This window comes from Acinetobacter sp. 1294596, assembly GCF_000582925.1.
Taxonomy (GTDB): domain Bacteria; phylum Pseudomonadota; class Gammaproteobacteria; order Pseudomonadales; family Moraxellaceae; genus Acinetobacter; species Acinetobacter radioresistens.
In genome coordinates, this window is sequence record NZ_JFCC01000004.1 from 57,672 (window position 1) to 115,342 (window position 57,671).

Annotated in this window: 46 protein-coding genes, 2 tRNA genes and 3 pseudogenes (1 of these 51 only partly in view); 24 read left to right on the forward strand and 27 right to left on the reverse strand. The window is 41.5% G+C overall.

Going from position 1 to position 57,671, the window contains the following annotated elements; translation table 11 throughout:
- The 4 genes from J502_RS03080 to J502_RS03095 form a co-directional block, all read left to right on the forward strand.
- On the forward strand, positions 1 to 60 hold the final stretch of the coding sequence (locus J502_RS03080; protein WP_034683099.1) for a DUF817 family protein. The gene continues 753 nt to the left of window position 1, outside the view; only the last 60 of its 813 coding nucleotides appear in the window; the start codon falls outside the window, past its left edge; the stop codon is at positions 58 to 60.
- 136 nt (positions 61 to 196) lie between these two features.
- Positions 197 to 667, forward strand: coding sequence for a DUF3015 family protein (locus tag J502_RS03085; protein ID WP_034683101.1), 471 nt, complete (start codon positions 197 to 199; stop codon positions 665 to 667).
- A gap of 67 nt (positions 668 to 734) precedes the next feature.
- Entirely contained in the window at positions 735 to 2,621 is a 1,887-nt protein-coding gene (locus J502_RS03090) for an Lnb N-terminal periplasmic domain-containing protein (RefSeq protein WP_005015139.1), read from the forward strand.
- 122 nt (positions 2,622 to 2,743) lie between these two features.
- Positions 2,744 to 4,102: a diguanylate cyclase gene (locus tag J502_RS03095; RefSeq protein WP_005015137.1), complete on the forward strand. Its 1,359-nt coding sequence runs from the start codon at positions 2,744 to 2,746 to the stop codon at positions 4,100 to 4,102.
- Between the two features lie 69 nt (positions 4,103 to 4,171).
- Here the strand turns inward: J502_RS03095 and folE are convergent, their stop codons facing one another.
- The 5 genes from folE to J502_RS03120 form a co-directional block, all read right to left on the reverse strand.
- Positions 4,172 to 4,720 (reverse strand): GTP cyclohydrolase I FolE, encoded by a 549-nt coding sequence (folE, locus tag J502_RS03100; RefSeq protein WP_171053875.1) that lies wholly within the window; start codon positions 4,718 to 4,720, stop codon positions 4,172 to 4,174.
- 91 nt (positions 4,721 to 4,811) lie between these two features.
- The gene (locus J502_RS03105) at positions 4,812 to 5,501 is read right to left on the reverse strand and encodes a Smr/MutS family protein (protein ID WP_005015133.1); all 690 of its coding nucleotides are present in this window, start codon (positions 5,499 to 5,501) and stop codon (positions 4,812 to 4,814) included.
- Complete coding sequence (trpC, locus tag J502_RS03110) at positions 5,494 to 6,318, reverse strand: indole-3-glycerol phosphate synthase TrpC (RefSeq protein WP_034683102.1); 825 nt, start codon at positions 6,316 to 6,318, stop codon at positions 5,494 to 5,496. Before trpC ends, J502_RS03105 begins: the two co-directional genes overlap by 8 nt.
- Positions 6,319 to 6,337: 19 nt before the next feature.
- Positions 6,338 to 7,384, reverse strand: a complete 1,047-nt coding sequence (gene trpD, locus J502_RS03115) for an anthranilate phosphoribosyltransferase (RefSeq protein ID WP_034683105.1) — start codon at positions 7,382 to 7,384, stop codon at positions 6,338 to 6,340.
- Between the two features lie 9 nt (positions 7,385 to 7,393).
- Positions 7,394 to 7,978 (reverse strand): aminodeoxychorismate/anthranilate synthase component II, encoded by a 585-nt coding sequence (locus tag J502_RS03120; protein WP_034683107.1) that lies wholly within the window; start codon positions 7,976 to 7,978, stop codon positions 7,394 to 7,396.
- A 730-nt stretch (positions 7,979 to 8,708) separates the two neighbouring features.
- Here J502_RS03120 and glnA point away from each other — a divergent pair.
- The 6 genes from glnA (at position 8,709) to J502_RS03150 (ending at position 13,605) form a co-directional block, all read left to right on the forward strand.
- Entirely contained in the window at positions 8,709 to 10,124 is a 1,416-nt protein-coding gene (gene glnA, locus J502_RS03125; RefSeq protein WP_005404245.1) for a type I glutamate--ammonia ligase, read from the forward strand.
- 85 nt (positions 10,125 to 10,209) lie between these two features.
- Positions 10,210 to 10,485 (forward strand): hypothetical protein, encoded by a 276-nt coding sequence (locus J502_RS03130; protein ID WP_005404889.1) that lies wholly within the window; start codon positions 10,210 to 10,212, stop codon positions 10,483 to 10,485.
- Positions 10,478 to 10,990 (forward strand): chorismate--pyruvate lyase family protein, encoded by a 513-nt coding sequence (locus J502_RS03135; RefSeq protein WP_005015119.1) that lies wholly within the window; start codon positions 10,478 to 10,480, stop codon positions 10,988 to 10,990. The genes J502_RS03130 and J502_RS03135 overlap by 8 nt, the downstream gene beginning before the upstream one ends.
- A 17-nt stretch (positions 10,991 to 11,007) precedes the next feature.
- Entirely contained in the window at positions 11,008 to 11,889 is an 882-nt protein-coding gene (ubiA, locus tag J502_RS03140) for a 4-hydroxybenzoate octaprenyltransferase (RefSeq protein WP_005015117.1), read from the forward strand.
- Positions 11,890 to 11,995: 106 nt separating this feature from the next.
- Entirely contained in the window at positions 11,996 to 13,303 is a 1,308-nt protein-coding gene (locus tag J502_RS03145; RefSeq protein ID WP_005015115.1) for an alpha/beta hydrolase family protein, read from the forward strand.
- A gap of 98 nt (positions 13,304 to 13,401) precedes the next feature.
- The gene (locus J502_RS03150; RefSeq protein WP_034428789.1) at positions 13,402 to 13,605 is read left to right on the forward strand and encodes a hypothetical protein; all 204 of its coding nucleotides are present in this window, start codon (positions 13,402 to 13,404) and stop codon (positions 13,603 to 13,605) included.
- 37 nt (positions 13,606 to 13,642) lie between these two features.
- On the opposite strand, the gene J502_RS03155 is transcribed toward J502_RS03150, so the two are convergent.
- From J502_RS03155 to J502_RS03175, 5 genes are all read right to left on the reverse strand, one after another.
- Positions 13,643 to 14,086 carry a DUF2726 domain-containing protein gene (locus J502_RS03155; protein WP_005015110.1) on the reverse strand — a complete coding sequence of 148 codons (444 nt, stop codon included), beginning with the start codon at positions 14,084 to 14,086 and terminating at the stop codon, positions 13,643 to 13,645.
- A gap of 57 nt (positions 14,087 to 14,143) precedes the next feature.
- A tRNA-Asn gene (locus J502_RS03160) sits at positions 14,144 to 14,219 on the reverse strand.
- Positions 14,220 to 14,420: 201 nt separating this feature from the next.
- Positions 14,421 to 14,496: transfer RNA gene (locus J502_RS03165), tRNA-Asn, on the reverse strand.
- Between the two features lie 145 nt (positions 14,497 to 14,641).
- Positions 14,642 to 15,268: a superoxide dismutase SodB gene (gene sodB, locus J502_RS03170; RefSeq protein ID WP_005015109.1), complete on the reverse strand. Its 627-nt coding sequence runs from the start codon at positions 15,266 to 15,268 to the stop codon at positions 14,642 to 14,644.
- A gap of 149 nt (positions 15,269 to 15,417) precedes the next feature.
- On the reverse strand, positions 15,418 to 16,176 hold the full coding sequence (locus J502_RS03175; protein ID WP_005025232.1) for a Nif3-like dinuclear metal center hexameric protein: 759 nt from the start codon (positions 16,174 to 16,176) through the stop codon (positions 15,418 to 15,420).
- Positions 16,177 to 16,346: 170 nt separating this feature from the next.
- Here J502_RS03175 and J502_RS03180 point away from each other — a divergent pair.
- Positions 16,347 to 17,527 (forward strand): annotated as a pseudogene (locus J502_RS03180) (S1C family serine protease).
- A gap of 52 nt (positions 17,528 to 17,579) precedes the next feature.
- Here the strand turns inward: J502_RS03180 and J502_RS03185 are convergent.
- The 9 genes from J502_RS03185 to J502_RS03225 form a co-directional block, all read right to left on the reverse strand.
- Positions 17,580 to 18,827, reverse strand: coding sequence for a multifunctional CCA addition/repair protein (locus J502_RS03185; RefSeq protein ID WP_034683110.1), 1,248 nt, complete (start codon positions 18,825 to 18,827; stop codon positions 17,580 to 17,582).
- A gap of 85 nt (positions 18,828 to 18,912) precedes the next feature.
- On the reverse strand, positions 18,913 to 21,183 hold the full coding sequence (locus J502_RS03190; RefSeq protein ID WP_005015102.1) for an NADP-dependent malic enzyme: 2,271 nt from the start codon (positions 21,181 to 21,183) through the stop codon (positions 18,913 to 18,915).
- A gap of 354 nt (positions 21,184 to 21,537) precedes the next feature.
- Positions 21,538 to 22,257 carry a 16S rRNA (uracil(1498)-N(3))-methyltransferase gene (locus J502_RS03195; protein WP_005015100.1) on the reverse strand — a complete coding sequence of 240 codons (720 nt, stop codon included), beginning with the start codon at positions 22,255 to 22,257 and terminating at the stop codon, positions 21,538 to 21,540.
- Between the two features lie 40 nt (positions 22,258 to 22,297).
- The gene (gene metF / locus J502_RS03200; RefSeq protein WP_005025240.1) at positions 22,298 to 23,134 is read right to left on the reverse strand and encodes a methylenetetrahydrofolate reductase [NAD(P)H]; all 837 of its coding nucleotides are present in this window, start codon (positions 23,132 to 23,134) and stop codon (positions 22,298 to 22,300) included.
- 81 nt (positions 23,135 to 23,215) lie between these two features.
- Entirely contained in the window at positions 23,216 to 24,598 is a 1,383-nt protein-coding gene (gene ahcY / locus J502_RS03205) for an adenosylhomocysteinase (RefSeq protein ID WP_034683111.1), read from the reverse strand.
- 481 nt (positions 24,599 to 25,079) lie between these two features.
- Entirely contained in the window at positions 25,080 to 26,519 is a 1,440-nt protein-coding gene (locus tag J502_RS03210; protein ID WP_034683114.1) for a cryptochrome/photolyase family protein, read from the reverse strand.
- 138 nt (positions 26,520 to 26,657) lie between these two features.
- Positions 26,658 to 27,140 (reverse strand): FKBP-type peptidyl-prolyl cis-trans isomerase, encoded by a 483-nt coding sequence (locus J502_RS03215; RefSeq protein ID WP_005015096.1) that lies wholly within the window; start codon positions 27,138 to 27,140, stop codon positions 26,658 to 26,660.
- Between the two features lie 138 nt (positions 27,141 to 27,278).
- Positions 27,279 to 28,550: an NAD(P)/FAD-dependent oxidoreductase gene (locus tag J502_RS03220; RefSeq protein WP_005015095.1), complete on the reverse strand. Its 1,272-nt coding sequence runs from the start codon at positions 28,548 to 28,550 to the stop codon at positions 27,279 to 27,281.
- A gap of 116 nt (positions 28,551 to 28,666) precedes the next feature.
- Complete coding sequence (locus J502_RS03225) at positions 28,667 to 29,980, reverse strand: D-alanyl-D-alanine carboxypeptidase PBP6B (RefSeq protein WP_005015094.1); 1,314 nt, start codon at positions 29,978 to 29,980, stop codon at positions 28,667 to 28,669.
- Between the two features lie 180 nt (positions 29,981 to 30,160).
- On the opposite strand from J502_RS03225, the pseudogene J502_RS03230 reads away from it, so the two are divergent.
- Together J502_RS03230 and J502_RS03235 are read left to right on the forward strand one after the other, a co-directional pair.
- A pseudogene (locus J502_RS03230) lies at positions 30,161 to 31,864 on the forward strand (M61 family metallopeptidase).
- 516 nt (positions 31,865 to 32,380) lie between these two features.
- Entirely contained in the window at positions 32,381 to 34,618 is a 2,238-nt protein-coding gene (locus J502_RS03235; protein ID WP_034683115.1) for an NADP-dependent isocitrate dehydrogenase, read from the forward strand.
- A gap of 225 nt (positions 34,619 to 34,843) precedes the next feature.
- Here J502_RS03235 and J502_RS03240 read toward each other — a convergent pair whose 3' ends face one another.
- Together J502_RS03240 and J502_RS03245 are read right to left on the reverse strand one after the other, a co-directional pair.
- A complete protein-coding gene (locus tag J502_RS03240; RefSeq protein WP_005015087.1) occupies positions 34,844 to 35,860 on the reverse strand; it encodes an ELM1/GtrOC1 family putative glycosyltransferase in 1,017 nt (338 codons plus the stop codon).
- A 332-nt stretch (positions 35,861 to 36,192) separates the two neighbouring features.
- Entirely contained in the window at positions 36,193 to 37,017 is an 825-nt protein-coding gene (locus J502_RS03245; protein WP_005015086.1) for an rRNA large subunit pseudouridine synthase E, read from the reverse strand.
- A 191-nt stretch (positions 37,018 to 37,208) separates the two neighbouring features.
- Between J502_RS03245 and icd the strand changes: the two genes are divergently transcribed.
- Positions 37,209 to 38,465 carry an NADP-dependent isocitrate dehydrogenase gene (icd, locus tag J502_RS03250; RefSeq protein WP_005015085.1) on the forward strand — a complete coding sequence of 419 codons (1,257 nt, stop codon included), beginning with the start codon at positions 37,209 to 37,211 and terminating at the stop codon, positions 38,463 to 38,465.
- Between the two features lie 53 nt (positions 38,466 to 38,518).
- Here icd and J502_RS03255 read toward each other — a convergent pair whose 3' ends face one another.
- Positions 38,519 to 39,112 carry a flavin reductase family protein gene (locus J502_RS03255; RefSeq protein ID WP_005015084.1) on the reverse strand — a complete coding sequence of 198 codons (594 nt, stop codon included), beginning with the start codon at positions 39,110 to 39,112 and terminating at the stop codon, positions 38,519 to 38,521.
- 81 nt (positions 39,113 to 39,193) lie between these two features.
- On the opposite strand from J502_RS03255, the gene J502_RS03260 reads away from it, so the two are divergent.
- The 3 genes from J502_RS03260 to J502_RS03270 all read left to right on the forward strand — a co-directional run bounded on the left by J502_RS03260 (position 39,194) and on the right by J502_RS03270 (position 44,863).
- Positions 39,194 to 40,021 carry a PhzF family phenazine biosynthesis protein gene (locus J502_RS03260; RefSeq protein ID WP_034683118.1) on the forward strand — a complete coding sequence of 276 codons (828 nt, stop codon included), beginning with the start codon at positions 39,194 to 39,196 and terminating at the stop codon, positions 40,019 to 40,021.
- Positions 40,022 to 40,546: 525 nt separating this feature from the next.
- Positions 40,547 to 41,938 (forward strand): L-cystine transporter, encoded by a 1,392-nt coding sequence (locus J502_RS03265; RefSeq protein ID WP_034683121.1) that lies wholly within the window; start codon positions 40,547 to 40,549, stop codon positions 41,936 to 41,938.
- A 153-nt stretch (positions 41,939 to 42,091) separates the two neighbouring features.
- A complete protein-coding gene (locus J502_RS03270; protein WP_005015080.1) occupies positions 42,092 to 44,863 on the forward strand; it encodes a M16 family metallopeptidase in 2,772 nt (923 codons plus the stop codon).
- A 90-nt stretch (positions 44,864 to 44,953) separates the two neighbouring features.
- Here the strand turns inward: J502_RS03270 and J502_RS03275 are convergent, their stop codons facing one another.
- Both J502_RS03275 and J502_RS03280 read right to left on the reverse strand, forming a co-directional pair.
- Complete coding sequence (locus J502_RS03275; RefSeq protein WP_005015079.1) at positions 44,954 to 46,018, reverse strand: amidohydrolase family protein; 1,065 nt, start codon at positions 46,016 to 46,018, stop codon at positions 44,954 to 44,956.
- A 119-nt stretch (positions 46,019 to 46,137) separates the two neighbouring features.
- A complete protein-coding gene (locus J502_RS03280; RefSeq protein ID WP_005015077.1) occupies positions 46,138 to 46,533 on the reverse strand; it encodes a DUF3144 domain-containing protein in 396 nt (131 codons plus the stop codon).
- A gap of 108 nt (positions 46,534 to 46,641) precedes the next feature.
- Here J502_RS03280 and J502_RS03285 point away from each other — a divergent pair, with 108 nt between their 5' ends.
- Positions 46,642 to 47,274, forward strand: coding sequence for a hypothetical protein (locus J502_RS03285; protein ID WP_005015075.1), 633 nt, complete (start codon positions 46,642 to 46,644; stop codon positions 47,272 to 47,274).
- Between the two features lie 67 nt (positions 47,275 to 47,341).
- On the opposite strand, the gene J502_RS03290 is transcribed toward J502_RS03285, so the two are convergent.
- A complete protein-coding gene (locus J502_RS03290) occupies positions 47,342 to 48,823 on the reverse strand; it encodes a CYTH and CHAD domain-containing protein (protein ID WP_005015073.1) in 1,482 nt (493 codons plus the stop codon).
- A 317-nt stretch (positions 48,824 to 49,140) separates the two neighbouring features.
- Here J502_RS03290 and J502_RS03295 point away from each other — a divergent pair, with 317 nt between their 5' ends.
- From J502_RS03295 to hemL, 3 genes are all read left to right on the forward strand, one after another.
- Positions 49,141 to 49,521 (forward strand): Mpo1-like protein, encoded by a 381-nt coding sequence (locus J502_RS03295; protein WP_005015072.1) that lies wholly within the window; start codon positions 49,141 to 49,143, stop codon positions 49,519 to 49,521.
- Positions 49,522 to 49,593: 72 nt separating this feature from the next.
- Positions 49,594 to 50,223: a thiamine phosphate synthase gene (gene thiE, locus J502_RS03300; RefSeq protein ID WP_005015071.1), complete on the forward strand. Its 630-nt coding sequence runs from the start codon at positions 49,594 to 49,596 to the stop codon at positions 50,221 to 50,223.
- Between the two features lie 44 nt (positions 50,224 to 50,267).
- The gene (gene hemL, locus J502_RS03305) at positions 50,268 to 51,569 is read left to right on the forward strand and encodes a glutamate-1-semialdehyde 2,1-aminomutase (RefSeq protein WP_005015070.1); all 1,302 of its coding nucleotides are present in this window, start codon (positions 50,268 to 50,270) and stop codon (positions 51,567 to 51,569) included.
- A gap of 105 nt (positions 51,570 to 51,674) precedes the next feature.
- Here the strand turns inward: hemL and J502_RS03310 are convergent, their stop codons facing one another.
- The gene (locus J502_RS03310; protein ID WP_005015069.1) at positions 51,675 to 52,457 is read right to left on the reverse strand and encodes a hypothetical protein; all 783 of its coding nucleotides are present in this window, start codon (positions 52,455 to 52,457) and stop codon (positions 51,675 to 51,677) included.
- A 186-nt stretch (positions 52,458 to 52,643) separates the two neighbouring features.
- Here J502_RS03310 and J502_RS03315 point away from each other — a divergent pair.
- The 3 genes and pseudogenes from J502_RS03315 to rapA all read left to right on the forward strand — a co-directional run bounded on the left by J502_RS03315 (position 52,644) and on the right by rapA (position 57,120).
- Positions 52,644 to 53,390, forward strand: a pseudogene (locus tag J502_RS03315) (acyl carrier protein).
- A 106-nt stretch (positions 53,391 to 53,496) separates the two neighbouring features.
- Positions 53,497 to 54,141, forward strand: coding sequence for an RluA family pseudouridine synthase (locus J502_RS03320; protein ID WP_005015067.1), 645 nt, complete (start codon positions 53,497 to 53,499; stop codon positions 54,139 to 54,141).
- A 141-nt stretch (positions 54,142 to 54,282) separates the two neighbouring features.
- Positions 54,283 to 57,120: an RNA polymerase-associated protein RapA gene (gene rapA, locus J502_RS03325; protein ID WP_005404241.1), complete on the forward strand. Its 2,838-nt coding sequence runs from the start codon at positions 54,283 to 54,285 to the stop codon at positions 57,118 to 57,120.
- A 73-nt stretch (positions 57,121 to 57,193) separates the two neighbouring features.
- Here the strand turns inward: rapA and J502_RS03330 are convergent, their stop codons facing one another.
- Positions 57,194 to 57,583 carry a hypothetical protein gene (locus J502_RS03330; RefSeq protein WP_005015065.1) on the reverse strand — a complete coding sequence of 130 codons (390 nt, stop codon included), beginning with the start codon at positions 57,581 to 57,583 and terminating at the stop codon, positions 57,194 to 57,196.
- Positions 57,584 to 57,671: the final 88 nt, after the last annotated feature.

Here is a 57,671-nt window from a genome sequence, read left to right on the forward strand (position 1 = left end):
ATACTGGGCAACAGGGATCGTCAAGGCCGATGGCAATTAAAAAAAACAGCAGATAAATGAATTGTTATCTTTCTGTTTAACAGTGCATTTTTTTAATTGCGAAGCGCTTCACTTCCGGATAATCTCACTACTGTGTAATAAAATTTACACATGTATAGCGATAACAACACTGCATGAGAATAACTGGAGAATAAGTATGTTAAAAAAACTGATGTTGGCTGCTGTATTAGCGGCAGGGTCAAGTGTAGCAATGGCTGACAATGATGTTGGTTGTGGTGTAGGTAGTCAGGTTTGGCAAGGTCAGAGTGGGATTATTCCTAAACTGTTCGCTGGTACCACAAACGTGATTTTTACCAACCAATGGCTCGGGATTACTTTCGGTACATTAGGTTGTAGCCAAGGCGGTACAGTAACTGCTCAGGTCGTGACTTTTACTAATGAAAATGCCGAGACGCTAGCTCGTGATATATCTGTAGGCCAAGGTGAAAGTCTAAATGTGCTGGCTGAACTAATGAACATTAAACAGGAAGATAAAGCACGTTTCTTTGCGGTATCTAAACAGAATTTCTCTGAAATTTATTCGGCTGATAACCAGAATACTTTACAGGTACTGGCTTCCCTTCAAACCGTAATGGCAAAAGATGAAGTTCTTAAAGCTTATGTCTAATTAGATATTCAAAAAACCCTGTCTTAAAGACAGGGTTTTTCTTATATAAAGAGAAAAAGATTACTGCATGAAACTTGTTTTTTTGATCCTTGCCCTGACGGTAGCTGGCCTGAGCCATGCAGCAGATACGACACCAGATGTATCCTACTATTTAAATCTTGCTCAACAGAAAAAGCTGGCCCAAGATATCACTTGGCAGCGCTTAATGTATGCCAATACTGCCGGCCATAGTGAGGTGAGCTATAAAGGATATTTTCTTGCGCCAGATGGACAGAAAAATCTGCAACAGGAAATGCAGCAGGATATTCAGGCCCTGTTTCAGGTCGCTGAACCGAATCAATCTGTCCGATGCAAATTTCCCGCCCGTAGCCGCTGGTTAATGCAGCAACTACAAATTTCCGAACACCAGTTGCCTCAAGCCAGCTGTCCTGAATTTGAAAGCTGGATCGGGCAGGTTAAGCCTTATAAGGCTACCCTTATTTATGCTACAGACTTTATGGGCAACCCAAGCTCCATGTTTGGGCACACTCTATTGCGGTTGGACCCTAAAGACCAGAAACAGTTAAATCTGGTCTCTTATGCAGTCAACTATGCAGCTACAGTAAACGGTACAGATAACTGGTCTTTTGCCTGGAAAGGCTTAACTGGCCGGTATCCTGGCGAATATTCCCTCATGCCGTATTACCGTAAGGTAAAAGAGTATGGAGATTTTGAAAGCCGTGATCTATGGGAATATGAACTGGATTTAAATCCAGAAGAAACCCGGTTTATGGTTGAACATATCTGGGAAATGCAGAAAGTGACATTCCCCTATTATTTTGTTAGTGACAACTGTGCTTACCGTTTATTAGGCTTAATTGATCTGGTACGTCCAGAAGCTAATTTACAGGAACAGTTCGGTTATGCTGCGATACCGGTAGAAACCTTGAAAGCAATGGATGAGCAGGGGCTTGTTAAAAATAAAATATATCGTCCGGCTTTAGAAACCCAATTATTGGCACAAGCACGGCAACATGGTAAAACCCTAGCTAAAACTGCTCATCAGGTTGCTTTTTCCGGAACTGAAGAAATGCCTGATCTTGTAAAGGACTATCCAGCGAATGATCAGGCTAAAATCCTGGAAATGGCTTATGATGATCTCTATCTACAATTTTTAAGACGCAAGGTTGATGAAAGTTTTGCCCAGCCACGTTTTCGTCAGCTGTTGGGCCTAAGAAGCCAGATCAATCTGGATAAACAGCGTCAGGAACCTGAACGACCGAAAATTGATCCTACTCAGAGTCATAAAGCACGTAATATTTCAATTAAAACCGGTGAGGTGCAGGGCCAGTCTTTTATAGAACTTGGTCACCGTCAGGCTTATCATGATCTTATTGATCCACAGGGCGGATTTCGCACCGGCACGCAGTTAAATTTCTGGGATGGTTCAATACAGTATCGGAATGACCAGTTAAAATTGGAGCATTTTGATTTTTTATCAGTAAACTCATATAACCCAATTACCCCTTTTAAAACGCCGTTATCATGGGGATTCAATTTTGGTTGGCAACAAGAAAGTGTGGAACAAGATGGACAGTTTAGTGAAGACCGTCAACACGGTGTATTAAACTTTAATGTTCAAGGTGGATATAGCTATGCTGATCAGGCCCGTGAACATTTATGTTATGTACAAGCTCAGACACATTTACAAGCTGGGAAGGCTCTAGATAAAGGATGGCGCATTGGCGCCGGACCAACGTTAGGATGTCAGAATATCTGGACAGAACAAGTGAACAGCTTGGTACAGGTGGCCTTACCCTACTGGGAGGATGCGCACCAATGGCAGTTAAAACTCAACACCCAGTTGCAATATGCCTTTACTCCACAAAATGCTCTGCGTTTGGGTTGGGAATATCAACAGCAGCACCATAAAAACTGGACTAAGACCAGTTTAGGATATATCAGATATTTCTAAATCCAATTAAAAAGACAGGTTTTAGTAGACTACATCTAAAATACCCTGAAGCGCATCATACGATAATTTGTTATATTGGTGGGCCTGTTAAAGGATAATTTAGGCCCTCTGGAATCAATTGTATGAATGAACAATGTATTACCATGCTTGCCGAGCAATGGAAGGATATATGCGGGCAATATTCTGCAACTGATTTAAACTATACTGCCCAATTTATCCAAGATAACTCGTTTTTACTGGTCGATGAGTTTTATAAAAATATGATGCAGGAGAAAGAGGCATCCTATTTTTTATCTGATGAGATTGTACAAAGCCGCCTGAAAACTACATTAAATCAGTGGTTACTCGATTGTTTTAATATGCCGTTTAAACAAAATTATGAAGAAGTTGTACAACGTCAACTGGTGATTGGCAATGTGCATGCGCGTATCGGTATTCCATCTTGGCTAATCATGCGCGGAATACGTGAAATTGAAAAAAAAGTCTTTTCTTTGCAAGCTTCTAGAACCCAGCAAAATATTTATGCTGTAACCAACTATATTGTACAGAGCATTGGTTTTGCCTCTGAAATTATGTGCCGTTCCTACGAAGCAAATATTGAAATTAATAATGATATTAAACATACCTACCGTTTATTTTCTGCGATGCAGGATGTATCGATTCAAAAGGATAAACAGCGCAGTTCCTTGTTAGACTGGGAAAATGAGCTGATGTTTAAAGTATTTTCAGACAGTGCTAGCTTTAATCATCTGCTATTGTCCAAATCAGAATTTGGTCTCTGGTTTATTCATAAAGCAGCCTATGCTTTTTCTGGCACAGACCAGGTACAGATTATTATTGATCGCATATATGAGGTAGATAAACTTAATCTGGCGGTACTTGAGAGCCAGGATAAAGCCAATGCGATTGCCCTAATACAGCGGATTCGTGAAAAAAATCGTGAAATACAGCATCTGGTTGATCAGTTATTTCAGGTTTCCGAGTATATCGGCTCGGGGAATGATTCTTTAACCCAGCTACTTAATCGTCGTTATTTAAATACGATTATTAACCGGGAAATTAATTTTTCCCGTAAAAATGGTTCACCCTTAACTTTACTGGCAATTGATGCTGACCATTTTAAAGGAATTAATGACAAGTTTGGTCATGCAGCAGGGGATCTGGCCTTACAGTTTCTGGCTGAAGTTTTACTCGAATGTACCAAAGGCAGTGATTATGCTTTTCGTATAGGGGGTGAGGAGTTTTTGCTGTTATTGGTCGATAGCGACCTGAGCCGGGCTCAAAGCGTTGCTGAAAATATCCGTATGCGGATTGAAGAAACCGTTATACGGTCTACTATGGGTGTCAGCTTTAATTTTACAGTCAGTGTAGGCGCCGTATTATATGATGGGCATCCTGATTACCAACGCTTTTTAGATGCCGCAGATTCGGCTTTATATGCGGCTAAAAACAATGGTCGAAACAATGTATATATGGGATAAATAACGGCATTACCTATACAGCAAGAGATAAAAAAAGCCCTGCGTTTGCAAGGCTTTTTAATTTTAAGCTTAGTAACTTTCAGGCACAGCACTCAAGAATTCACGGCGAGCTTCTTTATCTGTTTTAAAGTCACCTATAAAAGAAACTGTGCGTGTAGTAGATTCCTGTTTACCTACGCCACGCATCATCATACACATATGTGCAGAGTCAATCATGACCGCAACACCTCGTGCTTGAGTCACTTCTGCTACTGCTTCAGCAATTTGTTGGGTCAAATTTTCCTGAATCTGTAAACGACGGGCAAACATTTCAGTAATGCGGGCGAATTTGGACAGACCCAAAACGTTACCTTCTGGCAAATAAGCAATATGTACACGGCCATAAAATGGCAGAAGATGGTGCTCACAGAGTGAATAAAATTCGATATTTTTAACCAGTACCATTTCACGGTTATCCGAAGGGAAAACCGCATTATTGGTCACTTCTTCCAGTGTCTTGCTATAACCTGACGTGAGGTATGAGAACGCTTTGGCAGCACGCATCGGCGTATCTTTAAGACCGGGACGATTCAGGTCTTCACCAACGGCGGTTAGGATATTTGCGTAGGATTGCTGCATAGACATAAGGCGTGTTCACTTACACTGGTTGAACAAGGGCGACATTGTAACAGAAAACTATCAAAAGTCTGAGAGTTAATAAGCATGCCAATTACTGTTTAAATTTCAGATTTTTTTCAGCACGCTTAAGTAGTACCAACACTGCGCCTGTACCGCCCTGATTTTCAGGTGCACTGACAAAGGCCAGTACATCACGGTGCTGACGCAACCAGCCATTTACATAGGTTTTAAGCACAGCTTCTGGACCTTTACCATGCACTATTTTGATGACATTCTGATTTTCATCTTTTGCCATCTGAATAATTTGCAAAACTGCTTCACGTGCTTCTTCTACCGTGCAGCCATGGAGGTCGACCGCTTCAAACCAGCGTAAATTTCCCGCTTTTAAGTCTTCAAATACCTTATGTTGCAAGGTCGCGATACGATAGCTCAGTTTAGACTGGCTTCCAACCGGATTTAATACAGCTTGGGTATCTGAGAGTTCAGCCAGCTCAACTTCACGCGGCCCCTCAGCAGCTGCACGTTTAGCCAAGATCTGGGCATTGGGTTTAAACTTTCGTGTTTTTTCCACCTGAGCAATATTACTACCCTGCAGAGGTTGTACACCCTGCAAGGCTTTTTTAAACAGATCCAAGTCTTCACCAGAGTCTTTGTCATCCCGGGCTGATTGAACTTCAGTCTGCTTCGCTTCAGGTGAAGACTGAGGAATAGAAATCTGCTTTCTAAACTGTTTCAGCAGGTTTTGCTGGTCTTTAGAAAGTGTAGAGTCTTTTTTACTCATAAGATAAGGTTTCAACTCTCTGTGGCTGACCGAACAGGGCTGTGAAAGCCTGATCAGGATATGGCTGCTTCATAAAACTCTCCCCAACCAGAAATGCATGAATATCATGTTCCTGCATTAGCCGTACATCATCCGGACTGGCAATACCGCTTTCTGTGACTAAAAGTCGAGAAGGGTCGAGTAGTTTCTTTAAACGTAATGATGTATTGAGGTCAACCTCAAAGGTTTTCAAGTTACGGTTATTTACGCCAAGCAAACAACGGTCTGAAAGGTGTAAAGCACGTTCCAGTTCATATTCATCATGTACTTCTACCAGTACATCCATTCCCTGTTCAAAGGCGGTTTGAGACATTTCTTCAAGTTGCTGGTCAGATAATGAAGCAACAATCAGTAAAATACAGTCAGCATGAAGAGCACGAGCTTCAATAACATTGTAGGGATCAATCAGAAAGTCTTTACGTAATGCAGGCAGGCCACAGTGCGTGCGCGCAATCTGGATATTTTCATCAGCACCCTGGAAAAAGTCGACATCAGTTAGTACTGAAAGGCAGGCTGCACCTGCTTGTTCATACTGCCGGGCGATTTCTGCAGGATTAAAATTTTCACGAATGATTCCTTTAGACGGAGAAGCTTTCTTGATCTCTGCAATTACACCAGGATACTTGCATGACAGTGCCTGCACAAAACTACGCACAGGTGTCGCGGCCTGTGCCAGTTCTTCTATATCTTTTAAACTGCGCTGTTTTAAACGCGCAGCCAGTTCTTCAGTTTTACGGTCAACAATTTTACCAAGAATTGTGTTTGCAATATCTACCATGACTGTTTATTCCTGACCGTTATACTTCGTACTGTTTCAAAGTTTTAGTAAATTCTGATAATACGCTCATTTTTTCAAGTGCCTGTCCACCATAAATAATGTCATGCGCTAAAGCGACACCCTGTTTATAACTTTGACTCAACCCAGAAACATACAGTCCGGCACCTGCATTTAGAGCAATCATCTGGGCAGCTTTTTCACCTACCGGCGTTTTCTTTTTGCCTAATGCGTTTTTAATTAACGCCAGACTTTCATCAGAACTATTTACTACAAGACCAGTCAATGTCTGAGATTCTATCCCCACATCTTCAGGATTCAGTATCCATTCGGTAACTTCACCATTCTTTAGTTCAGCGACTGTAGTTGATGCTGCAAGACTGATTTCATCCAGGCCATCTTTGGAATGTACCACCATGACATGCTCGGCACCTAATTGGTTCATTACTTCTGCAATTGGGCTGCAAAGTTCATCAGAAAATACCCCAATTACAAAACGTTTGACGCCGGCCGGATTCGTAAGCGGGCCAAGCAAGTTGAAAATACTGCGAATACCCAGTTCTTTACGTGGGCCTACTGCATATTTCATGGCTTTATGATGGTTAGGTGCAAACAGGAAACCTATTCCCATTTCACGGATACAGCGCTCAGTTTGCTGCATGTTCAGATCAAGATTGATCTCTGCTTTTTCAAGCAGGTCGGAAGAACCAGACTTACTTGATACACCGCGGTTGCCATGCTTGGCGATTGTAGCGCCCGCTGCTGCAATAACAAATGCAGATGCAGTAGATACATTAAACAGATTCTGACCATCTCCACCTGTACCCACAATATCAACCAGATAAGGGATATCACTTACATCAATCTTAATAGCAAACTCACGCATAACTCGTGCGGCAGCAGTAATTTCATCAATACTTTCACCTTTCATGCGCAAGCCCATCATCAGTGCACCAATTTGGGCCTCTGTTGTACTGCCTTGCATAATACTACGCATGACTTCTTCCATTTGCGGCTGAGTCAGATGAATGTTTTTTGTAATATGATTAAGAGCTTGTTGAATGTTCATATAAATCACTTAAGCGTAAATTTCTAAAAAGTTCTGGAAAATTTTATGGCCATGCTGACTCAAGATTGATTCAGGATGAAACTGCACACCTTCTACTGGTAATGTCTTATGTTTTACACCCATGATCTCTTCCATCGAGCCATCTGCTTCCTTCGTCCAGCAATTCACTTCCAGGCAGTCTGGTAAACTCTCTTGATCAATCACCAGAGAGTGATAACGAGTTGCTGAAAAGGGTGAAGGTAAATGACTGAAAATTCCAGTATCATTGTGATACATGTCAGATAGACGGCCATGCATGACAGTTTTTGCTCGTATAATCTTTCCACCAAATGCCTGTCCAATACTTTGATGCCCCAAACACACACCGAGTAAGGGAATTTTACCGGCAAAATGCTGGATGGCTGGAATAGAAATACCAGCTTCTGTTGGAGAACAGGGACCAGGACCGATCACAAGATACTTGGGTTGCCATCGCTCAATATCATCTAATGTGACACTATCATTGCGAACGACTTTAACTTCTTGATTTAACTCGCCAAAATATTGGACGATGTTATAAGTAAAGCTGTCGTAATTGTCGATCATTAGAAGCATGAGCTTTTAACCTTTTGAAATGTATACACCTACGTGTCTTTAATTCGGATGAACTCTAAGAAAATATTTAACTAAAAACAGGAAACCCAGATTTAGAAATAAATACAAAAGAAAAATTAGAGCGAACAATATCATAGCAAAAAATCATGAATTGCTGCTGAACTATTTCTATTATAGTGTTGAGGCTTATACTTAATATTAAAAAATCTGGTAAATTCTCTTAAATAAACAATTAAGGATGGCCTAAGACTTAAAAAAATCATGCATAGGAGGAATATAAAATAGTGAGTAACTAAGCTACAGCTACTATGAATTAAAAATAAACAGTAACTGTTGAAAGCTGGCTATGGCTATCATCAAAACTTTTGAGCTAACTTCCCGCTAGAAATTAAAAAATAAATAATTTATTAAATTTAGAATATCTATTAGAGCTCCTTAAAAATAAAATCATACAAAAATAACTAAACACAGTCTTAACTTCTAAAAAAATGCACTATTTTGGTTCAATAATTCTATTATTATGAATAAAGTAATTTAAGAATGATTGATGATAGTGCAATTCAATCTGCACACAGTATAATACCCGCATAGCTAAGGTTTTTTTAATCTTCACACTATTAAGAAATTCAAAGCATTAGCTTAGTATTCTAAAGTTGGTATGGGAATTGCTTTATATTGAGCAACTACTAACATGCACTCGATAAGTGCAACAAAATTTCATCGGAGCAAAATGAGCATGGCGAACAAGGTCCTTCAACTCATAGAAGAAAGTGGCGCAAAATGGGTCGATTTTCGCTTTACTGATACCAAAGGCAAGGAACAGCATGTTACTTACCCGGCAGACAGTATTGATGAAGATACATTTGAAGATGGCAAAATGTTTGATGGTTCTTCAATCGCTGGCTGGAAAGGGATTGAAGCATCAGACATGATTTTACGTCCAGATGCAGAAACTGGCTTTATCGACCCGTTCTTTGCAGAGCCAACAGTTGTAGTAACTTGTGATGTGATTGAACCATCAACTGGACAAGGCTATGAACGTGATCCACGCTCCATTGCTCGTCGCGCAGAAGAATATTTAAAATCTACCGGTATCGGCGATACTGCATTCTTTGGCCCTGAACCAGAATTCTTCGTATTTGACGAAGTAAAATGGGACATCGATATGTCTGGTGCACGCCATACATTGATAGCTGAAGAAGCTGCCTGGTCTACAGGTAAGGATTATGAAGCAGGTAACTCTGGCCATCGTCCACGTGTAAAAGGTGGTTACTTCCCAGTTCCGCCAGTAGATTCTTCACAGGATATGCGTGCAGATATGTGTGCAAAAATTGAAGATATCATGGGACCAGGCCGTGTAGAAGTACATCACCATGAAGTTGCATCATGCCAGTTAGAAATTGGTGTGAGCTTCAATACCATGGTGCGCAAAGCAGATGAAGTTCAACAGTTCAAATATGCAGTTTGGAATGTTGCACATCAGTATGCAAAAACTGCTACTTTCATGCCTAAACCAATGGTAGGTGACAACGGTTCAGGTATGCATGTGCATATGTCGATCTCCAAAGATGGCAAAAACCTGTTCGCTGGTGATGAATATGCAGGCCTTTCAGAAATGGCATTGTATTTCATCGGTGGTGTGATCAAGCATGCTCGTGCACTGAATGCAATCACTAACCCTTCTACAAACTCGTACAAGCGTTTAGTGCCTCACTTTGAAGCACCAATTATGCTGGCTTACTCAGCACGTAACCGCTCTGCTTCTATCCGTATTCCTTACGTGTCTAGCCCTAAAGGCAAGCGTATTGAAGCACGTTTCCCAGATCCAATGATGAACCCGTACTTGGGTTTTGCAGCATTGTTGATGGCAGGCCTTGATGGTATTCAGAATAAAATCCATCCGGGTGAAGCGGCTGACAAGAACCTGTATGATCTTCCTCCTGAAGAAGAAGCAAAAATTCCTACAGTTGCCCATAGCCTCGATATGGCTCTTGAAGCACTAAAAGAAGATCACGAATTCCTGCTAAAAGGTGGCGTGTTTACTAAAGATATGTTAGATGCATATATCGAACTTAAAACTGAAGATGTGCGTCGTCTTAATACGACTACTCACCCAGTTGAGTTTGATATGTACTACAGCCTGTAAATCTATTCTGAATTTCACTGTAAAAAGACCCGCCTTTGTGCGGGTTTTTTTGTATGATGCTGTAATTGATAAACGATATGATGTTATGGCACCACGCAAAAAAAATACTGGATTTTTTCCATGGATTGATCCTCAGGATCACAATAAAGGTTTTAAACTGAATTTTTCTGAAGTGACTTATATAGAAATAGGACGTACACCTGAAGGTTATAAACAGGCAGAATTTGTTGCACTGCGACATCCTGAATTCGCTCTGGACTATGATTATCCAAAAAGTTTTTATCTCACTACCGAGGGCTTGATCTTAAAGAAATTACCGAGCGGGACATATGTAGTCATTGCTAAAACAGATAATGGTTAATTATGAAGTTGGGAAAGTTGTGAGTTCAAAATATAAAAACAAGCATGCTGAGCAGATTCCTGCAGTATTAAAAACGTGGTTATATGCATCAGGTTCCTTAACCCGACAATTAACCGATCTGGCTGGTGGACAGTTTAGGGTCGAGACGCTTAATGAATATTTTCAACGCCCTAACTTCGCTGACAGCCAGTGGATGAAAATGCCAGCTCAGCATACTTCCTGGGTACGTGATACTTATTTATATGGCTGTGAGACACAGCCTTGGGTCAAGGCGAAAAGTATCTTTCCGATACTGAGCCTGCAAGGGCGGGCACGTTTATTTCAACACATTGGTCAAAAGCCAATTGGACATTTTTTATTTCAGCGTACCCGGCCTGCCTGTGAGCGGCGTGTAGTTTATCTGGAAGAGGGGTGGACCCGCCAGAGCTGCTATACTTGGCATGGCTGCAAATTTATTGTGCAGGAGACATTCCTGCCAGCTTTTGAGTACTTTATTCAGCAATAACCTCGTTAAGGACAGTCATGGCAACTGTGCATCAGATTACTTGGCGTGAGCGCCTGGAAGCTTATTACTATTTATGCCGTTTTGATAAACCGATTGGTACCGAACTGGTTTTCTGGCCAACCATGTGGGCACTCTGGATAGCTTCAAAAGGTATACCGGACCTAAAAATTCTCTTTATTATGACTTTAGGCGTAATTTTTATGCGTGCTGCCGGTTGTGCTATTAATGACTTTGCTGACCGGAAGGTCGATGCACATGTAGAGCGTACCAAATCCCGGCCTTTGGCAACTGGTATAATTAGTGCTAAAGAAGCGGTTTTAGTATTTCTGGTTCTGGTTGCTGCCAGCGCGTGTCTGTTATTTTTCCTCCCTGTTCAAACTTTTTACTGGTCATTTGGCGCTTTATTGCTTGCATTCATATATCCTTTCATGAAGCGCTATACTCATTTGCCACAAGTCTTTTTAGGTGCAGCTTTTTCTTGGTCTATTCCCATGGCCTATACCGCAGTGGGCCAGACACCAGATTTAATCTGCTGGCTGCTTTATTTTGGAAATCTGTGCTGGACTGTTGCCTATGATACGCAGTATGCCATTACTGACCGTGAATATGATTTAAAGATTGGTGTAAAATCTACAGCCATCCTTTTTGGTCGTTATGACATTCAAATTATCGTACTTTTACAGTTATGCAGCCTTATTCTAATTGGTACAGCACTGTATTTAGAAAATATTTTATTCCCATGGGCGATGATTGCTTTAGTTGTGGTTGCATTCGATTTTATATATCAAACAATTAAAACCAAGGACCGCAATCCCCAAATATGTTTTTGGGCATTCCGTCATAATCGTTGGGTTGGATTCATAATTTTTCTGGGAATATTGTTAAATTTTATATCGTAAAAACAGTACTCAGGTTGAAAAGTGTTCTATGCAGGACACTTTTTTTGTGTCTTAATATTTGTGCATAAATTTATGCAGAATAAATAATTGATAAAAAGGATATTTTATGAGACGTTCAAGAATTGCTTTAACTATAACAAGTTTAGTTTCGGCTTTATTTCTTACAGCCTGTAATGATGAGAATGACGATTATAGAGGGGTAAATCCGGATCAGACATTTATTTCTGAAAAGTCTTATTCTAAAGATAGCTTGAGTGGCGCTTCATCTATAAAAATCATGTCCTATAATATGGTCAATGTACAAGGAAAAACAGCGGAAGCCACTGCGCTAGTGATGTTCCCTAAAGTTACTCAACCTAAGGATGGTTATCGAGTAGTGGTTTGGGAACACGGTACTGTAGGCGTAGGGGATAGCTGTGCACCAAGCAATAATACTATTAATCCACGCTTCAAAATTTTAGCTGATACATTATTGGCAGCTGGTTATGTGGTGATTGCTCCGGACTACGAAGGTTTAGGTACTCGAGGAATCCATCCATACCTTAATTTGGGAAGTGAAGCTAAATCTGCAATTGCAGCAGTAAAAGCTGCTAAAGATCAGTACGGCAGTCAGTTGAATAGTTCATGGATGTCGATTGGGCAATCTCAAGGTGGGCATGCCTCATTAGGAACAGCTGAGTTTGCTAATAATGACAGTAACTATAAAGGAGCGGTTGCAGCAGCACCAGCTTCTAGCCTTGGCTATATTATTTCTGTAGTTGCACCACAGGCAATTCAAGATATTCTTGGGAGAGAACAGGCGGGTACTGCGCCTGTTGGCACAGCTGTAGAAGTATATGCCGAGTTACTTGCATATGCTGCATATACCACAGTGGGTATTACTGCTTATGAACCTAGATTTAATTATCGTGAAATCTTCCAGCAACGTTCTCAAAGTATAGCCGAGTTTGCAGAAGGCACTACGGGCGAAAATGGAGTGTGTTTAACTGATTTGCATAACAAATTCGCAGATGATATTCGTGATTTTCTTGCGACTAATGCTGGTAAAACAGTTATGGACTATCCTGGTCTCGCTGGTAATTTTCAAGAGAATCCAACAGTGAAGAAATTTTTGGCTGATAATCAGCCTGCTACCAAAAAAATTAATTCACCTGTCATGATTGTTCAGGGAACTGCTGATATGGCTGTACCATATCCTGTTACTAATACCTTACAAGAGGGACTTAAAAAAATGGGAACTGATGTGACATTTGTCCCTGTTAACGGAGCCGCTCATACTCAGGCGATTGTATGTAGAAATGCTGAAATTTATCAATTTGTACAATCTAAGATGCCAGCTAGAACCAATATAGTGCTTGATCCATCAATAATAGATGCAAGTAAAAATGTTGAATGTACTGGAGTAGCCCAATAATTTTTTATATTTAAAATATTCAAATTAAAAGGGTCTTAAAGAAGGCCCTTTTTTTGTTATATTGGGTCAGTTTTAAATTATTTATCTTTGATATTTCTATGACTAAAGAAACGGTGCAATCGAAAGCTAAATTATGGGTATTGATGGGACTGGGTTTATTGATTCCAATTTTTCTGGTCAGTATGGCTTATATTGCAGTAAACAGTGATGCCAAGAATCAGGAAAAGTACCGACAGCAACAAGCTGAACAACTGGCAAAAATCAAGGCACGTGAAGAAGCAGAAAAATTAAAGAAAGAATGAAATTTCAGGCAGAGTTATTAAATATATTCTCAAAAGCTTAAAGTATATCTTTTTGAAGCTGTCGAATAGTTGGAATTTCTGTATATCGTATAATCCTGTAGTCCGCTTCTTTGAGCATCGCATCCCGTTGTCGGTCTTCTTCTTCTTTATAAAGATGTGTAGGGTCATCAAGTTCAATTATGGCAATCACTTCAAACTGAGTGTTTAGAATGACAAAATCTGTAACTTTGCGATTAAATTTCTGACGGATTTTATAGTCATCGCTCGTAATGAGTGCACTAAATGCCACTTGAGCCAGTATATGCTGCTGTGGGAGAGCCTCTTTAAGGCGAATAAACATGCGCTTCTCAAAGGCAGTAATGACCGGTTTAGCCGAAAACTGCTTTTTAGAAGTAAGGTACTGCTGAAGACTTAAATATAGGAGTCCAAGACTTGCCAAGATACCAATAATTAGAAATGAATTATGAATAAATTCTGACACAGTAAGATCTTTCTATAAGAAAAAAGCCCACTTAAATAAGCGGGCTTTTTAGAATCTTGGCTCTCCCACCTGGGCTCGAACCAGGGACCTGCGGATTAACAGTCCGTCGCTCTACCGACTGAGCTATGGGAGAATCTGTGGGCTATTCTATGGAGGAAGAGATAAATGGTCAAGTGGAAATAGCTAAAAAATCATTAGATTTAAAGCGTTTGTTTTAAAAATATTCAGTAAGTGAATCTTGGCGAACAATAAGACCTATCAATAGGAATAACTTGAATATATTCTTGGCGTAATAAAAAAAAGCCCACTTAAATAAGGGGGCTTTTTAGAATCTTGGCTCTCCCACCTGGGCTCGAACCAGGGACCTGCGGATTAACAGTCCGTCGCTCTACCGACTGAGCTATGGGAGAATCTGTGGGCCATTCTACGGATCAATTATATAGGCGTCAATTAAATAATTTATAAGAATAAACTGATTGATCTATAAATATTCATTTATAAAATAATGTAATAAAAAATCACCCCGCAGGGTGACTTTTTAAGGCAAGAGAAAGATTATTTCTCAACTCCAGCAGGCTGGCCTGCAAGTTTTGCATTTACATATTCCCAGTTTACCAGGCTTTCCAGGAAAGTAGAGATATACTTAGGGCGCGCATTGCGGTAGTCGATATAATATGCATGCTCCCATACATCAATGGTCAGAATCGCTACTTTACCATGAGCCAATGGCGTATCTGCATTTGAAGTTTTCATGATTGACAGGTTGCCATTTACTTCATCAGCCACTAACCAAGCCCAACCTGAACCAAATTGTGTAGTAGCCGCAGTTGCGAATTCTTCAGCAAATTTTTCATAAGAACCGAAAGCTGCATCAATTTTCTCGGCAACAGGACCAGTAGCTTTACCGCCACCATTTTTAGTCATACAGTTCCAGTAGAATGTATGATTCCATACTTGGGCTGCATTGTTAAAAATACCTGCTTTAGATGCATCACCCGCAGTTGCTTTGATGATGTCGTCCAGCTCTTTACCTTCGAGGTCAGTACCTTCGATTGCTTTAACCAGATTCACCACATAAGTGTTGTGATGTTTGTCATGGTGGAATTCTAAAGTTTCTTTACTAATGTGCGGCTCAAGCGCATCGTAGTCATAAGGAAGAGGAGGTAAAGTAATGGTTGTCATGTTCTAATTCCTTGCATTTGCTGGGTTATACAATTAAGTGCCTCTATTGTAATTGATTATCTGCATGGTAGGCCACGCTTTTTAAATAACAATACATAATAAAGGCCGAATTTATAAACTTGTAAACGATTCCAATCGTAACATAAGGTTTAAACCGGATTGTTCAGTTCATGATAATGATATTCGAGGGCAAACTGTTCAGCCAGTGCTTGACCTAAGCGTTGTACACCATAACGTTCAGTCGCATGGTGCCCACAGGCATAGTAATGCACATCTAATTCCTGAGCCTCATAATAAGTTCGCTCACTAACCTCACCGGAAATATAAGCATCACAACCCTGAACAGCTGCTTTAGTAATGAAATCCTGAGCAGCTCCAGTACAAAAACCTATTTTTTGCACAGATAACTTTTCCGCAGGTAGATGAAGTACCTGGGTGTTTAAACGTTCTGCCAGATAATTTCTAAATGCTTCCGGACTTAATGCTTCTGGTAAATAACCAATGTTACCCACCGGATGCCGTTCAGATGGATCAAGTGCTTCAAGATGCTCAAGGCCAAGTAAATCAGAAATGGCAGCATTATTACCCAATGTTGGGTGTGAATCTAAAGGTAAATGAAAAGCGACAAGAGAGATGTTATTCTGTATTAAAGTTTTAATACGTTTGCCGCGCATACCGGTAATCGGATAGGGTTCGCCTTTCCAGAAATAACCATGATGAACCAATAACAGATCTGCTTTTTGTGCAATCGCCGCATCAATAGCTTCTTGTGATGCAGTAACTGCACACAAAATTTTATTTACTTCCTGCGAGCCTTCAATTTGCAAACCGTTCGGCGCATAGTCACGAAATTCGGAAGTTTTCAATGTCTGATCACACCATTGAAGAATATCAGTCAACCTGGCCATGATTTACCTTAATAATTAAACTGGACAATGGGATATAGAAACATATTTTATCTTGTAACTAAAGCCAGACAAAACTTTAGTGTGTTTTAAAGCGTATATTTTGTATTTGTATTACAATCACCTAGATCTATTACGCATTAACAAATCAAAAGAATCTAGAGGATAATAACGTGCGCCGAACCTTTGCCTGGTTACCTTGGGTACTGCTGGTCATTGTGATTATCAGTTTTATTGGCTGGCAGAAATTCCATCAGCCCAAAGCGCCAGTCGCTGCTGATGGCGTAAAAATGCCTGCTGAAAAAGTTGAACCTTTAATTGATACCTCCCGTTCTGGAGGAGTAGTCTCTTATAATGCGGCAGTAAAAGTTGCTGCACCTGCGGTGGTTAATATTTTTACCACGCAAAAAGTTCGGCAGATGAATCATCCTTTATTAAATGATCCGCATTTCGTGAATTTTTTGGGGACCAGCTACCAGACCAGTTTAATAGCCAGCAGAATGAAAACAGTCTTGGCTCAGGTGTTATTGTACGTCCTGATGGATACATCCTGACCAATAACCATGTAGTGGCACAAGCAGAACAGATTGTGGTGGCTTTAAATGATGGTCGCCGTGCTGAAGCAAAAATTATTGGTACTGATCCTGATACTGACCTTGCCGTTATCAAGATTGAACTGGATAAATTACCTGTTTTACCTTTTAAACTCAGTGGTAATGAAGTCGGTGATGTGGTGTTGGCAATTGGTAACCCGTTTGGGGTAGGGCAAACGGTAACGCAGGGAATTATCTCTGCAACTGGTCGTTCTGATTTGGGAATAAATACCTATGAAGACTTTATCCAGACAGACGCTGCAATTAACCCGGGTAACTCAGGCGGTGCATTAATCGATGTTGCAGGTAATCTGATTGGGGTAAATACGGCAATTTTCTCACAGACCGGTGGCTCACTTGGAATAGGTTTTGCCATTCCGGCTAAAGTCTGTCAGCAGGTGTTAAATGCCATTTTGAAAGATGGCCGCGTAGTAAGAGGATGGCTAGGTATCAGTCTGGTCCCACCTGCACAAACTGATGTACTGGCACCACGTGAGCCAGGTGTCGTGGTTGCGGGAGTACTGGGTAATGGCCCAGCTGCCAAAGCCGGTGTAAAGGTAGGGGACCGCATTTTAAAAGTGAATAATGAGCAGATTACCTCAACATCTCATTTAATCAATTATGTCGCTCTGCAAGCACCGAACAGCACTATCCAGCTTCTGGTGGAGCGCGAAGGCAAGCAGCAGACCTTAAACGTAAATGTAGGAGAGCGTGAAGTTCAGAATCAGAACTCCCAGTTTATTCCATTACCTCGCCGTTAATCTTCCAGTAAAAAGCCTCTATATGGAGGCTTTTTTTATATTTATTTTAAAACTACAACTGGTTAGAAGATTGAGAAGAAAGAAACTCAGCCTTAAATGTGGCAATAGCTTCAATTCGGCGCTGAATCAACATTTCTCCAATATCCGGCCCTTGTATTTCCGGAGGTAAGTCTTGCGCCTTGATTGAACGGACAATCTCGATGACTTGATACATGTAGCTGGCTTGCGGATAAGGACGGTTTTCTAGACCTAAGCGGCCTCTAGAGTCACATTCACATGCCTGTACAAAAGCTTCGACCCGTTCCGGACGGCGTAAAACATCTAAACGCTGCAACAGGCGCCATAAGGTTCCAGGTTTTAGAGTTAAAGCCTGATGGCATTTTAAGTGTTCTTTGCAGACTGCCAGAGCCAGTTGCTTGGTAGTAGCAGGAACTTTTAAACGATCGCATACAGCAGTTACGGGTTTTACACCACGTTCTTCATGCATGATATGGCGGGGGAGAATATCTGTTGGCGTAAGGGGTTTGCCAAGGGCATGAACCAGTACCGCAAAACGTACATCAAGTGAATAATTCGCCTGACATGCCTGTTGTAAGGACATCAGTGTATGAATTCCGCAGTCAATTTCAGGATGATATTCTGGACGTTGGGGAACTCCAAACAGGGCATTCAGTTCGGGTAACAGGATATTTAAAGCGCCACATTCACGTAAAACTTCAAAATAGACATCAGCGCGCTGTTCCATTAACGCACGAGAGGTTTCTTTCCAGACCCGCTCTGGGGTCAAAGTATCCAGTTCGCCTGTATTGACCAGTTGCTGCATGAGACCCATGGTCTCTTCAGCAATTTTAAAACCGTAAGGAGCATAGCGAGCAGCAAAACGGGCAACACGTAATACCCGAAGCGGATCTTCAATAAAGGCATCGGAAACATGGCGTAAAACTTTATTTTTGAGATCTTGCCGGCCCTGATATGGATCATATACCTGACCTTGTTCATCCATGGCCATAGCATTAATCGTTAAATCGCGACGGATTAAATCTTCTTCCAGAGTCACGCTACTATCCGTATGGAATTCAAAACCATGATAGCCTTGACCGGATTTACGCTCAGTACGCGCTAAAGCATATTCATCCTTAGTATCAGGATGCAGAAATACTGGAAAATCCTTACCAACTGGCATAAAACCCTGAGCGAGAAGCTGCTCAGGCGTTGCTCCTACCACAACATAATCTTTTTCTTGATAGGGATGGCCAAGCAAATGGTCCCGGACAGCACCGCCTACTAAATAAACTTGCATGAAAAAACCTCTATTCTTCAAGCAATCATGCAACAGAATAGAGGTTTTCTCAAGTAAAGAACTTTAGCTTTTATTCAGTTGAAGCTTATACCTCAGCTTGCTGAATTTCAGCAACAGTCAGTGCAGTCATATTAACCAGACGACGGGTGGTGGCGGTTGGGGTTAAAATATGCACCGGTTTAGCAGCACCGAGCAGAATCGGGCCAATTGTTACGTTATTGCCTGAAGTAGATTTAAGCAGGTTAAACGAAATATTGGCTGCATCCAGATTTGGCATAATCAGCAAGTTGGCAGAACCTTTGAAGCGTGAATTCGGGAATGCAAAATGACGAATATTTTCATCAAGTGCTGCATCACCGTGCATTTCACCTTCAACTTCCAGCTCTGGCGCAATGCGTGACAGAATTTCATATACCTGACGCATTTTTTGTGCACTTGCATCCGTCTGGTCAGAACCGAAGCTTGAATGTGATAACAGGGCAATGCGGGGCGCGATCCCAAAACGGCGTACTTCTTCAGCTGCCAGAATTGTCATTTCAGCGAGCTGCTCGGCAGTCGGATTAGTATTGACATAGGTATCTGCAATAAACAGGGTGCGGTCTTCAAGCATTAATGCATTTAAAGTGAAGAACGTACTACGACCTTCACGTAACCCAATGACATTTTTAACAAAATCTAGGTGAATGTCATAGCTTGAATATGTACCGCAGAGCATACCATCTGCTTTGCCATGACGTACCAGCATGCCTGCAATCAAAGTGGAGCGGCGACGTGCCTCACGCTGTGCATATTCAGGTGTTACCCCTTTACGCTGCATTAACTGATAATAATCGTCCGCAAACTTTTCATAGTCAGGATTCTTTTCCTGATCTACGATTTCAATATTTACGCCCTGTTCAAGACGCAATCCTAGTTTTTTGATATTAGCTTCAATAACCGCAGTACGTCCAACCAGAATCGGCTTAGCCAGACCTTCATCTACTGCAATCTGAACAGCACGTAATACACGAAGGTCTTCACCCTCAGCATAAGCAATGCGTTTCGGATCAGTCTTCGCCTGTGCAAAAATTGGCTTCATGATAAATGCCGAGTTATAAACAAACTCGGACAAACGCTGGCGATAAGCTGAGAAATCTTCAATCGGGCGGGTAGCTACACCAGAATCCATCGCTGCCTGAGCGATAGCAGGAGCAATTTCCAGAATTAGGCGTTGATCCAGTGGACGCGGAATTAAATATTCACGGCCAAATGAAGCTGATTTTTCGCCATATGTCGCTGCATCTGCTTCAATATGTGCCATACGTGCAATCGCATGTACACAGGCAATTTTCATTTCTTCATTAATTGTAGTTGCACCCACATCAAGTGCGCCACGGAAGATATACGGGAAGCACAGGGCATTATTGACCTGATTCGGATAGTCTGAACGGCCTGTTGCCATAATGACATCAGGACGGACCTCGTGAGCATGTTCAGGCAGAATTTCAGGGTCCGGATTGGCAAGTGCGAAAATAATCGGGTTCTCTGCCATTTGCTTGACCATTTCTTTGGTCAGGATACCTGCGGCAGAAAGCCCCAGGAACATATCTGCACCGGCCATGACTTCATGGAGCTGGGTTTGCGGAATGTCCTGTACATAGCGTTTTTTAGACTCATCCAGCCCATCACGTGAGGTGGTTAGCAGGCCTCGAGAGTCAGCAACAATAATATTGTCTTTGTTTACGCCCAGCGCACACAGCAGATCAAGACAAGATAACGCAGCAGCACCGGCGCCTGAGGCTACAATCTTGATCTCATCAATTTTTTTATTGATCAGTTGCAAGGCATTTAGCAGGGCAGAACCTACAATAATACTGGTACCATGCTGGTCATCATGAAATACCGGAATATTCATGCGCTCACGGAGTTTGCGCTCAATATAAAAACATTCTGGTGCTTTAATGTCTTCAAGGTTGATACCGCCGAATGTAGGCTCAAGTGCTGCCACAATATCAACAATCTTGTCGGGATCATTTTCAGCAATTTCAATATCAAATACATCGACACCGGCAAATTTTTTAAAGAGTACACCTTTGCCTTCCATTACCGGTTTAGAGGCTAATGGACCAATATTCCCCAGTCCTAAAACAGCAGTACCATTACTGACCACAGCAACCAGATTGCCCCGTGCCGTATATTTTGCGGCAGCTGAAGGGTCACGTTCAATCTCAAGACACGGAGCTGCAACACCTGGAGAATAGGCTAAAGCCAGATCACGCTGGTTGACAAGCTGTTTGCTTGGAGTGACGCTAATTTTTCCTGGTGTTGGGAATTCATGATAGTACAAAGCTTGCTGTTTTAATGATTGATCGTCCATTTGAATCTCGATTGTTACATGTGTTGGCCCAGCAGCATGCTGGTCGGTTTTGGCTAAATTTTATCGAATATACCATTACTTGAGCGCTTATCCCAGCGTAAAACCAGGCTTTTTCCATTCACTCAAGTTATAGTCATAATGTCTGGCTTTATAGTTAAAATATTTTAAGAAAAAAGCGAGCTGAAAATAAAAGCTCACAATGCCCAGAGGATATAAGAGCTTATATCAAAATGATTACGGGTTTTTTTAAATACGAATATAACTGAAACTAGTCATTAGTTAATCACGTATTTACAAGCTTGAGTTAAAAGTGATGAATAATGACTTAATTTAACTTCGTATATTGGTATAAGTCTAGTGTGTTGAGAAATGGTGATTTAAGATAGACAAAGCGACTACAGGCGCTGTTTCAGTACGCAGTATGCGTTCTCCAATGCACCAGTTTTTAAAGCCAGCATGATTGGCCATGTCTATTTCTGCTTCACTCAACCCGCCTTCCGGACCGATTAACAGTGCCAGATCTGTTTGAGCATCGGTTAAAACATTCTGCTGACGCTTATTGGGAGCAAGCACTAGCCGGGTTGCTGGTAAATTCTGCTGTAGCCAGTCTGTGAGTGGAACAGGGGGTAATATCTCTGGAATCCGGTTCATGCCACATTGCTCACAGGCTGCAATTACAACAGCTTGCCAGTGATCGAGCTTTTTTTGATCGCGATCGTATTTTAAGCGCATTTCACATCGTTCTGATGTTAACAGCTGAATGGTCGTAACACCCAGTTCTGTGGCTTTCTGAATGACATAATCCATTCGGTCACCTTTGCTCATGACCTGACCCAATACTGTTGTAAAAGGTGGAGTACGATCTGCCGGGTTAGACGACCTGATTGCAACAGATGCAGTTTTCTTGCTGATTTCTGTCAAATTCGCTTCAAATTCACCACCCCGTCCATTGAACAGGGTGGCACTGTCACCAATCTGTGCACGTAATACCTTCACCCAATGATGAAACACTGTTTCTGTAAGCTCAACTGTTGTTCCTACAGTTAAATCAGCTTCAATATAAAAACGTGGCATGAATGTATTACTCTTCAAAAAAGCAGATGATTAATTTAGCTCAGGCTAAACCCAGGTCAAGTACAAGCTGGCGGGTGGGTTCGGTCTGGTTCATTGAATAGAAATGCAGACTTGGTGCACCACCAGCAATCAGACGTTCGCAAAGCTTTAGCACGACTTCATGACCAAAGTCCTTAATTGCCACACTGTCATCGCCATAAGCAGAGAGCTGTTTACGAATCCAGCGAGGAATTTCTGCACCTGTGCCGTCAGCAAAGCGGATCAGGTTGCTGGCGTTAATGATGGGCATAATACCTGGTGCAATAGGAATATGAATCCCTTCCTTTGCAAGGCGATCCAAGAAATAAAAATAGGAATCCGGATTGAAGAAAAACTGGGTAATACCCGCATTTGCGCCAGCATTAACCTTTTCAATAAAGCGACGAATATCAGCATCAAAGCTTTCTGCCTGAGGATGCATCTCCGGATAGGCTGCAACTTCAATATGAAAGTGATCACCTGAATGTTCACGAATAAAACGTACCAGATCCTGTGCATATGGAAGTTCGCCCAGACCGACCTGACCGGATGGCAAATCACCACGCAGGGCAACAATACGTTTAATGTTTTGAGATTTATACAGATCCAGCAGCTCTGCTATACGTGCCTTATCATCCCCGATACAGGAAAGGTGAGGTGCTACCGGTGTACCCTTGCCATTAAACTCTTCAATTGCAGCCAAGGTACGTTCACGGGTGGAACCTCCGGCACCATAAGTCACCGAAAAGAATTCCGGATTCAAATGTTGAAGATCCTGGTGAACCAGTTTGAGCTTTTCTGCGCCAGCATCAGTTTTTGGCGGAAAAAACTCAAAAGAAATCGGAACACGTTTAGTCATTTTTCAAATCCTTTGTTTAATTTATAAATATGCCAGACAAAGAAAAGGGCAGGATGCCTAAACATCTGCCCTTAAGATATCTTAATATTTATAAGCGTCAGACTTGAACGGACCTTCTACCGGTACACCAAGGTAAGCTGCCTGCTCAGTGGTCAGTTGTGTCAGTACTCCACCAAAACCTGCAACCATTGCGGCAGCAACTTCTTCATCCAGTTTCTTCGGTAGCAGTTCTACACGGATTTTTGCTTGTTTTTGATCTTCTGGAAGATCAGCAAATTTCTCGGCAAACAGGTGCATCTGGCCTAAAACCTGGTTGGCAAAAGAACCATCCATCACACGAGATGGATGGCCTGTAGCATTACCCAGGTTCACTAAACGACCTTCAGAAAGAAGAATCAGATAATCGTTTTCATTTTCTGAACGATATACCTGATGTACCTGAGGTTTGACTTCAACCCATTTATAGCCACGCAGGTAAGCTGTATCGATTTCAGTGTCGAAGTGACCGATATTGCAAACCACTGCACCTGCTTTTAGTGTATCCAGCATCGCAGCATCACATACGTGGTAGTTACCGGTTGTAGTAACAATCAGATCAGTATTTTTGAGAAGATCTACATTAATATCTTCTTTATTACCGGTCTGAACACCATTTTTATATGGAGATACTACTTCATAACCATCCATGCAGGCCTGCATTGCACAGATTGGGTCAACTTCAGTTACGCGTACAATCATGCCTTCTTGACGAAGTGATTGTGCAGAACCTTTACCTACATCTCCATAACCGATGACAAGTGCACGGCGGCCAGAAAGCAGCATGTCTGTTGCACGTTTGATGGCGTCGTTAAGTGAGTGACGACAGCCATACTTGTTATCATTTTTAGACTTGGTTACGGAATCATTGACATTGATGGCAGGAACTTTGAGTGAACCGTCTTTCCACATTTCGAGTAGACGTGCAACACCCGTAGTAGTCTCTTCAGTAATACCATGAATTTTTGCAATCAGTTCAGGATACTTTTCATGTACAACAGCCGTTAAGTCACCGCCATCATCCAGAATCATGTTGGCATCCCAAGGTTTGCCGTTTACATTGATTTGCTGTTCAAGACACCACATGTATTCTTCTTCAGTTTCGCCTTTCCAGGCAAAAACAGGAATACCAGATGCAGCAATTGCAGCAGCAGCGTGGTCTTGAGTCGAGAAGATATTACATGAAGTCCAGCGAACTTCTGCGCCCAATTCAACCAGTGTTTCAATTAAAACAGCAGTTTGAATGGTCATATGGATACAGCCGAGAATTTTCGCGCCTGCCAGTGGTTTTGCTGCTGAATAGCGCTTACGCAGACCCATCAGGGCAGGCATTTCAGCTTCAGCAAGTTTAATTTCTTTACGGCCGTAATCAGCAAGTGAAATATCGGCAACTTTATAATCTGTAAATGAAGCAGTAACCGCGTTCATCAGGATCTCCTAGAAAAAATAGTATGGATCATTCAGTTCGCGGATGCCGTTGTTGGTAAGCTTGAACAGACATACCGATCGTCGAGCCTGGCGATTTTACATTTAGTGCCTGTAAAACGTCGCAGCATCCCTCGACTAGCGCAGTATTGTACTTGGATTCTAAAAACGTTCCAAGTTATAAGATGCAATATTATTTATTTTCCTTATACCAAGGTTTTGACTGGTCAAAAGTCTGCCTGTTTTGGTTGTAATCTTAAAAATTGCATTACAGTTTTTAATCTTATTACCAGTTATAAATCATGATGCAATTTGCACTTAAAATAAACATTATTTTTAATCCGAATAGTGAATACCCGACCTGCAGTTTTTTATATCAGATTTTAAAGTCCAGACGTGAAATCCGCTGTCAAAAAGCATCAATATCACTCTGCAAAATACATATATCTGCATAATATCCAGTCTCTTTTTAAGAGTAGAAGTTCTACAAATACTGTTTAAAGTGGTCAATAGCCCGAGCACGACTGTATTTTAAATCTACTATGGGTTTTGGATAGTGCAGTTGCTGGACAGTTTTACTTTCATAGGGTGCGTGAATTGTTTTAGCATCCAGATGTGCCAGTTCCGGTATCCATGTACGGATATATTGACCTTCAGGATCAAACTTTCTGGACTGACTGACCGGGTTGAAAATACGGAAATAGGGCACTGAATCCGTGCCGGTGGAAGCACACCATTGCCATCCCCCATTATTTGCCGCCAGGTCACCATCAATCAAATGCTGCATAAACCACTGTTCACCTTGGCGCCAGTCAATCAGAAGATTCTTACACAAGAACATGGCTGTAATCATGCGGACCCGGTTATGCATCCAGCCAGTGACCAATAACTGCCGCATTCCTGCATCTACAATTGGAATACCAGTTTGGCCTTGCTGCCAGGCAGTTAATGCAGTTTTATCATCGTGCCAGGGAATATTCCGAGCATTGGCTTTGAAAGGTAAATATTTTGCGACATTTGGAAACAGATAAAGAATATGCTGATAAAATTCACGCCATAGCAGCTCATCTAGCCAGATGCTCTGGCCCTCCTGTTCAGGCACAAAGTACCCGCTTTGATGCCGGAATAAAGCCTGTATACATTGGCGTATAGAAAGTACGCCAATATTCAAATAGGCAGAGAGCTGACTGGTTCCGGAGTGTGCAGGAAAGTCTCGCTCAATATGATAATGCTGAATATGATTTTCAAGAAATTGTTCAAGTAATGTATGAGCATAGTTTTCGCAAGCAGGCCAGAGCTGTTGAATGGATTCTGGAACAGGTATGTCAAAAAGCTGCCTGATATCTAGCACTGTCTGCTGAAACTGATCAAGAGCAGGGAGAGTTATAGGATTTTGAGCTGTAATTTCTGTATAACATTTTGGTAGCGCTATTTCTAAACGGCTATAACAGGCTTTTTTAAAGGCACCAAAGACCTGATAAGGCTGTCCATTTTGGTTGGTAATACTACCGAAAGGGAATAGAGTGCGGTCTTGGTATAAAGTCAAAGCAATACCGGATGTATCGAGCAGTTGCTGACAGTCCTGATCACGTTGCTGCTCGTTTATACCTGCCTCAATATGGGCATGTATTTGCTGAACGCTTAAACTTTGACAGCATTCAAGCAAAAACTCAGGAACTTCCTTCCAGAGAGGAATAGTTTGTATAATGATAGGGATATTGAGCTGTTTTAACTGTTCTTTTAAAACTTTAAGCTGTCTTAAATAAAGATCAATTTTGATCACGGCATCATCATGTTGCCGCCATTGAACTGGTGAAAGGGTAACAAGCGCAATGCAGGGACCAGTCTGTCTGGCATGCCATAATGCAGAATGGTCAACAATACGTAAATCCTGACGGAACCAGACCAGTTGATATGCAGACATAAAAGCCAGTAATTAAAATAACATTATGTTTATCATTAAGAAAAATATTTAAAAAATCAAGCTGAAGCTATTTCTAATACTGAAAAATAACTATAAAAAAAGCAAAGCCTGAGCTTTGCCTTTTTTGATCAGACGATCTTAGTGGTGGTGACCACCCGCGCCATGAACATGCCCATGATCAAGCTCTTCTTGAGTTGCATCACGGATATCAACAATTTCAACTTCAAAAGTCAGGTCTTGACCAGCTAGCGGGAAGTTCGCATCAACCAGTACGTTTTCGCCTTCAACTGCTTTAACAGTCACGATCTGAACACCGTCATCAGTTTGTGCTTGGAACTGCATACCAGGCTGGATATTATCTACACCTTGGAACATTTGAGCTGGAACTTCCTGTACAAGGTCAGGATTATATTCACCGTAACCTTCAGCAGCAGGTACATTTACAGTAAATTTCTCGCCTACTGTTTTACCAGCCAACGCATTTTCCAAACCAGGAATAATGTTACCCGCACCGTGCAAATAAGCCAGTGGTTCACCCTGAGATTGGTCGAGAGTCTCGCCCTCTGCATTGGTCAGTGTATAGTGGAATGAAACCACATGATTATTTGCAATAGCAGTCATATTATTGATCCAGTCAATTTTTTGAAGGGTACATCATAAGATGAAACACAGCGCTTTTAGAAGAAAAATCCTAAAAAAACTGTGATTTCGATCTTTTTGAAGCCAATTTATTCAATTATGGGGTTGTGTGATGAAATTTCAATGCAATTTTATTTTCGGCCGAATTCTTCGTGTAACAAAATCTCTCACTGTGAGTGCACCAGCCTGGTTGTAGCCATATATATTAGCCTGATGTAAGCGGTATAGTGAGATATACAAGCCTTTGGCGACCGATCCCTGGACATTTACCTGGCCCAAGAGTTGGCCCACAGCCTTATTCTGGCTTAATGAAATCAGTGAGCCCTTATCGGAAAAATGGAACATGGGTATTGGCCGCTCCGCAATACGGGCTGTTAAAGCTCTAACCAGAAAATTTGCTTGCTGGCTGGCAACCTGAGCACGGGGCCCAAGGGGTGGCTGGTCTGCTTCAAGTTGACAATGTGCACAATCACCGAAAGCAAAAATATCCGGGTAATTATAAGTCTGCAGGGTGGCATAGACTTTAATACGGTTTAAGTGATCTTTTTCAAAGCTTTCTAGCTGTTCAATGACCTGCGGTGCCTTGATACCGGCTGCCCAGATATTCAAATCAGTTTGCAAGGCACTTCCATCCTGAAAAGAGATATGGTCTTTAGCGACATGTTGTACTTTATGGCCAGTCAGGACTTCAATGCCTAGCGTTTTGATTTGTCGTAATGTATTTTCGGCCACTTTTTCTGGAAGGGCAGGCAAAATTCGGTCTGCTGCTTCAATCAAAGTAATTTTAACCAGATCAGGGTGTATATGATTCAGGCCATAACGGTAAAAATTTTCTTTAGCCTCGACCAGTTGTGCTGCAAGCTCTACACCCGTTGCACCAGCACCAATGATTGCAATATTAAGATGATTGGGCTGTTGGGAATACTGTGCATCCAGATAAGTGTTCAATAAATCTTTCTGAAACTGGTCAGCCTGAGCACGGTTGTCCAGGAAATAGCAATATTCTTTAGCTCCTTCGGTATTGAAATCATTTGATACCGAACCCACAGCAAGTACTAGCGTGTCATAGCTTAATGTTTTAAGGTTTTTGCCTGTAGCGGAGCAAAGCTGAATCTGTTTTTTCTCGGGTAATACATTACATAGACTGCCTGATACAAACTGGTAGTGATGTCTGGCGGCATGAGCAAAATAATTGACTTCCTCGCTATATGGGTCCAGCGTACCGGCAGCGATTTCATGAAGAAGAGGCTTCCAGATATGAGTAAGGTTCTGGTCAACTAGCGTGATTTTTGCTTTAGCTTGCTTGCCCAGACTATTGCCTAACCGGGTCACCAGTTCGAGGCCACCTGCGCCACCGCCGACCACGACGATATGATGTAATTCTTGAGCCATTTTATACCTGTTTATATTTTATTTCTAAGGAAACATAAAAAAAGAAGATGGCAAAACTATGCCATCTTCCTGATTGATTCTTTGTTATATTTATATGGGTTTATAGATTTTAACAGTTAAGAATTAAATACTTCTGGTGCAGTTTTCATCTCATCATTACTCATAAACGGAAATAAGCTGACCAACCATAAAAAGATTCTCTGAAAAAAATTAGCTTCTTCAATATGCACTTCATTTTCAATATCAAATGTGCTGATCAGCTGGTTATTCTGATAGACATGCACAGTTGCAAGTTTCATGACCTGCATTAACGGGGCAGTTAACTGCTTGGTATTCAGTTCAATATTGATATGAGTGTTGGTCGTCTGCAAGGGTTCGATGGTTTGCAATATACCATTACCCGTATTAAGCATAATACGCTGGGTTGCATTATCAAAAGTCTGTAGGTCAATTGCATAAGGCTGGTTATATAAAGAGGTCGTTATAATCTTCGGTTGGGCTGATTTTACCTTAAACATTTTTAAGGTTGACTTGACTACCGGCAGTTCACCAAGTAGTTGTTTATCTTTGATCGCAACTTCATCTCGCGTATATGCATAGCCCAGATTCAGCAACTTATAAGCTACCTCGGCACGTTTTACAGCACTGGTTGTACCCATAACTACCACAATCAGGCGGCGGTTAGGTAAATCTGCATTCATGGTAGGGCGACTGGCTGTAAGCGCAAGGTTATAACCCGCAGCTTTGGTAAAACCGGTTTTTAGTCCGTCTACTGTTGCATCCTGCTTGAGTAACAGATTGGTAGCACGATGAAAATGATTGTTATAGGTAAAGCTCTGCTGTTTGGAGTAATTTAGATAATCCGGTGTGTCATTTACCAGTGCCTGACCCAGCAGTGCCAGATCATGCGCAGTTGAATAATGCCCATCCATAGTAATGCCAGCTGGGTTGGTAAAATGAGTATTTTTCATTCCAAGCTTTTGAGCTTCCTGATTCATGCGTTCAATGAATGCAGGCACATTTCCAGAAATTCGCTCTGCTAAAGTCACCGCAGCATCATTGGCTGACATCACAATAAGACCAGCCAGAAGCTGATCAACTGAAATCTGCTCGCCTTCCTTCAGATACATCTGAGATTCATCCCACATGACCATTTTTACCACCGGGGTCGCAGTCAGAATTTCATTTCGATTCAGTTTCCCGTTCTCAATTTCCTTGAGGGCAATATAAGCCACCATCATCTTGGTAAGTGAAGCAGGTGAGCGCTGTACCTCACTATTATATTCGGCAATTATCTGTCCCGACTGCGGGTCCAGAATGCTCCAGGCTGCGGCTTCAACTGATTCAGGGACCACCTGAAGCAGGCGGGCGTTAGCCAGACTGGCACAGCACAAGCTAAATAAAATAAAGAGGTAAGCAAATATTCTCAACGGGAAGTACCTTTATATGCCGGATTGATCGCAGATGATGCGAAAAACACAGGCATGCTATGCCTTTTTTTTTCTGAATGCTAGCGACTTTTAAGGACAAATAAGACTTATCCGCATCACTTTGTAAAAAAATGCTAAGCTAAATGCTAATTTTTTTCTGTTGATCTTTTATTACGACTTATGTTGCATTATCAAATCGAGTTCGATGACTATCGCCAGCACCTGATTCACGTAACTTTACGCTTCTTGGCCAATCCAAATCAGGTCCTGTGGTTACCGACCTGGATTCCGGGCAGTTATTTGATTCGTGAGTTCTCAAAGCATATCGAAGCAGTGAAAGCCTATGATGAAGCAGGCCGGATTTTAAACATCAGTAAGACTGAAAAAAATAAATGGCGCCTGTTTAATACAGACCATGAGCTGATTACGGTTGAATATGATGTGTATGCCTATGATCTTTCAGTTCGCGGAGCTTATGTTGACCAAACCCGTCTTTACGTAAATCCGGCCTGTGTTTGTCTGGGGCTGGAGGGGCAAGAAGACACAGCTATTGAGGCTGAGGTATTTTTACCGGAAGAGTTGAAACACTTTCAGCTTGCCACCGCTTTAAGCTCTAAGACACTAGTTCGAGGCCGTTATACCTTAAAAGCCAAGAATTATATGGAGCTTATTGATGCACCATTTGAACTGGCAGAGCAGACCCGTTTCAGCTTTAAAGCACAAGGCATTCCACATGAGTTTGTGGTATCCGGCAAACATGCAATGAATGTTGAGCGCATGCAGCAAGATATTGAAAAAATCTGTGCGACAGAAATTTCCATGTTTGGCTCAGCGCCGTTTGAACATTATACCTTTATGACCATGGCTACAGGTAACAGTTATGGTGGTCTTGAACATCCGAACAGTACCAGTTTAATTACTCCACGTGATGATTTGCCTAAGGCTGATGAGCCTGAAGAACCCTCCAAGGATTATCAGCGCTTTTTAGGACTGTGCAGCCATGAATATTTTCATTCATGGCTGGTCAAATTTATACGTCCAGAAAACTTTACTGACTATGATCTGAACAAGGAAGGTTACACTTCACTGTTATGGATTTTTGAAGGATTCACTTCTTATTATGACGATCTCATTTTATTGCGTAGCGGCGTAATCAAGCAGGAATCCTATTTAGAATTACTCAAAGCCCAGATAGACCGCTATTTACAAAATCCGGGCCGTTTTGTGCAGACCGTGGCAGAGTCAAGTTTTGATGCCTGGGTGAAATTTTACCGTCAGGATGAAAATTCAAACAATGCGGGCACCAGCTATTACAATAAAGGCTGCCTGGTAGCACTATGTCTGGATCTGGGCCTGCGTTTACGTGGTTCGAGCCTCGACGCTTTAATGCGTAAGTTGTATGAAAACACTCAAAACGGCATACAGGTAAATGAACGTACTATTTATGATTTGTGCGAGCAGTTGACTGGTGATAAGTGGATTGAACAGATTAATCATCTGATTAACACGACTGATTAATTGCCACTTGAGCAGCTCTTGCCGGAGTTTGGTCTTAGTTACAGTTTGAAAAATGACAAGTCTCTGCCATTTGGTTTAAAACTGGCAGATAAAGCCGAAGGGGTAATTGTGCAGACTGTACGCCGTGATGGAGTCGGTGCAAAAGCAGGACTTTCTGCCCATGATATTATCATTGCAATTGATGGTTTAAAAGCCACCACTAAACTGATTGAAAAATATGCAAAACAGCAAGGAAATTATAGCTTGCTTGCTTTCCGTCGTGATGAGCTGATGCAGTTTGAAGTGCAAGGTGGTTCTACAGATCTAACTGCTGTAGAGCTAAAAGTAGATAATCAAGCCAAGATTGAAACTTGGTTAAATGCCTAACAAGTGCTACATATCACTTGAACCGGTACTCATGTACCGGTTTTTTATATTCTGTAATTTTAAAATTAGATATAGTTCGTTTTATCTTATAGAGAGAACTTATTGTTTAGTAGAGCAAATCTTAAAATAGGATCTGCTTGATATAAACTATAAGAAATAGCTCATCATTTTATAAATAGAGTTTAGACATCAAGCCGTAATATATTTGCTCTAGCTTGTAAGCAACTTAACTTGATAGTATTTCTTGGCGAAATAACAGTTTTGATGAATTGTATAAAAAGTAGTCGGTGCTTAGGAAGGTAATATTATATTTTACCTAAACTAACCATATTTCATAGTAAAGCTTTTAAGCTATACACTACTATTTCGTATCGAAATGTCGTTATCACAAGATCTTGCGTTGACTGAAAGGTCATGAGGGCTGATACTCTCAAGGTTTATTTAAGCATTTCGGTTTAAAGGGGCAGGGCCAAAAGCTCAATCCTTAAACACTCAATCCAACGCAAGGGGCTATATATGGCTGGTGGAAAGTCAACTATCATTTACACACTGACTGACGAGGCGCCACTGCTGGCGACCTATTCGCTACTGCCGATCATTGAGACCTTTACTAAGCCGGCCGGTGTTAAAGTTGTTAAAACTGACATTTCTGTGGCTGCACGCGTGCTCGCTGAATTCTCGGACTACCTCAGTGAAGAGCAGAAGGTAGTAGACAATCTTGCAGAGCTAGGTCGTCTTACCCAAGATCCAGATACTAATATTATCAAGCTTCCAAATATCAGTGCCTCTGTTGCGCAGTTGATCTCGTGTATCAAAGAGCTTCAATCAAAAGGTTATGCAATTCCGGATTATCCAGAAAACCCGGTAACCGAAGAAGAAAAAGCAATTAAGGTACGTTACAGTAAATGTTTGGGTTCTGCAGTAAACCCTGTACTACGTGAAGGTAACTCTGACCGTCGTGCACCAGCTGCAGTCAAAAACTATGCGAAAAAACACCCGCACTCTATGGGTGAATGGAAGCCTTGGTCACAAACCCATGTTTCACATATGCAGGAAGGGGACTTCTACCACGGCGAAAAGTCAATGACACTTGACCGTGCGCGTAATGTAAAAATGGAATTGATCACCAAGTCTGGTGAAACCATTGTTCTGAAGCCAAAAGTAGCGCTTCAAGATGGCGAAATCATCGACTCAATGTTCATGAGCAAAAAAGCGCTTTGTGACTTCTATGAAAAAGAATTAGATGATTGTAAAGAAGCTGGCATCCTGTTCTCTTTACATGTAAAAGCGACCATGATGAAAGTATCACACCCGATCGTATTCGGTCACTGTGTGCGTATTTACTACAAAGATGCATTCGAAAAGCACGGTAAACTGTTTGACGAGCTAGGCATTAACGTTAACAACGGTATGGCCGGTCTTTACGAGAAAATTGAAACTTTACCAACCTCTGTACGTGAAGAAATTATTGCTGACCTGCATGCTTGTCAAGAGCACCGTCCAGCGCTTGCGATGGTTGATTCTGCAAAAGGGATCACTAACTTCCACTCACCAAATGATGTCATTGTCGATGCTTCTATGCCGGCAATGATCCGCGGTGGCGGTAAAATGTGGGGCGCTGATGGCAAACCTTATGACTGTAAAGCAGTAATGCCTGAATCGACTTTTGCACGTATCTATCAGGAAATGATTAATTTCTGTAAGTGGAATGGTAATTTCGATCCACGTACGATGGGTACGGTACCTAACGTTGGTCTGATGGCGCAAAAAGCTGAAGAATACGGTTCCCATGACAAGACATTCGAGATTCCTGAAGCGGGTATCGCAAACATCACTGATCTTGAAACGGGTGAAGTGCTGATGTCTCAGAATGTGGAAAAAGGTGATATCTGGCGTATGTGCCAAGTGAAAGACGCGCCAATCCGTGACTGGGTAAAACTGGCTGTAAATCGTGCACGTAACTCAGGTATGCCGGCTATCTTTTGGCTTGACCCATACCGTCCACATGAAAATGAGCTGATCAAGAAAGTCCAGAAATACTTAAAAGATCATGATACGACTGGTCTGGATATCCAGATCATGTCTCAAGTACGTGCAATGCGTTATACGCTTGAGCGCGTAGCTCGCGGTCTGGATACTATTTCAGTAACAGGTAATATTTTACGTGACTACCTGACTGACCTGTTCCCGATTATGGAACTGGGTACATCAGCGAAAATGCTGTCTATTGTGCCATTAATGGCTGGGGGCGGTATGTATGAAACGGGTGCTGGCGGTTCTGCACCAAAACATGTTCAGCAGTTAGTTGAAGAAAACCACTTACGCTGGGATTCTTTAGGTGAATTCTTGGCACTGGCTGTTTCTTTAGAAGAAATGGGTATCAAGGAAGGTAATGACCGCGCCAAGCTGTTAGCCAGAACACTTGATGAAGCTACTGGTAAACTGCTCGATAATGATAAATCTCCATCACGTCGTACTGGTGAACTGGATAACCGCGGTAGTCACTACTATTTATCACTATATTGGGCTCAGGCACTTGCTGCACAGGACGAAGATGCTGAACTTAAAGCAAAATTTGCTCCACTGGCCCAAGCCTTAGCTGAAAATGAAGAGAAGATTATTGCCGAGCTTGCACAAGTGCAGGGTCAACCAGCTGATATTGGTGGCTATTACGCTATTGATCAGGCAAAAGTAAATGCAGTAATGCGTCCAAGTACCACATTCAATAATGTAATTTCGAGCGTTGCTGTTTAACATTGTATAAAGCCGGATAACCTGCTGATAATATAAAAGCCAGTGCACATGCACTGGCTTTTTTAATCAAATACTAAAAAAACTTTTATAGAATGAATTTTTCTACACGCTAAGAATATCATTGTTATTTTTAGCTTTTATGTTTTAATCAGATTTATAAGATAGAACTCTAAACATTATTACTCTTATCTTTATTCCCTAAATGCTTGAGTCTGTAAATTGTTTTTAAGCAAATTTCCTGCGCAGATCATAAGGCGCATAATGATCATCAAATAATAAATAATTGCGGAAATGACTACCCAGTGGGCAGATCAGATCTAGATCGGCAATATAAGGAAAACGTTCATCTGTATAAAAGGGCTGATTTGCTGGCTGGCGCTGTATAAGATGATTGTGTAAATACTTTTCAATCAACAAGTTATTGTGTTCGGGATTCAGGCAGACTGACCGTACAATCCGACCGCTCTGAATTGCTTCAGAAAGCATGGTACTACTATCTTCAGTCACAAAAATATATTTGCTTCTCGCAACCAGATGTTCAATTGGTGTAGTGTCATTTATAGACACAAATTGTAGTCCTGAGGTCTTGAGATATTTTTTAATTCGGCTATTAAAGGCAGGCGTACGCCTCGAGCAAACAATATAGCCCTGGATATTATAAGCCTGCACAAAAAAATCAAAATGACGGATAATGTTAAGATAGTCTGCTTGTGTAAAGGGATATTCGTGGGTAGGGCCGCCCAATAGCAAACTTGCCTCACCACAGTGAGGTTGAGCACGGAGTTCAATAAATTTTTTCCTGACCGGAAGGGTAGGTAAAATAATCTGTTCAACCTGAGTAGGTTGAGCCAATGCGCTAATGGTCCAGTGAATTAAGTGTTCATTAAAACTACCTATATCACCTGAAAATGCCAAAGGGATATCGAACTCTTGCGACAGATAAGCTGAATACAACAGATTGGACATACCTGAACACACAATCAACCGATACTGGGCAATATGCACTGGGGCCGCTCCAAATATTAGCTTTGCCATTACACCAAATAATCTAGGAAACCAAGAAAGACGCTTTAATAGGCTGACCATAGAGTTGCCCAGATTTACTGGAACTTTTAAGGTTTCATAAGAATTTCTAAACTGTTGTTCAAGAATCTCTCCAATTGCAAGAGAGGGGTTTAAATGACCAGTACGACCATCATGCACTACCAAAATTTGGGATTGGCCCGAAAGTTCTCTGATCATCCGTTCTATCCTGTGATTAATCTATTGAGCACAGAATAAACAAAAAAATGGTAGCTAGATGCAGGAAAAATTTATATAAATGTCAGATTTAACAGACTATTGTATCTCAAATTACAATTTTAAGAGTTTTAGATTGCAACAATCCAGCCTTTTGTAAGTACTGCATATATATGTAGCTCAGCCTTTATCATTATTCTCCGTGTCTATAGCAGTGATATGTTTCAACAAGAAATTTTTATAGAATAGCGCTATAAAATACAGCTTCTAAAATAATTTATAAAATTAAAAAAGAGCAGAGAATTATATGATTATTCAACTGCTCTTAACTCTAATTAACCAAAGCGGTTAGATCGACGAATTTTTCCTGGACGGGTAGTCCCATTAGTCTTGCGACGTGGCTTCGCCTCACCTTCTTCTGTTTGCCATACGCGTTTTGTTCCGCCGGATGGTAACTTTTTACCTGCTTTGTTTGCCCCTTTGTCTTTAGGCTGTTCTTTATTAAATTTGGACTTGCCATCTTTCTGTTCAAAGGGCTTTTTTGCTGCACTACGTGGTGCACTGCGGCCTGTATAAGGTTTATCTGCAGGCACATCTTTAAAGTCCGGATAAAGCAGAGGCTCAATTTCAACCTGCTCACCTGGTTGGAGACCAAGTTTTACCAAGTCAATAGTGCCAATTTGTGTGCGAATCAGACGTAAAGTCGGAAAGCCTACTGCAGCTGTCATACGGCGTACCTGCCGGTTTCGGCCTTCACAGATTTGCAGCTCAACCCAGGTGGTAGGAATGCTGGCACGAAAGCGCACAGGAGGATCGCGGTCCCATAACCATTCCGGCTGCTCAACCTTACGGGCTTTGGCTGGTAAAGTCATACCATCTGCCAGTTCGACCCCTCGACGTAACTGCTCAAGAGCTTCTTCTGTAATATCGCCATCAACTTGTGCCAGATAGGTTTTAAACTTTTTATTCTTGGGATTAGTAATGAACTGATTCAAACCACCATGATCGGTGAGAAACATTAAACCTTCTGAGTCCAAGTCTAAACGACCGGCCAGCCGTAATTCAGGATCATGAATAAAATGGGAGAGTGTTAAATGCTTAGAGTCTTCACGAAACTGTGAAAGCACATCATAAGGCTTATTAAAAATGATAATTTTCATAGGGAATTTCAACTTCAGTGTATACAACAAAAAATAACGACGTTTTATTTAATAGAGAAATGTTGTTATTTCTCGTATAAATCTCAACCAAGCCCTAAGATCGATTAAAGTATATCATGTAAGGAAAGTTGAAGAGTGTGCCTGCATGGCATACATTTTATTCGTCAGCTACATAAGGGAGAACCTGCACAATGGGTTATCAGAAGATCGTAGTTCCTGCAGATGGTAATAAAATTACAGTCAATGCAGACCTGTCACTGAATGTACCAAACCATCCGATCATTCCTTTCATTGAGGGTGACGGTATTGGTGTGGATATTACACCAGCAATGAAAGCAGTGGTAGATGCTGCGGTTTTAAAAGCTTATGGTGGCAAACGTTCGATCGAGTGGATGGAAGTATATTGCGGTGAAAAAGCCAATAAAATTTACGGCACTTATATGCCTGAAGAAACATTCGAAGCCCTGCGTGAATTTGTTGTCTCAATTAAAGGCCCTTTAACCACGCCGGTTGGTGGCGGGATCCGCTCACTAAACGTCGCATTACGCCAGGAACTGGACCTGTATGTCTGTGTACGTCCAGTACGCTGGTTCGAAGGAGTACCTTCACCTGTCCAGCATCCTGAATTAACAGATATGGTGATCTTCCGTGAGAACTCGGAAGATATCTATGCCGGAATCGAGTGGAAAGCCGGTTCTCCGGAAGCTAAAAAAGTTATAAAGTTTTTAAAAGAAGAAATGGGTGTAACCAAGATCCGTTTTGAAGAAAATTGTGGTATCGGTATTAAGCCTGTTTCTAAAGAAGGTACGCAGCGTCTGGTACGTAAGGCTATTCAGTTTGCAATTGATAATGATAAACCGAGTGTAACGCTTGTGCACAAGGGTAATATCATGAAATATACTGAAGGTGCATTTAAAGAGTGGGGCTATGAAGTTGCACTTGAGCGCTTTGGTGGTGAACTGCTAGATGGTGGTCCGTGGGTTAAAATTAAGAATCCTAAGACTGGTAAAGATATTATTATTAAAGATGTCATCGCTGATGCATTCCTGCAACAGATCTTAATGCGTCCGGCAGATTATTCTGTGATTGCTACGCTGAACCTGAATGGGGACTACATTTCTGATGCACTTGCAGCAGAAGTTGGAGGCATTGGTATTGCGCCCGGTGCAAATATCGGTGGGGCAATTCAAGTATATGAAGCGACTCATGGTACTGCGCCTAAATATGCCGGACAGGATAAAGTCAACCCGGGTTCAATCATTCTTTCTGCTGAGATGATGCTGCGAGATATGGGCTGGATAGAAGCTGCTGATCTGATTATTAAAGGAATTGCTGGCGCTATTGCGGCCAAGACTGTGACTTATGATTTTGAGCGTCTAATGCCAAATGCAACACTTCTGCGCTGTTCTGAATTCGGACAGGCAATTATTGAAAATATGGGCGAGTAATTTCTATTTTCCCCAATAAAAACCCGCGACAATCGCGGGTTTTTACTAGAAATCTATAACTCCAGATTTGCTTCTTCTACAGAGACTGCTTTACCGATACTATAAAAGTGTCCTCCTGCTACATGGTGAATGGTTCGCCACTCTTCATCTGCATCTTCAAAGTGCCAGCGGCCCTGACTGAAAACCCTATTATCTGCATAGGCTGCAATAACCTTTCCAATAAACAGATCATGTGCCTGCTGGATATGGGGTTCCGGAATTAATTCACACAGTAACCATGCTGAACAGTCTGCAACCACGGGAAGATCGGAGTTTTCAAACTGGAACAGCTCAACCTGACAAATCTCCAGCTTATTAGGTTCAGTCATCTTGCTGGTAGTGCCGAGTTTGTATACGAGTTCCAGTTGTTTAAGAGTGGGAATCTGTAAGGCGAAATAACCCGAATTCTCAATAAGCTGCCGGGTTTTTGTGCTTTTATCCAGCACTACAGTCACTTTAGCTGGATCGAACTCAAGTGCACATGCCCATGCAGCAGCCATCACATCTGTCTCTTTATGGTCTTTACTCGAGACTAAAACAGTAGGACCATGTGTCAGCAGACGATAAGCTTTCTCTAGGGGAACATGTTGAATGTGTGGATTTAACATCTGCATTCTCAGTAAAACAATTTTGCCCAGCCTAGCAGAAAAAGCCTTAAGATACAGAGCAAAGAACGTAGGAAAAATCTTATGAAAATGTATCAGGTTGATGCTTTTAGCATAGAACTTTTTAAGGGAAATCCGGCTGCTGTGCTTGTATGTGAAGAGTGGTTAGATGACAGGATTATGCAAAACATTGCATTGGAGAACAACCTTTCAGAAACTGCCTTCGTCAAAATAATAAATGATGAAAATTATGAGATTCGCTGGTTTACCCCAAGTGTTGAAGTGGATTTCTGTGGTCATGCTACCTTAGCCAGTAGTTTTGTTCTTTTTAAAGATTTTACCACCACAAAAACGATTCATTTTCATGTAAAAGACCTAGGAGTCTTTATTGTCACACAAGGACAAGATGGCAAAATCACCATGAATTTTCCAGTACGTGTACCTGAGCCCTTGCCAGATTATCCTGTCTTGTTAAATAAGGTAGTAGATTGCCCTTTTAATGAAGTTTATGTAAACCAGCAAGCTTTTATTTTGGTCTGTGAATCTGAACAGGCTGTACGTGATGCAAAACCAGATTTTAATAAAATTAAAGAATTGGCAGTAGCCTATCAGCGCAGCACAGCAATCACTGCCGCTGACCTTGATATTTCCATTACCAGCAAGGCACAGCATTATGATTATATTGCTCGTTATTTTGCACCGCATAAAGGGATTGATGAAGACCCTGTAACAGGTTCCATGCATACTGGTCTTGCTCCACTCTGGGCCGATAAACTTTCAAAACGGCAACTGGTTGCCTATCAGGCTTCTGCTCGCGGCGGATTACTGTACTGTGATTTAAAAGATAATCAACGTATAGAAATTTCTGGTTATGCGAAGCTATATATGGTTGCAGAAATCTTTTTAGACTAGAGATATACTTTTCAACCTGGAAATTATCATTCAAGGTTCTCGGCCTCGGGAACCTTTTATTTTTATATTTTGCTTGTTTAATAATTTTTACTGTAGTAATTAAAAAATGCTTTTATTTATACCGCAGACTGAACAGATTAAATAAAGGGTAAATATAGGCTCTATAATAAATGCATGAAAATAGCTTGGTTATTAATATAGTAATTAAAATCATTTGTCTATAATTTTTATTCCAATCTAATATCTAAAAAACCGAAATAGCCAGCTAGAGCTTTAAATAGATTCTTGATATCAGAATTTACTAAAACTATCAGGAAGATAAATAAGTATAGCGATTTGATCCTTTCATCAAATTAGTCTTCATTTAAACTGCTAATTATATATTTAAAAATAATTAAGCATTACAAACAGATCGGTAGTAATTTTGATGCTATAAAATTGTTAAAAAGGCTAGGTGTTTAAGACAGACTATAGTCAAATATGCCACCTTAAAAGAATGCACCGGCAACTAGATGGAGTTTGGGAATGAATATACCCCTAATCATTAATATTGTGGTTTTTATCGGGTTGATATTTTTGCTTGCCCAAACACGCAAAACTACATGGAGCCTGTCTAAAAAAGTACTTGCTGGTCTTGTTCTGGGAGTTATATTTGGACTCGGATTACACGCCGTGTATGGCGCAAACCACCCAATTCTAGCCGAATCTATCAGTTGGTTTAATATTGTGGGCAATGGCTATGTGAAGTTTTTGCAAATGGTCGTGATGCCACTGGTCTTTGTTTCTATCTTAGGAGCTGTGGCAAAACTACATCAGGCTTCGTCATTAGGTAAAATCAGTTTCTATTCAATTGGAACCTTATTGTTTACCACTTTAATTGCGGCCCTAGTCGGGGTTTTCGTAACCAATCTATTCGGTTTAACTGCTCAGGGTCTGGTACAGGGAGCGGCCGAAACGGCCCGTTTAAATACTATTCAGTCTGATTACGTTGGAAAATTAACCGATTTAAGTGTGCCACAATTGATTTTATCGTTTATTCCGAGTAATCCTTTTGCCGAGTTGACCGGAGCTAACCCGACCTCAATTATCAGTGTGGTGATTTTCGCCATATTCTTAGGTATGGCTGCATTAAACCTGATGAAGGATGATGTGGTAAAAGGCCAGCGAATTCTGAATGCTATTCAGACTTTGCAAGCTTGGGTAATGAAACTGGTACGTTTGGTTATGACTTTAACACCGTATGGCGTTTTTGCTTTAATGACAAAAGTAGTAGCCAGTTCTAACCTTGCTGATATTCTGAATCTGGGTGGTTTCCTGATAGCCTCATATGTGGGCTTGGCCATCATGTTTGCTGTACATGCTGTTATTTTACTTCTTACTGGCATTTCTCCAGTAAAATTCTTTAAAAAGGTAGCACCTGTACTGACATTTGCCTTTCCCAGCCGATCAAGTGCGGCCAGTATTCCTTTGAATATTGAAGCGCAGACTCGCCGGTTGGGCGTTCCAGAGTCGATTGCCAGTTTTTCAGCCTCCTTTGGAGCCACGATTGGTCAAAATGGCTGTGCAGGTTTATATCCAGCCATGCTGGCAGTGATGGTCGCACCAACTTTAGGAATCAATACTCTAGATCCCATGTGGATCGCATCACTGGTCGGAATTGTGACTTTAAGTTCAATCGGTGTAGCCGGAGTGGGTGGCGGGGCAACTTTTGCAGCGCTGATCGTATTGCCGGCTATGGGCCTGCCAGTAACTTTGGTGGCGCTCCTGATTTCTATCGAGCCTTTAATTGATATGGGCCGGACTGCATTAAATGTAAATGGTTCAATGACAGCCGGTATTGTTACCAGTCAACTGATGGGCCAGACCGATAAAAGTATTTTAAATAGCCGTGAAGAAATTGAACTGGCACATCATTAATATTGCTATACCAAGATATTTACAGGCATATTTTCTATACACTGAGCCGTTGAAATAAGCGGCTATTTTTTTAGAATAGGCTGTTAAATATAACAATCATTACCTATGATGATGAATAAATAGCTTCACTGAGCTGAAATAATTGGAATAATTATGTTAACGCGGTTTAAGACTCTTACTCTCTCATTATGTCTTCTCGGTTTAAATACAGCAGTATTTGCACAGCCGGTTCTGGTTAAATCCCAACAAAAAATCGAGGAATACAAACTGGACAATGGCTTCCGTGTTGTACTTGCCCCGAATGATAAAGAAAATAAAGTTTATATCAACACAATTTATTTGACCGGTTCCCTGAATGATCCGCAAGGAAAAGGAGGGCTGGCTCATCTTTTGGAACATTTGGCTTTTAAAGGTACTCAAAATGTAAAAGGTGAGGAGTTTCAGCGGCGTCTGGACCAATATACATTAATGACAAATGCCAGTACTGACTATTACTCCACTCGTTACCTTAATATTGTCCGACCTGACAGCAAAGCCCTGAATGAAGTTTTGTATCTTGAAGCAGAGCGAATGGATAAGCTGGTACTACAGCAAAAGTTTGTTCCCTCTGAAATCGAGATTGTAAAACGTGAGCGCGAAATCCGTCTGGACCAGCCCTTCGCCGTGCTCATGGACCAAATGTGGAAATCTGCTTATGGCAACCAGTATCTTGGGCGATTACCAATTGGAGATCTAGAAGAACTTAAATCAATCCGAATGGATGAGCTTAACCGCTTTTACCGTACCTGGTATGCGCCTAACAATGCAGTCATGGTCATTGCCGGAAAATTTGACAAGGCAGCCATATTAAAAACGATTGATCAGCAGTTCAGTCCAATTCCAGCACGTTCAGTGCCTGAGCAGGTTAAAGTGCCAAAACTGGACTCGACCCAGATCAAGAACCGTAATTTTATTGTCAGAAAAGGCAGCGATCTGGCCAAGTTCCATATTTATATGGATGGAAAAAATACCAAAATTCAGCCGGCACTGGCATTGGCACCATATTTGTATACCATGCAGCCAAGCGGTCATCTTTACCAGAGTATGGTCGAATCCGGATTAAGTACTGCTGTCCAGTCTACTACCTGGTTAGATCAGGATTTTAATCTGGTCTTTATGGGAGCTATTTATGCGCCAAGTCATGATGAAAATAAAGTTGAAAATACTTTGCTTTCCAGTGTAGAGAAAAACCAGAATTTCAATGATACAGAGCTAAAACGGGTTCAAAGTCTGATGCAGAATCAGGCAGACAGTATTATGAACAATGCGACTGCTATTGGTTCACGGCTCAGTGATTATGTTGTTTCAAGTCAGGGTAACTGGAACCAGTATTTCAATGATTTACAGGCCGTGCGTAATTTAAACACTGCCGAGCTGAACCAGACCCTGAAAAGCTTTCTGGTACCGCAACACCGGATTTCAGGTGACATCAAGCCTACACCAGAAGAACAGAAAAAGGCACTGGAACAAAAGCAGGCTGTCGAGCAGCCAAAAACACTTAATCAGCAGGCAGTATCAGCTGAACCCTTGCTTGATGCCAGTGTTTACAAGCAACAGGTTACCCAGTATCTGACTAACTCGAAACAGCTTCTGGACCAGGCTGAAAAGAAAATTCAGCGGGGAACCCTCAAAAATGGCATGCAATATGCGCTGTTTCCAACCGCTACTCGTGATGACAAAACTTACGCCACTATTACCCTGCAATTCGGTGATGAGAAAACGCTTTTTGACCGTGGGGAAACTCTGGAACTGATGGCTTATCTGCTACTAAGAGGAACAGATCAGTACAGTTTACAAGACATTGCAGACCGTTCGATAGAAGCCGGAGGTCAGGCCAGTGCCAGTGCGGATGAAAACGGTATTGTGATCCGGATACAGGCAAAAAAAGAAAAATTTGATGATTTTTTCAGATTTGTAATTGAGTTGCTGAAGAAACCTAAATTTGAACAGTCACAGTTTGATCTGATCAAATCACAAACTCTCGCTACTCTGGACAGGCCTTATACTGAACCTGATACCGTTGCTGCTTTAACTATGGCACGTTTAATTGAAATTTATCAACCGGGCGACCTGCGCTATCATTTTGAACCCGAACTGGCGAAATCCAAAATACAGACCGCCAAAGTAGAGCAGGTCAAACAGCTATATCAGCAGTTCTTTGCTATGGACCATGCTCAGGTCGCAGTTACTGGTGAATTTAAGCCTGAACAGATTAAAAAACTGTTGCAGCGTGAACTGGGTAACTGGAAGGGGGGCCAGCCTTATAAAAAGCTGACCTCTGAACATAGGGTATATCAAGCACAAAAAGTACATGTGCTTTCTGAGCAGCGTGAATTTGGCAACTACCAGAGCATACTGACTTTTCCGGTAGGGGTGGACCATCCTGATGCACCTGCACTGATCATCTTTAGCCATATTTTGGGCAATTCTCAGTTATCATCACGCTTGGCACAAGAGCTACGTGAAAAGAATGCACTGGTCTATGGTTTTGGTAGTGATTTACAGCTTGATCCGGATGCAGCGGTTGGAGGTTTAAGTATTGAAGCAAATTATACAGCCGGCCGTTCTGCACAGGTGTCACAGTCGGTACATAAAGTACTGGATGATCTTCTGAAGCAGGGCGTAACCGAGCAGGAACTTGAAGCAGCCAAAGCTGATATTATGAAACAGCGCGTTACTGCACTGGAAGATGAACGTAATATCCATGGCATGCTAAATAGCCAGCTGGAGCGCGGCAAAAGAATGGAAAGCCGTGCAAAGCGTGATATGGCTATTGCCGGTTTGAATAAAGCTGATATTGATGCAGTAATTCGTAAATACATCAAGCCGGAGCACTTGGTTGAAGTGATGGCAGACCAGTATGGTCAGCCTCAGAAAGGCTCCTAAATGAAATATGAAATAAGCCGGTTATGGCTTATTTCATCTTAAAGAATATAAATGTATACGCAGGTTGGCTATCAAAAGCCAGCCTGTTTTTTACAGACGGTAGAATTGCCGTGCATTATCATAAAAAATATTTTTCAAAGCGCTAGCATTATAACTTGCCACAATATCACTATAAGCATCGATCAGATTAACCAGACTGGTGCTTACTTTATCCATGGGAAAATTGGAGCCAAACATTACCCGGTAGGTCCCGAAACTCTTGAGTGCGTGTAGAATCATTGGACTAAGCAGATCGATCATTTGCTGTTTGGTGGCCAGACGTTTATTTTTATGAAATTGATGTCCTAAAACCGGCATCATTAGTCCGGACATTTTGGTATAAACATTTGGGCAGGTAGCAAGTTCTGCAATATCTTCCTGCCATTGATAAAAAATATTGTCACGACCGGTCTGGGTCAGTCCGGTATTTTTTCCGACTTTTCCAAATATACCCGCAGGTGTTCCAAGATGATCCAGAACAATCGAAGTTTCTGGAAACTGGCGTGCCAGCTGAATCAGGTCTTGAAGCTGGGTAGAGTAGACCCAGGCATCAAAACTGAGCTGGTGTTGAGCCAACTGCTCAAATCCCTTTAAGAATTTTTTATCAGTATAAAGATGGGGCTGATCTGCCCATGCCAGAATACCTTTATCTTCATGTACAGCTCCCATTCGGCGTATACCGCGCAGCCGTGAAGAATTCTTTGCATGGAGTTTGAGAATCTTTTTAAAATTACTCTGACACGGATCAGCTGTTGCCACAATGGCACCGAGTTGAGTACGGGTTGTATCAAAAGGCAAGGATTCAATAAAACGGGTTTCGCCGACTACTCCTTTACCTCGGTCATCATGCCAGTGAGCTTCGATATGTACCACCTGCTCAGCCTGGTAGGGACCAAGATCCTGCTGGTAATTCTGGGGGAGGTAAGGAGAAGTTACATAGACAGTTTGACCTAAACTCTCGATCAGTTCTTTAGGTTTAACCAGGCGTATAACTTTGTCGAGTACAGCCGGATACCTACCAAAAACTTTAACTGCCATACGGGCACTATGTGGAGTGTTGAGTGGATCCCACTGGTGAATATGTGAATCAATAAAATTAAAACCCAGATCTTGCATAATCATTCCATGTTGTTTTTATTTCTGAATATCCTGAGCACAGATTATGATGAATCATCTTTTTATTCTAGATAAATCTGTAAATATAAAAAAAGCCCCGCAGGGCCTAAACAATGATTTCAATGGTCATGCTTGTGATCATGTTTATGAGTATGAAACTCCTCATTTTTACGAAAACGCAAATAGTTTTCAAACTGTTCGCAATATTCATCAAAGTTATCTTCCAGCATCATTTGAAACTGCTGAATCAGATAAGACATAACCTGTTCTTTCGCTTCACGCATCTCGTTGCCATCTTTAAAATTGTTAGCTGCAACCCATGTGTTAAAACGGGCCGCAGCAAATAACATGGCCGCACTAACCTGACCACGAAGTTCTGCAGGATTGGCTTTTTCACCTTTGGGAGGACGGCAAAATTCATTGGCCTGTCTAATAAATTCATCGGCACGTTCAAAGAAAGCAGCATTTAACACTTCTTCTTCGGTAACATCCGTTGCTTGAATCTTTTGAGACATGACATTTTCCAACTCAAAAATTTAATGTTCTATTATAGGCAAAGCCTTGCAGAAACTGAACCTTTGTCTTAATCTAAAAATAGCCTAAGCCTAGAATGAGGTAAACTCATGCAAGATGCCATTGCTGTACAAAGTCTGAAAAGTGACATAGCTTTATTACGCCAGCATATATGGCCACCTAATCACCTAGAACATGTGGAAAGCTTGCCTATTTACTATGGTTCAAAATCTGAAGTGGCAGAATATTATCAGCAGTGGCGAGGCTTAATCGAGCGTGCTCAAGAAATGTTCCAGCCTTTTATGGAAGATGAAATCTTAGATGCAATTCATCTGCCCAGTCATTTAAATTTACCGCTTTTTTTCTTTCATGTAGACCGGATCCGTATTAATAAAACCCGCGCCAAAGAGTCTAAAACGTTTCGCGGTGTTGCCAGTCTGGTAGAGAAATGTGGCCAGTTCGAACCTGAACAGGTATTCGCTATGAAAGAGTGGCTGGAAAGTGATGATACCGCTGCACTGGTAGCACATCGTGAGTTTATTGACCTGCGTACCTATGTATTTCAGCACGGCCAGAGTGAATATACCCGTACCCGGTTTTATGTAAATGGCATTGTGCTGAGTGTAGAACCTGACTTTAAACTGGTAGATGCCCGTGACAAGCCACGCAAACAGCGCAGTGACAGCTATAGTGATCCACTGGCTGATAACGGGGTGTGGAAAATCTACGGAAAATATCGCTAGTTAATACATGCTGCCCAATCCTGAGCAGCATTTAAAATCAATATGATATAAAAAATTTATCTCAAGACTATGACCAGAAGGTTTGAGCAGTGCAGAATTTTTCTAAAGCTTGAGCTGCCTCACGTAAAGCAGATTCTTGTCTGGCCTTAACCCAGCCAGCGGCATACCAGGCAGTAGGTTGCTGTGCAGCTGCGTTACGGAAAACCTCTTCTGCAATAATTAGATCATTATAATGCCCGAGAGCCTCCTGCACCGGACGTAGCTGCTTTAGATAGTGCTGGACCTCTTTTTCAGAATATAAGCTGCTCACAAATTCAATACCATAACGTAAGCGTTTAGCGCGTTTGCGGGTACGGTGCCGTTCTTCAGCTTCGAGCTGCATAAATTGCGATGCATCATGTACGATCTGCTGATGCATTTTCTCCAAACGTTTTTTAATCTTTTTCTTTACTTTAGTGGACTTATGCTGGTTTTCATTAGCAGAGCTGCCTGTATATGCAAAAGCCATCAGGTCGAGCAATGTGTTCATTACCATGGCTGAACGTACCACTGATCCAGCAGGATGTTCTGAATCATCAGATGCTGAGGGTAATTCAATAGTAATTAAACCTTCCTGGACAATCTGAGGCAGAATGTCTGCTTCTACTACATCGCGGTCACGTGCTGAACCAAGCTGGCTGAAGAGCTTACTCAGATTTTCTTCCCAGACAGGGTCTACAGCATCAGACCAGTTACTAAAAATCTTGAGAGCACTACGCAATCTGCGGATACCTACACGCGCCTGATGAGTATGTTCGGCATCAGCAACCTCTGCAGCAACTGCTGCCAGGTTCGGTAAAATTTGATCGAGACAGTTGGCCACGATTTTTCTTAAAACAGTATCAGTACTGTCTTCTTTCGATAATTCAATAGACTTGGCATGTACTGCTTTGGAGGCTTTTTGACCGAGCGCCAGTAGCGTGCCCCGTTCAGCTTTACTTCTAACATCGAGCCAGAGTTGATATTTCTTGATCCAGCCTTGTGCAAAATGAATCAGGCTTTCAGCAGGACCCTGTTTAAGTTCGAATTCAACTTCGTGAATAACATCAATATCATTTTGGGTACGGACTTCTCCCTGGTCGAGACAAACTTCAATTTCTGCATTATTAAAGTTAAAAATCCGGTAGATTCGCTGCACATCAGTTTCAAACTGTAATTCTAGCTCGGTTACCTGGTTCCCCAGTATATTTTCCAGAAGAGTTTGAGCTTCAGGATGTTCTGCAAAAAAATTCAGATCAGGAAGTTCAGGCTCTTCACTACATATACCAAGATCAACTTCTGCTTCAATACGATGCAGATGATTTTTACCAGCTGCCTTAAAAGTTTGAACCCAGTCTTCACCTTCCTTACGTAGCCGCAGCGCCATCCCATTTTTAGAAAGTAATCGTTCTGGTGTATCAAAGTATTTGGCTTGCAGATGAATAGACTGTGCAGTATCTGGTTGCAAAGCCTGCTTGAGTGATTTTTGTTGAGCCTCAGGAATTTGAAATTTTAATTCGATTTCCAGCATTGAACAGTCTCCGAGTTCTCAATCACGCTAAAAAAATAGTGATGTAAAATTTTAATCAGATCAGCTCTACCAGCTGAACAGCTATAAACATGAATTTTGACTATGACATAAAAAAAATAAACTACCAAATTTCCGGATTTAAAATAATATTATTAATTATTTGATTATAATAATTTATTTTTATTCATATATAAGCATATTGTATCTTTTTGCTATCTTGAATCTATGAAAATTACAATTCAAAACGCTCAGCTTTATTTTGCTCAAGAAATGCAGTAACGTGAAAGAAAATAAATAACCGGTATCAGGATGATTCCATGACAACAACACATTCACCCCATGAACTAAGTACAGAAATCAAATATCAGCTGCCAATACGTAATTATCACGAATTTTATAGGTTCTATCTGACAGAGCACCGTAATATTATGAGCCGACGTCTACATGTAGCTGGGAGCAGTACAGGTTTATTGCTGCTCGGTGTAAGTTTGGTTAAATCTAAAAAACGTTATCTTCCACTTGCTTTGCTGGCTGGTTATGCTTGTGCCTGGGTAGGGCATTTTATGTTTGAGAAAAACAAACCTGCCAGCTTCAAACAGCCCTTATACAGCTTTATTTCAGACTGGCGTATGTTTGCCGATGTCGTGCGTGGTAATTTAAGTCTAAAAGATCGCCGCTACGATAAAATTGACTCATAAGCAGAGCTGATAAAAGTCTGAAATTTGTTATACTTTATTGATATTTTTATTTAAATTTAAAAGTGAGGTTTTATGCGCGGTCTATATCTCATTACCAATGATGATCCAATTGAGCTCTTACTGGAAAAATTGGAGGCTGCGCTAGCCACTCATCAAATTGAAATATTGCAGTACCGTCGTAAAAAAGTAGAAAAAGCTGACCAATTGCATGAAGTGGAACGGATTAAAGCCCTATGCGATTTTTATAAGGTTCCTTTGGTGATTAATGATGATATTAGACTGGCAGCACAGTGTGGTCTAGGTGTGCACTTGGGGCAGACCGATGGTGAAATTATAGAGGCGAAAACTCAGTTACCAGAAAATATGATCATTGGCCGGACTTGCGCTAACTCTATTGAACTGGCTGAACAGGCAATTGCAGATGGGGCAACCTATATTGCATTTGGTGCAATTTATGCGACTTACAGCAAACCTGAAGCAGGTAATATCGGGCTGGAAACTTTAAAGCTGGCACGCCAGAAGTTTAGTCTGCCTATTTGTGCCATTGGGGGGTTAAAGGTTGAAAATGCTCAGCCTGTGATTCAAGCTGGAGCAGATCTTTGTGCAGTCATTAGTGATATATTGGCATTGCCGGCCGAAGAAATTCCAAGCCGCGTACAGGCATGGGCTATTTTATTTGCAGAGACCCAGCCTGCTATATAAGCTGAATATTTTAATTTTATTGTGATTATTAGTTGAGACCTTCCATGAGCTTATCTCCAAAGCAAGAGCAGTTATTCAAGCAAGCCAGTAAACATATTCCGGGTGGCGTAAACTCTCCGGTGCGTGCATTTAATGGTGTAGGGGGAACGCCGGTCTTTATTAAAAAAGCTGCAGGTGCTTATCTTTGGGACGAAGATGATAAGCGTTATGTTGACTATGTAGGCTCATGGGGTCCAATGATCCTGGGTCATGCACATCCAGATATTATTCAGGCAGTACAAAATGCCGCTCAGGATGGTTTGAGTTTTGGCGCGCCTACTGTTCATGAAACTACACTGGCAGATATTATCTGTGAGATTATGCCATCTATTGAAATGGTGCGTATGACCAACTCAGGTACAGAAGCTACCATGACCGCGATCCGTTTAGCTCGCGGTTATACCGGTCGAGACAAGATTGTTAAATTTGAAGGCTGTTATCATGGCCATTCGGATTCATTACTGGTAAAAGCAGGTTCAGGTTTGTTAACCAAAGGAGAAGGTGAGCCAACCTCTAAAGGTGTACCAGCAGATTTTGCCAAACATACCTTAACTCTGCCTTATAACAATATTGCTGCTTTAAAAGACTGTTTTGCAAGATTTGGCCATGAAATTGCTGGTGTCATTGTAGAACCGGTTGCAGGGAATATGAATCTGGTTAAGCCTATTGATGGTTTCCTGCAAGCAATCCGTGATGTCTGTGATGAATACAAGTCCGTATTTATCATTGATGAAGTAATGACAGGTTTCCGGGTTGCTCTAGGTGGTGCACAGGCTTATTACGATGTTAAGCCTGACCTGACTACACTGGGTAAAATTATTGGTGCCGGGTTACCCGTAGGTGCTTTCGGCGGAAAGCGCGAAATTATGCAATGCATCGCGCCTTTGGGTGGGGTATATCAGGCTGGTACATTATCTGGTAATCCGCTTGCCATGCGTGCTGGTATTGAAATGTTTAAAAATTTACGCCAACCGGGTTTTTATGAAAATCTTACAGTTAAACTCGAAAAACTGTTAACAGGTTTACAGCAAGCCGCAGATGAGATTGGTATACCTTTTAAAACCCAGCAGGCCGGCGGTATGTTTGGTCTGTACTTTACTGATCAGGAAGATATCACCAGTTTTGATTCAATGCTGGCCTGTGATGTAGAAGCTTTTAAAAAGTTTTTCCACGGTATGTTAAAACGTGGTGTTAATCTTGCACCTTCTGCTTTTGAAGCTGGATTTATCTCGGCAGCCCATAGTGATGAAGATATAACTTTTACTATTCAGGCAGCAAAAGAAACATTTGAAGAAATGAAAGCTTAACAGTTTTGAAGTCATGCAGGAACAACCCGACTCTGGTCGGGTTGTTCAACCTATTTGCTCATGTGTATTCTCAGTAAAGCAGAAATAATAGATTTTTTATTTAATCTATTCGTCAAAATCAAAAATTTCTAACGACTCTACGTAGGGTAAAATAAGATATTGATGAGCAAGTAAATGCTGTTTTAATTGTATATAGCCTATTTGACTAGACTGATAAATTTTCTTTAGTTCGTTCAGAAGTTCATCTATTTTGCTTTCATTAAACCTTGTGGTTTTAATAAAAAATAATAAACTTGCGCCTAGACCTATATACTCTAAGCCAAAATTTTGATCTAAGTGCTGAATCAGGCTAAAGGTCTCAAAAGGATTTAAATCACCAGCAAAGTAGCCATTAAGTTGTGCTGCAAATTTATAAGTTTCATTGGTAGTATCCACCAGTTTTACTTGAATAATTTCATCTAGAATCTGTTCAGGATATTTGTTGATTTTAATTAGAAGAGATAAATCCTGCTCACTATAATTGAACTTATTATATAGCCTGTTAATCTCTATTAGATGTTCAGGTTTTAAAAGTTGCTGGATATGATATTGAAACTCAAAGGGTTTGACATTATCCCAACTACTGTCCAGATCATCTTTAACAAGTTCAGTGGTATCGAAATATAGTCTGTCTTCCATGGACGCATGCATGGAAGTGTATTCACATTGTCCAATATCTTCTAAAAGAAAAAGTACTTTTTTGACAGAATTTTGTCTTTTAAGTTGGAAATATAGATCAAAGAGAGCTTGCCAGGATTTAACTTCATGAACAGTAGCAAAGCATATTAATTCCTGCGCCTCATCATTTATAAGAGGATCCTTTTTATTTTCAATATAAAGCGTGACCATAATAATATTTTTAAATTAATCTGTTTGCTTGAGAGATTTATATCATAAAAATAATGATCTCTAACTGAATAATACTAGCGTAAAAAATCCTCAAATTTATTAAATAACTGATATCTGAAATTTCTAAATTCTAATCCGGCCCATCAGTTATTATAATGAATGCTTAATTCTTCTAAAGAGTCCTTAATGCTGTACGCGATGCCCAAGAAAATCCAGCTTGCCCGATCTCAAGCCAAATGGCAAATTTCATCATCAGGCTCGGTTTTGGTACTGGTTGGACTACATAATTTAAAAATGCAGGCTATGGTTCAGAAAACTGATCTTATGAGTAATCTTGTTCAAATCAATAATAAGGCTGTAACTTTAAATATTCCTGTGGTCGACCTGTATGGCGATGACCTGATACAAGGTATGCAGCAGCTTGGTGAATATACTTCCACTCATCCCCAGTTAGTCTTCGCAGGACAGGTAACACCGATGCTCAAACAGATTCTGCCGCATCTGCAAAGTGTGACGGATCAACTCTGTATTGTGGATGATGCCATCTTGCTGGCTAATCAGGAACAGCATATTAATGGATAGAAAATATCTCGAAAGAAGGTTTGCACCATATGAACAGTTATAGTTTAACCCGGCTTTGGGATTTGAGTGCTCCATCAAGTTATATAGTTTCAAGCTGAGAAGTCATAGCTACAGTAAAGGCGCTGGAGACAAAATGGCTCAAAAGGAAGGCGCTGAAGATTAATCCATAGACTGATTTAAAATATAATGGCTTGAATGCTGTTAACATGATGAGGGTATTAAATATATGGTGTGCATGAGGATGCGAGCGTTTGTCAGGCAGATCTATTTAAATATAGTTTCCTAAGTGAATTGCTCGATTATATTTTGCAGTTAGCAAAAATTTTGGCTCTGATTGAGCAGTTTTCTTAACATAATCGGAAATTTCATCACCAATTGCTTAAATGCGCATTGTAATTATTCGCCAAGATTTCTATTATTGCCGGCTTGTTTTTAAATTCGCGATCGGAATAAAGCATTGGGTAATTTTCTAGCCGAACACCTGATTCATCGTGATGAAGACTTTATGGTAATTCATAAACCATCAGGCATACTCAGTGTTCCCGGTAAAGGTGAAGCATTGTCTGACAGCGTTCTGACACGTCTGGTCGCAATTGAACCTAAAACACTTTTAATTCATCGTCTGGATCGGGATACCTCGGGTATTCTGGTTTTCGGTTTATCCCGGCGTGGACAAAATTCAATTGCCAGACAATTTCAGGAACGCCAGACGACAAAAACCTATCAGGCGCTGGTAGCAGGGCATCTGCAAGGTGAAGGAACTGTAGATGTTCCTGTTGTTTATGATCCAGCTCATCCGCCTTTGCATATTGCAGATGCTCATCATAATAAGCCAGCATTGACACATTGGCAGGCAATTGAGCAATTCGAAATAAACGGTCAGCAGGTGACGCGTGTCAAACTGGTTCCAGTTACCGGTCGTTCGCATCAGCTTCGTGTACACATGCAGTATCTTGGCCATGCTATTGTTGGCGATACCTTATATGCAGATCTGGAGCAGCAACAGTTGATGCCCCGTTTATGCCTGCATGCCGAGCAGCTGGGATTTGCGCATCCGCAGACCGGTGAGGCTTTAAATTTCTATTGCCCGGTCCCATTTTAAATAAAATACAGATTTTCGAGATTTATTAGAGTTCTCTTTCGGGCGAGCTTTATGCCAAAATACATTGCTTAAAGACTACATAAACATACTCAAAAACTATCGGGTTTGAGTTTTAAAATGTAGTGCTAACTTGAAATAAAGGTGGAAAAATTGCAGCAGTTCGCTATTGGTCAACGTTGGTTATCAGATACAGAGACAGAACTCGGTTTAGGTGTTCTTATTGATGTTGATGAGCGATCGATCAGCATTTTATTCCCAAAAAGCGATGAAACTCGTGTTTATGCGCGAAATAATGCGCCATTGTCCCGTATCATTTTCAATATTAATGATGAAATTCAGGATCAGGAAGGCCATAAATGGCTGGTCGAGTCGCTTGAAGACCGCCACGGGGTAGTTCGTTATAATGTTGTCCGTACCTTGGAAAATGGTGAACAGGAACGCAAAGCGCTGAATGAAACCCGTGTAGGTGCCCAGATTCAGCTTTCCAAGCCTTTAGACCGACTGCTGGCTAGTCAGATTGACTATAAAGAGTGGTATGACCTGCGTATTGAAGCCCTCATCATGCAGGCACAAATGCAGACCAGTCCGTTACGAGGGCTGATTGGGCCCCGAGTCGGGCTTATTCCTCACCAACTCTATATTGCCCATGAAGTAGGACAACGCTTTGCACCACGTGTTTTACTGGCCGATGAAGTCGGGTTGGGTAAAACAATTGAGGCTGGCCTGATTATTCACCAGCAGCTTAAAACTGGTCGTTCTGAACGTATTTTAATTCTAGTACCGGATTCACTGCAATATCAGTGGATGATTGAAATGCGTCGCCGTTTCAATCTGCAATTTTCGCTATTTGACTTAACCCGTACTGCCGCGATCAAGGAACATGATCCTGAGTTAAATCCATTCCTGACCGAACAATGCATCATTGCCAGTATTGATCTGATGATTGACCATGATGACCTGCGTGAACAGGCGGTAGAAGCTGGTTTCGACTTGCTGGTTGTCGATGAGGCACATCACCTAATGTGGAGCGAGGAAGAAGGCGGGAATGACCGTTATGACCTGACTGAGGAACTGGCTGAAAAGACCCCGGGTGTGCTGCTATTAACTGCAACACCTGAGCAGTTAGGGGTAGAGAGCCATTTTGCTCGCCTACGTCTGCTTGATCCTCAACGTTTCAGCTCACTTGAACGTTTTCTGGATGAAGAAGCGCAGTACCAGCATACAGCCCAGATTGCTGAAGTCTTAATGTCTGATGAGCCGCTTTCTGAACAGCATTTAAATGCTGTTCAAGACCTGTTGGGCCACCAGATTGAAGACCAGCCTGAACAGCGTTTCCGGGCCATTCACGAGTTACTTGACCGTCATGGCACTGGCCGTATTCTGTTCCGTAATACGCGGGAGGCCATCCAGGGCTTTCCTGGTCGTGACTGCCGTCCGGCACCATTGCCAGCACCTGAAACCTGGTCAATGGACGGTAAACTTCGCGAACAGATGTGGCCGGAAGAAGGTCAAATCGATGGCGCATGGATGGAAAGTGATCCGCGCGTTGCATGGTTAATGGAAATGCTGCGCAAAGATTTGAAACATAATAAGGTGTTGCTCATTGCTCGCAGCGGACCTGTAGTTGAAGCGTTGGAAAATGCGTTACGTCTACATGCAGGTATTCGTACAGCCATGTTCCATGAAGGCATGAGCCTGCTGGAACGTGACCAGGCTGCTGCATATTTTGCTGAAGAAAGCTATGGTGCGCAGATTCTGCTCTGTTCAGAGATTGGTTCTGAAGGGCGGAACTTCCAGTTTGCATCTGACCTGATTTTATTCGATTTGCCTGCGAATCCCGATGTTCTGGAACAGCGAATTGGTCGTTTGGACCGGATAGGTCAGCAGAACCGTATCCAGATTCATGTACCTTATCTGGTGGGTACAGCTCAAGAGCGTATGTTCCGCTGGTACAATGAAGCATTGAATATTTTTAGTAATATTTCACCAGCTGCACAGACTCTGCAGGAAAACTTTATTGTTGAGCTGAAGGATTGTTTACTGTCTGATCAGGGGCAAACCTTTGAGGATTTACTGGAAGAAGTGAATGTACAACGTCAGGCACTGGAGAGTGAACTGCAGGCCGGTCGTGACCGCTTGCTGGAATATAACTCTTGTCGGCCAATTGTTGCACAGGAGATTGTTCAGGCACTTGAAGATTATGATGACAATACCACTTTGCCAATGTTTATGAAGCGTTTTATGGCTTCAACCAATATTGATTTTGATGAGCAAAGTAATGGTACAGTAATCATTAAACCAACTGATCAGATGCAGGTTCAAGGTCTGACTCTAGATGAAGAAGGCATGACTGCAACCTTCTATCGCGATCAGGCCCAGATCCGTGAAGATGCTCAATATCTGACACTTGAGCATCCATTTACTGAAAGTGTAATGGAAGTGATCCGTACACAGTCTTTCGGGAGTACCAATGTTGCAGTACTTAAGTCGAATGCATTAAAGCAGGGCTCAGTATTGCTTGAAATATGGTTTAAGGTCGATGTAGTAGCGCCAAAGGCATTAAATTTACAGTCAAGCCTGCCAAAACAGTTAGTACGTGTATTACTGAGTGAAAATGGCCAGGATTTATCTGAAAAGATTGATCCTTCGATTTTGAAACCTTATCTACATCATCTGGATGGTAATAGTTGCCGTCAGGTGGTCAAGGCACGCCGTGAAGTCATTGATGCACGTTATAAACAGGCGCTGGATATTGCCAGAGTTGCATTGCCTGAGCTTAAGCAGCAGGCAAAAGAAATTTATGGTAGCAAATGGCAGTATGAAATTGACCGTCTGAGTTATCTGAAACAGTTTAACCCTAGTATCCGGCAGGACGAGATTGAACGATTGCAAAAACTGCAAAGAGAAGGCTTGAACTTGCTTGATGGCCTATCGGTTACGCCAGAAGCAATTCAGGTGCTGGTTGTAGTTAAACCTTAAAAATATTTAAAGAAAGAGCTTCCTTGGTAGAGGCTCTTTCTTTGTATAAGTATTTTAAATAAATATTTTGTATTTATGTCTGAGGTAACTGAAACAGGCAACGCCCCAGCTGCTCTATTTCATGGTCAAATTCATATTCACTATTTAGCATGCGATAACGGTTCTTTAGACCTGCATAGGCAGGATGAGTTGCATCTACATACACCCATACATGTGATCGGGCTGGAAGGGTTGCTAAATTAACTGCTTCTAATGCTGGACGTTTGATGGCTATAGCTATAAAAGGATTAATATAGGCGTACGATAGGGCATAATCTGCCTCTTGTTCAGAAGCAACAATAATATCTGCGTCAAATTTCTCACAGTTTTGATGGATAGTTTCTAAAATACAGGATTGAGGCTGAGACAAATCCAGTTGTATATTCTGCTGCCGAAGTTTAGGGAAAGTATTGATCAGGCGCATTTCAGCTCCTTTAAAACTCACCAGATGGATTTTTTATAGCTGTTTTTACCGCAAACAACTACAATGAAAGCGTAAATAAATGCAGTAA

Coding starts and splice junctions, on each gene's coding strand:
- J502_RS03265 (WP_034683121.1), top strand. CDS start 40,547: ATGAATATACCCCTAATCATTAATATTGTGGTTTTTATCGGGTTGATA.
- ubiA (WP_005015117.1), top strand. CDS start 11,008: ATGGCAACTGTGCATCAGATTACTTGGCGTGAGCGCCTGGAAGCTTAT.
- J502_RS03195 (WP_005015100.1), bottom strand. CDS start 22,257: ATGCCACGTTTTTATATTGAAGCTGATTTAACTGTAGGAACAACAGTT.
- J502_RS03280 (WP_005015077.1), bottom strand. CDS start 46,533: ATGTCTCAAAAGATTCAAGCAACGGATGTTACCGAAGAAGAAGTGTTA.
- J502_RS03245 (WP_005015086.1), bottom strand. CDS start 37,017: ATGAAAATTATCATTTTTAATAAGCCTTATGATGTGCTTTCACAGTTT.
- J502_RS03310 (WP_005015069.1), bottom strand. CDS start 52,457: ATGGTCACGCTTTATATTGAAAATAAAAAGGATCCTCTTATAAATGAT.
- J502_RS03135 (WP_005015119.1), top strand. CDS start 10,478: ATGGTTAATTATGAAGTTGGGAAAGTTGTGAGTTCAAAATATAAAAAC.
- thiE (WP_005015071.1), top strand. CDS start 49,594: ATGCGCGGTCTATATCTCATTACCAATGATGATCCAATTGAGCTCTTA.
- J502_RS03105 (WP_005015133.1), bottom strand. CDS start 5,501: ATGAGTAAAAAAGACTCTACACTTTCTAAAGACCAGCAAAACCTGCTG.
- J502_RS03275 (WP_005015079.1), bottom strand. CDS start 46,018: ATGCAAGATCTGGGTTTTAATTTTATTGATTCACATATTCACCAGTGG.
- metF (WP_005025240.1), bottom strand. CDS start 23,134: ATGACTAAACGTGTTCCGATTTCTTTTGAGTTTTTTCCGCCAAAAACT.
- J502_RS03095 (WP_005015137.1), top strand. CDS start 2,744: ATGAATGAACAATGTATTACCATGCTTGCCGAGCAATGGAAGGATATA.
- glnA (WP_005404245.1), top strand. CDS start 8,709: ATGAGCATGGCGAACAAGGTCCTTCAACTCATAGAAGAAAGTGGCGCA.
- J502_RS03330 (WP_005015065.1), bottom strand. CDS start 57,583: ATGCGCCTGATCAATACTTTCCCTAAACTTCGGCAGCAGAATATACAA.
- J502_RS03145 (WP_005015115.1), top strand. CDS start 11,996: ATGAGACGTTCAAGAATTGCTTTAACTATAACAAGTTTAGTTTCGGCT.
- trpD (WP_034683105.1), bottom strand. CDS start 7,384: ATGAACATTCAACAAGCTCTTAATCATATTACAAAAAACATTCATCTG.
- J502_RS03090 (WP_005015139.1), top strand. CDS start 735: ATGAAACTTGTTTTTTTGATCCTTGCCCTGACGGTAGCTGGCCTGAGC.
- J502_RS03220 (WP_005015095.1), bottom strand. CDS start 28,550: ATGGCTCAAGAATTACATCATATCGTCGTGGTCGGCGGTGGCGCAGGT.
- trpC (WP_034683102.1), bottom strand. CDS start 6,318: ATGGTAGATATTGCAAACACAATTCTTGGTAAAATTGTTGACCGTAAA.
- J502_RS03185 (WP_034683110.1), bottom strand. CDS start 18,827: ATGCAAGTTTATTTAGTAGGCGGTGCTGTCCGGGACCATTTGCTTGGC.
- J502_RS03260 (WP_034683118.1), top strand. CDS start 39,194: ATGAAAATGTATCAGGTTGATGCTTTTAGCATAGAACTTTTTAAGGGA.
- J502_RS03240 (WP_005015087.1), bottom strand. CDS start 35,860: ATGATCAGAGAACTTTCGGGCCAATCCCAAATTTTGGTAGTGCATGAT.
- J502_RS03270 (WP_005015080.1), top strand. CDS start 42,092: ATGTTAACGCGGTTTAAGACTCTTACTCTCTCATTATGTCTTCTCGGT.
- J502_RS03255 (WP_005015084.1), bottom strand. CDS start 39,112: ATGTTAAATCCACACATTCAACATGTTCCCCTAGAGAAAGCTTATCGT.
- J502_RS03175 (WP_005025232.1), bottom strand. CDS start 16,176: ATGGCCAGGTTGACTGATATTCTTCAATGGTGTGATCAGACATTGAAA.
- J502_RS03295 (WP_005015072.1), top strand. CDS start 49,141: ATGACAACAACACATTCACCCCATGAACTAAGTACAGAAATCAAATAT.
- hemL (WP_005015070.1), top strand. CDS start 50,268: ATGAGCTTATCTCCAAAGCAAGAGCAGTTATTCAAGCAAGCCAGTAAA.
- J502_RS03085 (WP_034683101.1), top strand. CDS start 197: ATGTTAAAAAAACTGATGTTGGCTGCTGTATTAGCGGCAGGGTCAAGT.
- J502_RS03285 (WP_005015075.1), top strand. CDS start 46,642: ATGCAAGATGCCATTGCTGTACAAAGTCTGAAAAGTGACATAGCTTTA.
- icd (WP_005015085.1), top strand. CDS start 37,209: ATGGGTTATCAGAAGATCGTAGTTCCTGCAGATGGTAATAAAATTACA.
- ahcY (WP_034683111.1), bottom strand. CDS start 24,598: ATGAACGCGGTTACTGCTTCATTTACAGATTATAAAGTTGCCGATATT.
- J502_RS03120 (WP_034683107.1), bottom strand. CDS start 7,978: ATGCTTCTAATGATCGACAATTACGACAGCTTTACTTATAACATCGTC.
- J502_RS03210 (WP_034683114.1), bottom strand. CDS start 26,519: ATGTCTGCATATCAACTGGTCTGGTTCCGTCAGGATTTACGTATTGTT.
- J502_RS03190 (WP_005015102.1), bottom strand. CDS start 21,183: ATGGACGATCAATCATTAAAACAGCAAGCTTTGTACTATCATGAATTC.
- J502_RS03235 (WP_034683115.1), top strand. CDS start 32,381: ATGGCTGGTGGAAAGTCAACTATCATTTACACACTGACTGACGAGGCG.
- sodB (WP_005015109.1), bottom strand. CDS start 15,268: ATGACAACCATTACTTTACCTCCTCTTCCTTATGACTACGATGCGCTT.
- J502_RS03215 (WP_005015096.1), bottom strand. CDS start 27,140: ATGACTGCTATTGCAAATAATCATGTGGTTTCATTCCACTATACACTG.
- J502_RS03130 (WP_005404889.1), top strand. CDS start 10,210: ATGGCACCACGCAAAAAAAATACTGGATTTTTTCCATGGATTGATCCT.
- folE (WP_171053875.1), bottom strand. CDS start 4,720: ATGCAGCAATCCTACGCAAATATCCTAACCGCCGTTGGTGAAGACCTG.
- J502_RS03290 (WP_005015073.1), bottom strand. CDS start 48,823: ATGCTGGAAATCGAATTAAAATTTCAAATTCCTGAGGCTCAACAAAAA.
- J502_RS03150 (WP_034428789.1), top strand. CDS start 13,402: ATGACTAAAGAAACGGTGCAATCGAAAGCTAAATTATGGGTATTGATG.